59 protein-coding genes and 1 pseudogene (2 of these 60 cut by a window edge) are annotated in these 57,671 nt (G+C 34.5%); 26 read left to right on the top strand and 34 right to left on the bottom strand.

The window, feature by feature from the left end; all coding sequences use genetic code 11:
• The 3 genes from ABH966_RS04240 to ABH966_RS04250 form a co-directional block, all read left to right on the top strand.
• Nucleotides 1–102, top strand: partial view of a hypothetical protein gene (locus tag ABH966_RS04240; RefSeq protein WP_370076043.1) — the final stretch only. It extends 312 nt beyond the left edge of the window; only the last 102 of its 414 coding nucleotides appear in the window; its start codon lies off the left edge, out of view; it ends in the stop codon at nucleotides 100–102.
• 22 nt (nucleotides 103–124) lie between these two features.
• Nucleotides 125–919 (top strand): hypothetical protein, encoded by a 795-nt coding sequence (locus ABH966_RS04245; RefSeq protein WP_370076045.1) that lies wholly within the window; start codon nucleotides 125–127, stop codon nucleotides 917–919.
• Nucleotides 920–1,103: 184 nt separating this feature from the next.
• Nucleotides 1,104–1,556, top strand: a complete 453-nt coding sequence (locus ABH966_RS04250) for a DUF6097 family protein (RefSeq protein ID WP_370076047.1) — start codon at nucleotides 1,104–1,106, stop codon at nucleotides 1,554–1,556.
• A 318-nt stretch (nucleotides 1,557–1,874) separates the two neighbouring features.
• Here the strand turns inward: ABH966_RS04250 and ABH966_RS04255 are convergent.
• From ABH966_RS04255 to ABH966_RS04290, 8 genes and pseudogenes are all read right to left on the bottom strand, one after another.
• Nucleotides 1,875–2,146, bottom strand: a pseudogene (locus ABH966_RS04255) (transposase); the annotation flags it as partial.
• Between the two features lie 349 nt (nucleotides 2,147–2,495).
• Nucleotides 2,496–2,960 (bottom strand): ANTAR domain-containing response regulator, encoded by a 465-nt coding sequence (locus ABH966_RS04260; protein ID WP_370076051.1) that lies wholly within the window; start codon nucleotides 2,958–2,960, stop codon nucleotides 2,496–2,498.
• A gap of 80 nt (nucleotides 2,961–3,040) precedes the next feature.
• On the bottom strand, nucleotides 3,041–3,904 hold the full coding sequence (gene eutC, locus ABH966_RS04265; protein ID WP_370076053.1) for an ethanolamine ammonia-lyase subunit EutC: 864 nt from the start codon (nucleotides 3,902–3,904) through the stop codon (nucleotides 3,041–3,043).
• 15 nt (nucleotides 3,905–3,919) lie between these two features.
• Complete coding sequence (locus ABH966_RS04270) at nucleotides 3,920–5,281, bottom strand: ethanolamine ammonia-lyase subunit EutB (protein ID WP_370076259.1); 1,362 nt, start codon at nucleotides 5,279–5,281, stop codon at nucleotides 3,920–3,922.
• 273 nt (nucleotides 5,282–5,554) lie between these two features.
• Nucleotides 5,555–6,646, bottom strand: coding sequence for a sensor histidine kinase (locus ABH966_RS04275; protein ID WP_370076055.1), 1,092 nt, complete (start codon nucleotides 6,644–6,646; stop codon nucleotides 5,555–5,557).
• Nucleotides 6,647–6,996: 350 nt separating this feature from the next.
• Nucleotides 6,997–8,706 carry a methyl-accepting chemotaxis protein gene (locus tag ABH966_RS04280; protein ID WP_370076057.1) on the bottom strand — a complete coding sequence of 570 codons (1,710 nt, stop codon included), beginning with the start codon at nucleotides 8,704–8,706 and terminating at the stop codon, nucleotides 6,997–6,999.
• A 497-nt stretch (nucleotides 8,707–9,203) separates the two neighbouring features.
• Complete coding sequence (locus tag ABH966_RS04285; protein ID WP_370076261.1) at nucleotides 9,204–9,437, bottom strand: GNAT family N-acetyltransferase; 234 nt, start codon at nucleotides 9,435–9,437, stop codon at nucleotides 9,204–9,206.
• Nucleotides 9,438–9,644: 207 nt separating this feature from the next.
• Nucleotides 9,645–10,589: a DMT family transporter gene (locus ABH966_RS04290; protein WP_370076263.1), complete on the bottom strand. Its 945-nt coding sequence runs from the start codon at nucleotides 10,587–10,589 to the stop codon at nucleotides 9,645–9,647.
• A gap of 163 nt (nucleotides 10,590–10,752) precedes the next feature.
• On the opposite strand from ABH966_RS04290, the gene ABH966_RS04295 reads away from it, so the two are divergent.
• On the top strand, nucleotides 10,753–11,610 hold the full coding sequence (locus ABH966_RS04295) for a LysR family transcriptional regulator (RefSeq protein WP_370076059.1): 858 nt from the start codon (nucleotides 10,753–10,755) through the stop codon (nucleotides 11,608–11,610).
• 239 nt (nucleotides 11,611–11,849) lie between these two features.
• Here ABH966_RS04295 and ABH966_RS04300 read toward each other — a convergent pair whose 3' ends face one another.
• Together ABH966_RS04300 and ABH966_RS04305 are read right to left on the bottom strand one after the other, a co-directional pair.
• A complete protein-coding gene (locus ABH966_RS04300; RefSeq protein ID WP_370076061.1) occupies nucleotides 11,850–12,245 on the bottom strand; it encodes a VOC family protein in 396 nt (131 codons plus the stop codon).
• A 171-nt stretch (nucleotides 12,246–12,416) separates the two neighbouring features.
• Complete coding sequence (locus tag ABH966_RS04305; protein WP_370076063.1) at nucleotides 12,417–13,301, bottom strand: LysR family transcriptional regulator; 885 nt, start codon at nucleotides 13,299–13,301, stop codon at nucleotides 12,417–12,419.
• 104 nt (nucleotides 13,302–13,405) lie between these two features.
• Between ABH966_RS04305 and ABH966_RS04310 the strand changes: the two genes are divergently transcribed.
• Nucleotides 13,406–14,173 carry a sulfite exporter TauE/SafE family protein gene (locus ABH966_RS04310; protein ID WP_370076065.1) on the top strand — a complete coding sequence of 256 codons (768 nt, stop codon included), beginning with the start codon at nucleotides 13,406–13,408 and terminating at the stop codon, nucleotides 14,171–14,173.
• Nucleotides 14,174–14,518: 345 nt separating this feature from the next.
• Here ABH966_RS04310 and hblA read toward each other — a convergent pair whose 3' ends face one another.
• From hblA to ABH966_RS04335, 5 genes are all read right to left on the bottom strand, one after another.
• Nucleotides 14,519–15,631 carry a hemolysin BL binding component B gene (hblA, locus tag ABH966_RS04315; protein ID WP_370076067.1) on the bottom strand — a complete coding sequence of 371 codons (1,113 nt, stop codon included), beginning with the start codon at nucleotides 15,629–15,631 and terminating at the stop codon, nucleotides 14,519–14,521.
• 22 nt (nucleotides 15,632–15,653) lie between these two features.
• Nucleotides 15,654–16,886: a hemolysin BL lytic component L1 gene (gene hblD, locus ABH966_RS04320; RefSeq protein ID WP_370076069.1), complete on the bottom strand. Its 1,233-nt coding sequence runs from the start codon at nucleotides 16,884–16,886 to the stop codon at nucleotides 15,654–15,656.
• Between the two features lie 53 nt (nucleotides 16,887–16,939).
• Complete coding sequence (gene hblC, locus ABH966_RS04325; protein ID WP_370076071.1) at nucleotides 16,940–18,259, bottom strand: hemolysin BL lytic component L2; 1,320 nt, start codon at nucleotides 18,257–18,259, stop codon at nucleotides 16,940–16,942.
• A gap of 551 nt (nucleotides 18,260–18,810) precedes the next feature.
• Complete coding sequence (locus ABH966_RS04330; RefSeq protein ID WP_370076073.1) at nucleotides 18,811–19,854, bottom strand: Fic family protein; 1,044 nt, start codon at nucleotides 19,852–19,854, stop codon at nucleotides 18,811–18,813.
• A gap of 764 nt (nucleotides 19,855–20,618) precedes the next feature.
• Nucleotides 20,619–21,809 carry a serine hydrolase domain-containing protein gene (locus ABH966_RS04335; RefSeq protein WP_370076074.1) on the bottom strand — a complete coding sequence of 397 codons (1,191 nt, stop codon included), beginning with the start codon at nucleotides 21,807–21,809 and terminating at the stop codon, nucleotides 20,619–20,621.
• Nucleotides 21,810–22,224: 415 nt separating this feature from the next.
• Here ABH966_RS04335 and ABH966_RS04340 point away from each other — a divergent pair, with 415 nt between their 5' ends.
• Both ABH966_RS04340 and ABH966_RS04345 read left to right on the top strand, forming a co-directional pair.
• On the top strand, nucleotides 22,225–23,622 hold the full coding sequence (locus tag ABH966_RS04340) for a hypothetical protein (protein ID WP_370076076.1): 1,398 nt from the start codon (nucleotides 22,225–22,227) through the stop codon (nucleotides 23,620–23,622).
• A gap of 274 nt (nucleotides 23,623–23,896) precedes the next feature.
• Nucleotides 23,897–24,040, top strand: coding sequence for a hypothetical protein (locus ABH966_RS04345; RefSeq protein ID WP_370076078.1), 144 nt, complete (start codon nucleotides 23,897–23,899; stop codon nucleotides 24,038–24,040).
• A gap of 661 nt (nucleotides 24,041–24,701) precedes the next feature.
• Here the strand turns inward: ABH966_RS04345 and ABH966_RS04350 are convergent.
• From ABH966_RS04350 to ABH966_RS04395, 10 genes are all read right to left on the bottom strand, one after another.
• Nucleotides 24,702–25,658 carry an acetyl-CoA carboxylase carboxyltransferase subunit alpha gene (locus ABH966_RS04350; protein ID WP_370076079.1) on the bottom strand — a complete coding sequence of 319 codons (957 nt, stop codon included), beginning with the start codon at nucleotides 25,656–25,658 and terminating at the stop codon, nucleotides 24,702–24,704.
• The gene (gene accD, locus ABH966_RS04355; RefSeq protein ID WP_370076081.1) at nucleotides 25,651–26,499 is read right to left on the bottom strand and encodes an acetyl-CoA carboxylase, carboxyltransferase subunit beta; all 849 of its coding nucleotides are present in this window, start codon (nucleotides 26,497–26,499) and stop codon (nucleotides 25,651–25,653) included. The genes ABH966_RS04350 and accD overlap by 8 nt, the downstream gene beginning before the upstream one ends.
• A 21-nt stretch (nucleotides 26,500–26,520) precedes the next feature.
• Nucleotides 26,521–27,162 carry a FadR/GntR family transcriptional regulator gene (locus ABH966_RS04360; protein WP_370076083.1) on the bottom strand — a complete coding sequence of 214 codons (642 nt, stop codon included), beginning with the start codon at nucleotides 27,160–27,162 and terminating at the stop codon, nucleotides 26,521–26,523.
• A gap of 288 nt (nucleotides 27,163–27,450) precedes the next feature.
• The gene (locus ABH966_RS04365; protein ID WP_370076085.1) at nucleotides 27,451–27,624 is read right to left on the bottom strand and encodes a hypothetical protein; all 174 of its coding nucleotides are present in this window, start codon (nucleotides 27,622–27,624) and stop codon (nucleotides 27,451–27,453) included.
• Between the two features lie 741 nt (nucleotides 27,625–28,365).
• Nucleotides 28,366–28,746 (bottom strand): GntR family transcriptional regulator, encoded by a 381-nt coding sequence (locus ABH966_RS04370; RefSeq protein ID WP_370076087.1) that lies wholly within the window; start codon nucleotides 28,744–28,746, stop codon nucleotides 28,366–28,368.
• Nucleotides 28,743–30,335: a hypothetical protein gene (locus ABH966_RS04375; RefSeq protein ID WP_370076089.1), complete on the bottom strand. Its 1,593-nt coding sequence runs from the start codon at nucleotides 30,333–30,335 to the stop codon at nucleotides 28,743–28,745. Before ABH966_RS04375 ends, ABH966_RS04370 begins: the two co-directional genes overlap by 4 nt.
• Nucleotides 30,325–31,026, bottom strand: a complete 702-nt coding sequence (locus tag ABH966_RS04380) for an ABC transporter ATP-binding protein (protein WP_370076091.1) — start codon at nucleotides 31,024–31,026, stop codon at nucleotides 30,325–30,327. Before ABH966_RS04380 ends, ABH966_RS04375 begins: the two co-directional genes overlap by 11 nt.
• Nucleotides 31,027–31,177: 151 nt before the next feature.
• Nucleotides 31,178–31,957, bottom strand: coding sequence for an ABC transporter permease (locus ABH966_RS04385; protein WP_370076093.1), 780 nt, complete (start codon nucleotides 31,955–31,957; stop codon nucleotides 31,178–31,180).
• 4 nt (nucleotides 31,958–31,961) lie between these two features.
• Nucleotides 31,962–32,864 (bottom strand): ABC transporter ATP-binding protein, encoded by a 903-nt coding sequence (locus ABH966_RS04390; protein ID WP_370076095.1) that lies wholly within the window; start codon nucleotides 32,862–32,864, stop codon nucleotides 31,962–31,964.
• Complete coding sequence (locus ABH966_RS04395; RefSeq protein WP_370076097.1) at nucleotides 32,848–33,099, bottom strand: PLD nuclease N-terminal domain-containing protein; 252 nt, start codon at nucleotides 33,097–33,099, stop codon at nucleotides 32,848–32,850. Before ABH966_RS04395 ends, ABH966_RS04390 begins: the two co-directional genes overlap by 17 nt.
• Before the next feature lie 179 nt (nucleotides 33,100–33,278).
• Here ABH966_RS04395 and ABH966_RS04400 point away from each other — a divergent pair, with 179 nt between their 5' ends.
• Nucleotides 33,279–33,818 carry a helix-turn-helix domain-containing protein gene (locus ABH966_RS04400; RefSeq protein ID WP_370076099.1) on the top strand — a complete coding sequence of 180 codons (540 nt, stop codon included), beginning with the start codon at nucleotides 33,279–33,281 and terminating at the stop codon, nucleotides 33,816–33,818.
• A 34-nt stretch (nucleotides 33,819–33,852) separates the two neighbouring features.
• A complete protein-coding gene (locus ABH966_RS04405; RefSeq protein ID WP_370076101.1) occupies nucleotides 33,853–34,713 on the top strand; it encodes a YitT family protein in 861 nt (286 codons plus the stop codon).
• Between the two features lie 52 nt (nucleotides 34,714–34,765).
• Here ABH966_RS04405 and ABH966_RS04410 read toward each other — a convergent pair whose 3' ends face one another.
• Complete coding sequence (locus ABH966_RS04410; protein WP_370076103.1) at nucleotides 34,766–35,950, bottom strand: YbfB/YjiJ family MFS transporter; 1,185 nt, start codon at nucleotides 35,948–35,950, stop codon at nucleotides 34,766–34,768.
• Between the two features lie 103 nt (nucleotides 35,951–36,053).
• Between ABH966_RS04410 and ABH966_RS04415 the strand changes: the two genes are divergently transcribed.
• The 3 genes from ABH966_RS04415 to ABH966_RS04425 all read left to right on the top strand — a co-directional run bounded on the left by ABH966_RS04415 (nucleotide 36,054) and on the right by ABH966_RS04425 (nucleotide 37,620).
• Nucleotides 36,054–36,932, top strand: a complete 879-nt coding sequence (locus ABH966_RS04415; RefSeq protein WP_370076105.1) for a LysR family transcriptional regulator — start codon at nucleotides 36,054–36,056, stop codon at nucleotides 36,930–36,932.
• A 21-nt stretch (nucleotides 36,933–36,953) separates the two neighbouring features.
• Nucleotides 36,954–37,217 carry a hypothetical protein gene (locus ABH966_RS04420; protein WP_370076107.1) on the top strand — a complete coding sequence of 88 codons (264 nt, stop codon included), beginning with the start codon at nucleotides 36,954–36,956 and terminating at the stop codon, nucleotides 37,215–37,217.
• A 94-nt stretch (nucleotides 37,218–37,311) separates the two neighbouring features.
• A complete protein-coding gene (locus tag ABH966_RS04425) occupies nucleotides 37,312–37,620 on the top strand; it encodes a hypothetical protein (RefSeq protein WP_370076109.1) in 309 nt (102 codons plus the stop codon).
• An 86-nt stretch (nucleotides 37,621–37,706) separates the two neighbouring features.
• Here ABH966_RS04425 and ABH966_RS04430 read toward each other — a convergent pair whose 3' ends face one another.
• The 4 genes from ABH966_RS04430 to ABH966_RS04445 all read right to left on the bottom strand — a co-directional run bounded on the left by ABH966_RS04430 (nucleotide 37,707) and on the right by ABH966_RS04445 (nucleotide 41,286).
• A complete protein-coding gene (locus ABH966_RS04430; protein WP_370076111.1) occupies nucleotides 37,707–39,221 on the bottom strand; it encodes a sensor histidine kinase in 1,515 nt (504 codons plus the stop codon).
• On the bottom strand, nucleotides 39,205–39,906 hold the full coding sequence (locus ABH966_RS04435; protein ID WP_370076113.1) for a response regulator transcription factor: 702 nt from the start codon (nucleotides 39,904–39,906) through the stop codon (nucleotides 39,205–39,207). The genes ABH966_RS04430 and ABH966_RS04435 overlap by 17 nt, the downstream gene beginning before the upstream one ends.
• Nucleotides 39,907–40,120: 214 nt before the next feature.
• Nucleotides 40,121–40,714: a DedA family protein gene (locus ABH966_RS04440; protein ID WP_370076115.1), complete on the bottom strand. Its 594-nt coding sequence runs from the start codon at nucleotides 40,712–40,714 to the stop codon at nucleotides 40,121–40,123.
• Nucleotides 40,714–41,286 (bottom strand): class I SAM-dependent methyltransferase, encoded by a 573-nt coding sequence (locus ABH966_RS04445; RefSeq protein ID WP_370076117.1) that lies wholly within the window; start codon nucleotides 41,284–41,286, stop codon nucleotides 40,714–40,716. The genes ABH966_RS04440 and ABH966_RS04445 overlap by 1 nt, the downstream gene beginning before the upstream one ends.
• A 434-nt stretch (nucleotides 41,287–41,720) precedes the next feature.
• Between ABH966_RS04445 and ABH966_RS04450 the strand changes: the two genes are divergently transcribed.
• Nucleotides 41,721–42,017, top strand: a complete 297-nt coding sequence (locus ABH966_RS04450) for a hypothetical protein (RefSeq protein WP_370076119.1) — start codon at nucleotides 41,721–41,723, stop codon at nucleotides 42,015–42,017.
• A gap of 153 nt (nucleotides 42,018–42,170) precedes the next feature.
• Here ABH966_RS04450 and ABH966_RS04455 read toward each other — a convergent pair whose 3' ends face one another.
• On the bottom strand, nucleotides 42,171–42,800 hold the full coding sequence (locus tag ABH966_RS04455; RefSeq protein WP_370076121.1) for a hypothetical protein: 630 nt from the start codon (nucleotides 42,798–42,800) through the stop codon (nucleotides 42,171–42,173).
• Between the two features lie 390 nt (nucleotides 42,801–43,190).
• Here ABH966_RS04455 and ABH966_RS04460 point away from each other — a divergent pair, with 390 nt between their 5' ends.
• The 3 genes from ABH966_RS04460 to ABH966_RS04470 all read left to right on the top strand — a co-directional run bounded on the left by ABH966_RS04460 (nucleotide 43,191) and on the right by ABH966_RS04470 (nucleotide 45,937).
• Nucleotides 43,191–44,090, top strand: coding sequence for a hypothetical protein (locus tag ABH966_RS04460; RefSeq protein ID WP_370076123.1), 900 nt, complete (start codon nucleotides 43,191–43,193; stop codon nucleotides 44,088–44,090).
• 165 nt (nucleotides 44,091–44,255) lie between these two features.
• On the top strand, nucleotides 44,256–45,143 hold the full coding sequence (locus ABH966_RS04465; protein WP_370076265.1) for an ABC transporter ATP-binding protein: 888 nt from the start codon (nucleotides 44,256–44,258) through the stop codon (nucleotides 45,141–45,143).
• Nucleotides 45,140–45,937, top strand: a complete 798-nt coding sequence (locus ABH966_RS04470) for an ABC transporter permease subunit (RefSeq protein WP_370076125.1) — start codon at nucleotides 45,140–45,142, stop codon at nucleotides 45,935–45,937. Before ABH966_RS04465 ends, ABH966_RS04470 begins: the two co-directional genes overlap by 4 nt.
• Before the next feature lie 86 nt (nucleotides 45,938–46,023).
• On the opposite strand, the gene ABH966_RS04475 is transcribed toward ABH966_RS04470, so the two are convergent.
• From ABH966_RS04475 to ABH966_RS04485, 3 genes are all read right to left on the bottom strand, one after another.
• A complete protein-coding gene (locus ABH966_RS04475; protein ID WP_370076127.1) occupies nucleotides 46,024–46,668 on the bottom strand; it encodes a CPBP family intramembrane glutamic endopeptidase in 645 nt (214 codons plus the stop codon).
• 28 nt (nucleotides 46,669–46,696) lie between these two features.
• Entirely contained in the window at nucleotides 46,697–47,299 is a 603-nt protein-coding gene (locus tag ABH966_RS04480) for a TetR/AcrR family transcriptional regulator (protein WP_370076129.1), read from the bottom strand.
• A gap of 186 nt (nucleotides 47,300–47,485) precedes the next feature.
• On the bottom strand, nucleotides 47,486–48,085 hold the full coding sequence (locus ABH966_RS04485; protein ID WP_370076131.1) for a TetR/AcrR family transcriptional regulator: 600 nt from the start codon (nucleotides 48,083–48,085) through the stop codon (nucleotides 47,486–47,488).
• 427 nt (nucleotides 48,086–48,512) lie between these two features.
• Between ABH966_RS04485 and ABH966_RS04490 the strand changes: the two genes are divergently transcribed.
• From ABH966_RS04490 to ABH966_RS04535, 10 genes are all read left to right on the top strand, one after another.
• A complete protein-coding gene (locus tag ABH966_RS04490) occupies nucleotides 48,513–49,241 on the top strand; it encodes an ABC transporter ATP-binding protein (RefSeq protein ID WP_370076133.1) in 729 nt (242 codons plus the stop codon).
• The gene (locus tag ABH966_RS04495) at nucleotides 49,238–50,254 is read left to right on the top strand and encodes an ABC transporter permease (protein WP_370076135.1); all 1,017 of its coding nucleotides are present in this window, start codon (nucleotides 49,238–49,240) and stop codon (nucleotides 50,252–50,254) included. The genes ABH966_RS04490 and ABH966_RS04495 overlap by 4 nt, the downstream gene beginning before the upstream one ends.
• Nucleotides 50,255–50,454: 200 nt before the next feature.
• Complete coding sequence (locus ABH966_RS04500; RefSeq protein ID WP_483308136.1) at nucleotides 50,455–51,321, top strand: ABC transporter ATP-binding protein; 867 nt, start codon at nucleotides 50,455–50,457, stop codon at nucleotides 51,319–51,321.
• Between the two features lie 18 nt (nucleotides 51,322–51,339).
• Entirely contained in the window at nucleotides 51,340–52,047 is a 708-nt protein-coding gene (locus tag ABH966_RS04505; protein ID WP_370076139.1) for an ABC transporter permease, read from the top strand.
• A 23-nt stretch (nucleotides 52,048–52,070) separates the two neighbouring features.
• Nucleotides 52,071–52,781 (top strand): response regulator transcription factor, encoded by a 711-nt coding sequence (locus tag ABH966_RS04510; protein ID WP_370076141.1) that lies wholly within the window; start codon nucleotides 52,071–52,073, stop codon nucleotides 52,779–52,781.
• Nucleotides 52,782–52,790: 9 nt separating this feature from the next.
• Entirely contained in the window at nucleotides 52,791–54,230 is a 1,440-nt protein-coding gene (locus tag ABH966_RS04515; protein ID WP_370076143.1) for a sensor histidine kinase, read from the top strand.
• A 75-nt stretch (nucleotides 54,231–54,305) separates the two neighbouring features.
• Entirely contained in the window at nucleotides 54,306–54,464 is a 159-nt protein-coding gene (locus ABH966_RS04520; RefSeq protein ID WP_370076145.1) for a hypothetical protein, read from the top strand.
• Nucleotides 54,465–54,935: 471 nt separating this feature from the next.
• The gene (locus ABH966_RS04525) at nucleotides 54,936–55,229 is read left to right on the top strand and encodes a DinB family protein (protein WP_370076147.1); all 294 of its coding nucleotides are present in this window, start codon (nucleotides 54,936–54,938) and stop codon (nucleotides 55,227–55,229) included.
• Between the two features lie 246 nt (nucleotides 55,230–55,475).
• Complete coding sequence (locus ABH966_RS04530) at nucleotides 55,476–56,234, top strand: ABC transporter ATP-binding protein (RefSeq protein WP_370076149.1); 759 nt, start codon at nucleotides 55,476–55,478, stop codon at nucleotides 56,232–56,234.
• Nucleotides 56,235–56,237: 3 nt separating this feature from the next.
• Nucleotides 56,238–57,671 carry the 5' portion of an ABC transporter permease gene (locus ABH966_RS04535; RefSeq protein WP_370076151.1) on the top strand. The gene runs 936 nt beyond the window's last position, so the window shows 1,434 of its 2,370 coding nt (coding positions 1–1,434); it begins with the start codon at nucleotides 56,238–56,240; the stop codon falls past the right edge of the window.

Raw genomic sequence — 57,671 nt, forward strand, 5'->3', positions numbered from 1 at the left:
CTTGTATCCAAATTACAGGTGCCACGGGCCGGGGACCACATCGGACTCGGACAACATCCGGCCAATCCGGCGGAACTCATCTATGTTGGCCCCATGACTTGAATCTGACCCAGGAGGGATAATGATGCAAAAAATCTTAACATCACTTGGCATGATTACCGTACTTGGCGTTTGCTTTTCCCCGCTGCTAGCTAATTGGATATGGGACGATCCCTTTATCATTATAGGTTCTTCTTGGTTTGTACCAGCCATCTTTTCCGGTATTGCCCTGTTGATTCTTCCTCCCATATTGAGTAACGTCTTTGGTGTCGGTACCGTCAAGAAGGGGCAGTCAGCAGTGGGACTCATCACGAATATCCAGCAAACCGGAACGATGATTAACAATAAACCGGAAGTCAAGCTGGAGCTGATGGTAACAAGACAGGGCCACGACAAATACCCGGCCAAGCTGCGGATGATTGTTCCTGTCATGAATTTACCGCAATTTCAGCCTGGATTCATTATTCCCTTACTGGTCTCGGAGAAAAATCCCTACAAGATCGGTTTTGATGCCAAAGGTCATATGAATCAAAATGATCTTCAATCGCTTTTTAATGAACAGCTCGTTAAACAAGGTTTGAGTCCGGAACTAGCGGATATTGCGCAAACCGGGGATAAAGGTCTAGCTAAAGTAATGGATGTAGTACCACTGGGTATGGCCGCATCCGGAAAAGTTCAACTGCAGCTTACTCTCGCCGTTACCAAACTAAACGGGGAAACATTCAAGGTGACGGTACAAAAAGATCTGCTTGTCGAGAATCTTGCCCGGGTGCAGCAAGGTCAAATCATCAATGTCATCTATTCCCCGAAGGACCCTGCGAAGCTGACGATTGTGCTGCCGGTCACGGAGCAGGAAATCCGGCAGACGTTCGGTACATAAACATGGAAAAGCGTTAGCCTCCGGGTTGTAGCCGGACCTCTTCATTTTTAACTTTATTTATGGCTAAATGAAAAACTAATCAAAAACAATAATGATAAAATTCGGTAAAACCCAATCGACATGCAAATAGAAACAACCTTTCATTTATGGTACTATACACTAAAAATTTTTAAATGAGAAAGAAGTGAGGAAACTGAATTACGGAAAAACGATGGTTGAATTTTTTTCAAGCGTGGAAGAACTTAAACAGCTTCACAAAATAATTAATGATTACAACTTACCTATTAAAAGTGAAGATACCTTTGAAAAACAAGTGGTGGGGGTTAGTGAATATTTAAATGAACCTACTTTTATCGAAGCTCGGAATAAAAAACGATCTTTAAACATTATCTCGGGTGTTATTGCATTACCAATCGTTGTCTTTATTGTTTATATGATATTAGGAAAGTTAAAAGTAATAGATCGAGGGGATATCTTTAAAAATGTACTTGATTGGTTTTTAGCTTATCCATGGGCGTTTATTCTGTACGCTTTTGTATTTGCTTCAATTGTAATTGCACATAAATTAATAGAAAAGAAAATGTATTATAAAATATATCCTAATTTAAAGTTTAAATTATTGGACCAATTAAACTAAAATATTGAAAAGCAGTTTTTAACTAACTTTCTCTCCAAATCAATTGAAAAAATACCTTTAAGGAGATAGGAAAGGGTGAGCGCTCTTTCCTATCTCTTATAGTTCCAGTGCTTCCTTTTACAAACTCACCTTTTAGTGAAATATCTTTTAAGTCTGATTCCCACTTAAACCATTCATTTATATTTGCGTATAATGACCAAATTTTGTCTTACGTAGTATTAACTCCTAGTTCAAAAGTAAATTTTAAACTAATTCCTTCTTTCTATAATAAATATCAACAATAATTTCTAATTTCTTCACCTGAAAAACATTGTTATATAGAATCTTTGTCATCGACCAAGTAGCCCACAACTTTTCTTGAACAGCTTCTTTTACTTTTGGCGTACATACTTGGCACCACAGTTGGATTTATTTTGGTGGTAACATACTTGCGCTTCGTCAGCCGTACTACTGGCGTGGCGTTTTATTTCTCTGGAAATCGTAAAAGGTTGACGATTTAAGAGTTTCGCTATTTTACGAATCGGATAATCAAGTTCCAGGTATGTTTCTATTTTTACACGTTCTGATATGGTAAGATGGGTATAGCTCATAATGTTTCCTCCGTTTGAATGTTGGTGTGGTAACTACTTTCTACACGAGGTCGTTATGGGCTTCCTTTATATTGATTTCTGGGTGTTGCACTTAATATTACAATCCGTCATTTTAAAAAAAGTCACTCATTATATTTCAAATGAGTGACCATGCCCCTTATAATTTCGGAATTTATGGTAGAAGTGTTAAATGGCAATTTCTTTTAAGATGAGTGAAATATAACTGTCTACGGTATTTATTAAATATAAATTTCAGAATTTTCCATAAATTTAACAGATATTTTAACAAGATCAACAACTAAAATCCATTAATACTTTGGGTTAATGTAAATATCTACAGCCTAGATAATTACTTCCCATCAAGTTGCCCTTTTGCTCGCTCAATCATCTTGCGCTTTTGAATTTTTTCGTGTGTTAGTTGTAAAGATTGTTTTAGCGTCTGTGTCCTCTTAGCTTGTTGAAGTGCAATCATCACTGCTGGAATTAAGCTAGCTTCAGAAACGGGTTTAACTAGATACCCCATAATATTATCTTGCTTAGACTTTTCTACAAATTCTTTTTGACTGTATGCAGTAATCAATAACACTGGTATATCTAGCTGTCGACCAATAACCTCGCTTGCTTTTAAACCATTAATTTTTGGCATTTCAATATCCATTAACACAAGATCTGGCTTTAACTTAAAAGCGAGTTCAATCGCTCGATCCCCATCTCCTGCTTCCCCGACTACCTCATAGCCGTTAGTCCGAAGCATCATTTTTAAGTCCAGTCTAATAATTGGCTCGTCTTCAGCAATCAGAATCCGTTTTTTCATAAAACATCACAACCTTTCTGGACCCATTGAAAAGTAACTTTACGCCGCATTCATCTCACTACCTATAGTGGTGGGAGATTTCAGCTGAAAGAAGTTAAATTTCTTTGTTGAGCAAAAGTAACTCCTGAACACTTTGCATGAAGCATTTGTTCAATTAAATCAGATAGATAGGCACCAGCTTCAACTGAAGTCAATCCATCTTTATGGATATTTGAAATGACCGTCCGATCAGCTTCAACTGTTTTTTCAGTAGGCCTATAAATCATGTATGTGCTCAAGCTTTCATCTGTATTTAGACCTGGCCTTTCACCAATCAATGAAATGACAAGGTCACAATTAACAATAGCAGCTACTTCGTCTTGCACCCATACACGCCCTCGCTTAATAAAAAACGGCTTTGCGACACTTATATTTTTTAATTTTAGGCCTTGTATTAAAGCCGGCAGTAAATCAACTACATTTGCTTCTACCGCAGAGGAGCTCAATCCATCACAAACAATAATTTGAACCTCTTTGCCTTTATCGCCGTTCTTTTCAAGATACTTAATAGATTCATCCGATAACTTTCGACCGGCATCTAAATCCATTAAGTAAGTTTTCATATCACAGGCTTTTGTTTCTAGCTTGTGTAAATCCATTTGTTGAAGAAAATCATCACTTACATCTCTTAATACAGCATCCTGTGCAGCTGCATGATCAATTAAAAATTGTAAATAGCTTGTCGTCAACATACGCGTCCCAGTTCGACCAATACCAATACGCGCAGGTGTAATACTTTGCGCCCGCTCAATAGATGCAGCGTTATGCGGCTCCTCTACCCCTTCTATACGTTCTTCCGGAAAATATATAATTTCTTCTTTATTTTGATTGGTTTCAGTTTTTGGCGAATTCATGTTTTTCTTTACTTCTTCCACTACTCTTTGAACAATTTCTTGAATATCCATTTTGCTCCTCCCTTCTCAATCAAAAATTGATAAATCTCCCGCTCGTTTCGTCAACTTTCCATTTTCCATTAGGCCCATTTTCTCCAACCACTTTTCAAATTCCCGAAGTGGTCGTAAGCCCAGAATCTCACGCAAACTAGCATCATCGTGATAGCTTGTATCTTGATAATTCAGCATGACATCATCTCCACCTGGTACTCCCATGTAAAAATTAGCTCCTGCTACTGCCGTTATGATACCGGCAACTTCCTGATCATTTTGATCGGCATCCATATGATTTGTATAAGTGGGAGCAATACCCATTGGTAAACCATGTAATTTCCCCATAAATCCATCTTCAAGATCCGCTCTTATTAATTGGCGGCCATCATAAAGTGTCTCCGGTCCAATAAAACCAGAAACAGTATTCACCATGAAAGGTTTCCAGTGACGTGCAAAACCGTAGCTTCTCGATTCAAGGGTTTGCATATCTACCCCAAAATCAGCATTTAAAGATACCTCCGAACCTTGTCCTGTTTCAAAATACATAAAGTTTGGACCTGCAGATGTACCATATCGAGCCATCATTTCATAGCCCTCATCAATAATTTTTTTAGATATACCGAATGCTTCATTCCCTTTTTGTGTACCTGCTAAACTTTGAAACATAAGAGCGATAGGTGCCCCTTGCTTTAAAGCTTCCATTTGTGTTGTTATATGGGCCAAAACACAATTTTGTGTTGGAATTTGCCATTTCTCAATAAATTCATGTGAAAGTGTCAATAGTTTTTTGACGGATTCAACCGTATCCACATTCGGATTTATTCCGATTACGGCATCACCTGCTCCGTAGGACAACCCTTCCTTGATTGAATACAAAATTCCTTCTGGAACATCATTTGGATGATTGGGCTGACAACGAAATGCTAAGCGACCAGGCTCTCCAATTGTAGTATTACAATGTGCTTGATATTTCATTTTCTGTGAAGCAAGAACAAGATCAATGCTTGACATCAGCTTGGCAACAGCTGAAATCATTTCACTCGTTAGTCCCCTAGAAAGTTTCAATAATTGATCTCTACCTGTATCAGATGACAGAATATAATTTCTCAGTTCACCGACAGTCCAACTTTGAATATCCTTGTAAATCGTGTCGCTTATATCATCATAAATCAAACGTGTTACTTCATCGATCTCATACGGAATAACCGGATTCTCATAAATTTCTTTCAGCTGCATCTCACTAAGTACTACTTTAGCTGCCATGCGCTCAAGTGATGATACCGCTGCTACACGCGCCATCACATCGCCAGATTTTGCTTCACTTGCTTTTGCAAGTACCTCCCTTACCGACGAAAACGTATAATGAGTTCCTTTTACCACACAGGACAATTTCATCATTTAACACCCCTTTTTATATGCTAAAGATTGCAATCAAACGAAAAAAAAGCGCTTTCACATATCCCTGAAGAAATTTTCTTCGGGCGTGAAAGGCGCCTTTGCCTCAGTTATTATTTTAATTCATTCTACACTACTAGCAAATATTTTGTAAATAGTTCGAAAACAATAACAACATCAATTAAAAATGATATTTATTTTAAAATATACAATTCCTCAAGATTTAAAAAACTTGTAACTGTTTAACTAAAGCTTTAATTAGGAGACCTAGTGTCATTTAGTATTAACTACGGTAGATACTATCGGAAAGGTTATTGAAACTTTTGTCCCTTCCTCAGAAATAGGGAATGAAAAAACTCCTTGTAGCTTCTCTTCAACTAACATTTCTACAAGCTGTATTCCTAAAGATGATATATCACCTAAAGAAAAAGAATCACCAATTCCACATCCATCATCCGTTACTGTAATCGTAACCATTTGCTTTCGTTGCCTCAAATTTATAGCAATTTTCCCGTAATTTCGTGAAGGAAAGGCATGCTTAATGCTATTTTGAACTAACTCATTAACAATCAGTGCTACGGCTGTTGCTTGATCTGAAGGACAGCATACAGATTCCCCTTCTACAGACACAGTAATATGTTGACCTGGAATAATGGACGAGGAAATTAATAAAGTAGAAATTTGTTGTATTAAAAGTTTAATATCTGCTTCATCAATTCCACGCTGAGCCAAATAATCATGCACTAAAGCCATACTAGATATACGAGATATACTATCGTGGAATACCTCAGTTACTTCTACCGAGTGAGAACGTTGCATTTGTAACCGTAGCAAACTGGTAATTACCTGTAAATTATTTTTAACGCGATGATGAATTTCCTGAACGACAAAGGATTGAAATACACGTTGCTTGTCTTCACTATTAGCCGCTTTCATAAACTGCTCTATATTTTTTTCATTCTGCGCTACCTGTGAGATATCTCTTTCTTTAATTAATACCGCAATGGTCTCCCCATACAGGTCTTTTATAGGAACAATATCTTGTTGCATGATTCCGCGCTCTTCGGTAATGCCTCTTGATCCAAAAAGTGGTTTCCCAGTTTTTAAACTAAATAAAACACCCGGCTCCATCTCTTCATATGCAATTTGCCCTAACATACTATTTTTATACAAAGATACTATAGTAGTAGGCTTTGCCTCAGCTACAATTAAAGAGGCGTTATCTTCTTCCAAAAGACAATCTATAAAAATATCTGCTTGGGAAAGATCAGCTATTATTTGAAGGTTTTCAGCCATACCTAAAATAATTTCACACTGTTCATTTGATAAACTTGTAAACCGTTCTAAATCTAAAATTCCCATCATGATATCGCTCCCCTTTCTCCAGTTTTCCAAACACTATAGCAAAATTAAAAAGTGTGTTCAATGTGACACAACAAAGTTATCGAATTTTCAAAATAAAACATTTACTACTATGTGGCGCTTTAAGTTTCTGAAAATCCACTTTTTGTTATTGTAGTTAATAATACGAAACGGATTAAGGCAAAATTAAAAACGAGTCCGGTGCAATACCGAACTCGTTTTACCCAAGCTGCCTAATGAAATAACCGTGTCTAACTTTTAGGGGTCACTTCATCCTTAGATAACAGTTTTTTTTGAACAGCCTCTTTACCTCTGGGCTGCACTTTCACACTTAATAGGACAATTCGTCATCATTATACTTCGAACATATTCGTTTTTTCTTGTAAGTCTTCCGCCATTTTAGAAAGTGCAGAAGTAGATGCTGTAATTTCTTGCATGGAGGCTAACTGTTCTTCTGTAGCCGCTGAAATATTTTGTGTTCCTTCTGCAGAACTTTGGGCAATTCCATTGATTTGTTCCATAGATTTGGTCATTTGATTAACTCCTGTAACCATCTGTTGTACTGATGAAGACACCCCTTGAATTTGAACAGATACCTCATTGATGGCATGTTGAATTTTTTTAAAGGATTCACCTGCGATGTTTACATTGTTAATACCTGTTTCCACTTCATTCGTTGTGAATTGCATAGAATCTACCGCTCTATTCGTTTCAGTTTGAATTCCTGTAATTAACTCAGAGATTCTCTGTGCCGATACAGAAGATTCTTCGGCCAATTTTCGCACTTCTTCCGAAACGACCGCAAAGCCTTTTCCGTGTTCTCCTGCTCTTGCCGCTTCAATCGCTGCATTTAGTGCCAGTAGATTGGTTTGTGCTGCAATGCCTGTAATAACTTCAACGATTTGTCCAATCTCTGCCGAACGCTCACCTAAACCACTAATTACATTACTTAGACTACCAATAGAAGTTTGAATGGAGTTCATTTGTTGAACAGCGGTTTTAATAATATCATTTCCATCCACTGAAAGTTGTTCTGCTTGGATAGTAGCCTCTGAAACGTTAGTAGAATTTCTAGCTATTGTTTGAACATCTTGTACCATATGATTAACAACACCTGATGTTTCTATAATTGTTCTAACTTGATCGTCCGAGCCGCTTGCCACCTCTAACGTAACAGACGCGATATGCTCACTTGCCTCACTCGTTTGTTCCGCACTTGCCGAAAGCTCAACCGAAAATGCTGCCATCTGTTCGGATGATTGTTTCACCTGACCAATTAGATCTCGTAATTGAGCAATCATATGGCTAAATGAAGACGTTAAGACTCCTAGTTCATCCTTTGAATCATAGTCTACACTAAAATTTAGTTCTCCTGCTTCCGCTCGTTGAACAGCAAATTTTAATTTTTCAATTGGAGAAATTATATATTTTCGTACACCTATAAAACCGATTGCAACAAACAGAATTCCTAATACAATTGAAATGATTAGGGAGATCGTGATACCTTTACTTGCCTCAGCTTTACTTTCCATATTCAATGTACTTGCATATTTTTTATTCAATTTTGTCAGCTCCAAACCTTTTGACATAATTTCGTCAAATACAGGCTTAGCACTTGAATTAAAGAGATTTATTGCTTCCTCATTCTTATTGGCAAGACTTAGTTGAAAGACTTTCTCCATACTTTCTTTAAAGTTTGGAAATTGCTGAACCAATTCATTTATTATTTTGTCCTCATCCGATTTTAAATTGGCTTCTTTAAGTATTTGAAGATTCTTTTCATTCTCTTCAAAAGCATGCATTACTTCATTATTAATTTGTTTAATAGTTGATTCATCTGTAAAAAGGAAAGAACGATACATATTTGATATAATGACCCGATTATTAAGCCTATAATCAGTCAAAACTATACTTGGTTCTAGACGGTTTTTAAAAATATTCTCTGTATTATTCTCCAAAGATTTCATTGTGATATATCCATTCACTTGAATAATACCAACTGTTAAAATGGCTATAAACATTAATAGGACTAACTTTTTAAATATAGATAGATTGCGTAGCATGGTTAATACGCTCCTTTTTAAATTCAATTTTTAGTGCACATTTTAATGAAAGACAATGAATCGTACATTATCAAAGGTGCGAGCCTCCATGTTTATTTACAACATGGAGCTAACCTGCTTGTCTTGTTTAATCCTATGTTTTCATTATATTGACTTTTCTCTTCGTTTTTCTGATAACCTACTTAAAAATAATAATGAATTCCCCTGCTTTTAGCCCCTCCCAATAACATTAGAAAATTTATTTTTCATACTATTCACAATATATTACGACATATTTCGATATTTTTGAACAAAAAATCGACAAAAAAATACAATTGAGTAAATCAACCTAAATTACTACATTTTTTTTAATGAGTAGTTCTTCAGAAACAGTTTCTAAAATTTTTCTAAAGAAAGAGGGATGTCCCAAAAGTCATTTGCAGACTTTTAGGGCATCCCCAGCGTAGTTACATTCTTTTTATTACTCTCTTAGAAATTTTAACGAAAACTATACTTTGCTAACATTTCTCTCCAAGGAGCCATTCGGGCTTCTTCAAAACCCACACTAGTATACCTTGCTCATTGTTTGGCTGATATCCAAGCCATATGACATCAGTGCAATCATCTCTACTCTGGATGTCTTGAACAATCAACTTCATTGTTCTCTTGCCATAGCCACACCCTTGATATCGCTCATCAATTATAAACCTGTATTTCCAATAGCTTCTACCATCTGAATAAATCCTGTATATTGGCCTAGATACTAATTTTCCACACTAATGTCCTACCCCTTGTCTTGGGCATTAATTAACCTTGATGATAAATGAACAAAATAAAGAGCGTGTTTTAAATCGATAACCGATTAAAACACGCTCTTTATAAAAAAGCTTAATCTATTTTAATTACTACATGCTTAGAAGTTAATTGCGCCAGCAAAGAAAATCATAATTCTTCTAACATCAGACAGCCTGCCGTAATTCTTCTTCCTCTTGCATAACCTGCAGATTCGTGTTTTTTTCTCTGCGCTGACATATGTTATTCCAAATAAGAGCTGAAATAACAAGTAGAGTCCCTGCTATATCAAAGATTGTGATTTTATATCCTTGTACCATCATAATGACCAATGTAGTAATTGGAACGAAATTAATGAATAAAATTCCATTAATGGATGATAGGATTTTCACACCATAATTCCAAGTAAGCAATGCTACAATACCTGGCAGTGTCATCATAAACAATAAATCATATTTAATAACAAAAATCGTTTCCATACTTGGGACTGAAACATACCCTTGCATCGTGATGATCATTGTGATGATACCTGTTACAGCTGTGCCAAATACACATGTTAATGTAGAATAGCGGAGAGTTGACCAATCATTAAATGTTTGACCGCCCATTGTATAAATAACCCAACCTACAACTCCAATTAAAATGAATGCTAGCGGAACTAGATTATGTTTCAGTGTAAGAAAGAAACTCATATCGCCTTTTGTAATAACAAAAATAGCTCCAATAAAAGCAATGATCATGCTGCTAATCATATACTTCTTCGGTTTCACTTGTTTATATCCCCATAGAATAGCAATCGAAATCATCGGCATGAGTGCTTCCATAATCGATGCCACCATAACGCCAGATTTCCCCATTAACATCTGACCTAAGAAAACAAGCACGTTGTAAACAGTAAATGCCATAATCCCAAAAAAGACGAGTAGCTTACCTTTCCCCTCTAAGCGAAACGCTTTTTTTCCTTCTTTCATCCATAATAAAATGACTAATACAATCGATACTGCCCCATATCGAATAATTGAAAAATAGAATGGATTTATATATTCAAGTGCATGATCTGCAACTGGAAACATGGCTCCCCACGACATACTTGCAATTAAACATGCTAGCATGCCTATTATTATTTTACTTTTTCTCACTGTTTTTTTCCTCGTTTCTATACAACTTCTATGAAATTCACAATGAGAATTATAAAAAAGAAAATACATCACGTAAAATGATTGAAAGTGATATTAACTATCATTTATAATGATAGTTTTTAAGGGGGTATACTCAATGGAACTACGAGATTTACAGATTTTCAAAAGCGTTGCAAATTACGGGAGCGTCAGCCATGCTGCAAAAGAATTAAATTATGTACAATCCAATGTAACTGCACGTATTAAGCTATTAGAAAAAGAACTCCAAACGCCGCTTTTTTATCGCCATAAAAAAGGGATGACATTAAATCCAGAAGGGCGAAAAATGCTTGTTTACGTGAATAAAATATTGCTGGATGTCGAAGAAATGAAACAGGTCTTTTTAGATAGTGATACACCGACTGGTACTTTAAAAATCGGTACAGTCGAAACAGTGAGTATATTACCAACTATTCTAGCGTCTTACTATAAGGGCTATCCGAATGTAGACTTAACATTACAAGCTGGTTTAACTGAGGAACTTATTAAAGAAGTAGCGGATCATCAATTAGATGGGGCCTTTATAACTGGACCGATTAAACATCCAGTTTTAGAACAATATGATGTATTTACCGAAAACCTCGTTCTCCTATCACAAAACAAATTATTTCGTATCGAGGAATTTACGTCTACACCAATCCTTGTTTCTAATCAAGGTTGCGGATATCGTTCCAAGCTAGAACTCTGGCTCAAAGATGAAGGTTTACTGCCAAAAAGAATCATGGAATTTAATATATTAGAGACAATTTTGAACAGTGTTGCCATTGGTCTTGGCGTTACACTTGTACCACAATCGGCTGCAGAACATCTTTCTACAACAGGCAAGGTTTATTGTCATCCAATTCCTAAAAAATACGGTACGATTTCAACCGTCTTTATTCGACGAAAAGATGCATATATGACAAATTCGATGGAATGTTTTTTAAAAACAATTGCTGAGCATCAGCATACATAGGATTTTTTAGCCCGAAGAAAGCGCCAACTCGAAGTGACTTTGTTATTGTATCTAAAGGCTAAACGCTTGGTTTTAGTCCCAAGCGTCCTGTTTCCTATCCATCATATATTCATAAACGAATGCAGGCAAAAATTAAAAGACCTACGCTGGTACAATACCAAACTCAGGTCTTTTAATGTAGTTAAAGTCAAATCAATTGAGTGTCTTATGACTGTAAATTTTATTGATCTTAGCAAATGCTATTTTGCATTTTTGTCAGGCTGATGAATTCCGAATATATTGCCTTCAGTATCAATATAGTATCCCTGCCACGCCATTCCAGGAAGAGCATATTTCGGCATTGCCACTGTGCCACCATTCTCAAAAATTTTAGCCTCTGTTACATCGTAATTTTCCACACCCATTGTACAAGCAAATCCGTTTAAGGCCTGGTTCGGTTCCGGAGAAGGACCTTGACGTTGCATTAAAGCACCATCGATTCCATGCTCGTCTTCATTGCCAGTCACTGCTCCAAAGTAAGGCATTCCTGCATAATCACTCCAATCTTGAAATGACCATCCGAATACCTCTCCATAAAATTTCTTTGCACGTTCCATGTCACTTACATGAATTTCAAAATGAACTAATCTTCCCATGATATCCTCCTAAATACTAAAGAATTAAATTACTCACTGTGTTTGAGTACAATTACTATATATTATTATTACAAGGAATGGAAATAAAAAAGTAGAGAAATTATATGCAAAAATCGAGAATAAACATTCTAATGCTTGTTCCCGATTTTGGTTCTATTGCATTTAAGTTAGTTAATTTATAGTGTTTAAATGATCTTTTAAATACTGAATAAATGGATGCTCTTCTATATCTGATTTGCGTGTACAAATAAATAAACTTTGCTGAATATCTGCATGTTCTACATATACCCGAGCTAGTTTCCCATTTGCTATACTTTCCGTCACACTGTAGGACGGTGCTAAAGTCATACCGTACCCTGCTTCTACTACTTTAATCGATTCATGTAAGCCTTGCATTTGAAGTCCTAATTTAGGTAATGGACCGTTAAACGTGTAAAAAACCGACTCCAATAAATCAAGTGTCGAGCTTCCTCGTTCCCGATAAATAAAGTCCTCCTTCGATAATTCATAAATGGAGACAGTTTGATTTGCTAAAGAATGTGATGGGTGAACAACAAACCAAAACGGGATATCTACTATTTTTTCAAACTGTAAATCAGGATGACCAATTTTATTTTGTACGACAAAACCAAAATCTACTTCATAATTAAGAACTTGCTCTTCCACAGATTTCACATTGCCCAACGACACAAAAAATTCAATGTGAGGATTAGCAAGCTTATACGCTGCTATAATAGACGGGAGTATATAGTTTGTCGGTATATAGGACGAAGATATATGTATTTTTTCTTCTTTCGCTAAAAATTTACCGAGCTTTTCATCAATTTGTGCTTCTAAATAAAATAAACGCATTCCCTGCTCATACAAAAACTTCCCCTCAGGAGTTAATTGAATGCCACGTCCTTTCCCTTCAATCAATTTTGTTCCTATTTCGCTCTCTAATTTCCGAATTTGAATAGTGACAGCTGGTTGGCTAAGAAGCATTTTATTCGCTGCTGCGGTAATTCCTCCAAGCTTTGCTACATTCGTAAAAATCCTTAATCCATGCAAATTCATTTTATTCACTCCTCCCTATCCATAAATTAAATTTATGAATAAGCAATTTATATATATTTGTTTTATATATAGTTTAGCAGTAATTTAAGTGTAGAGGTGATTTGATGGAAATTTTACTACATGAATGGTTATCAGTAAATGGATTTATTTTATTTACAATCGGCTTACTCGCAGCAGTCATTGGTGTTCTTTTCGGCGCTGCAGGCTTTATCTTGTTGCCTGCAATGTTACTTATTGGCATTCCGATACATACAACTGTAGCAGTTAATAAATTTGCGACAGGAATTTCAGCTCTATCAAATGTCGTATCGTTTGTAATTAAAGGACATTTATCTTTAAAAAAATTCACATCTTTAATTATGATATCTAGTTTAGGAGGTGTATTGGGCGCATTTTTAGCCACTCGATTATCAGAACAAGTCATGAATGTTGTAGCTTGTGTATTCTTAATTTTCGCATTTTTCATTGTGCTTTGCAGTAATAAATTTATGGTAAAGGATATTAAAGAGGCAGAGGAACAACCAATTAATAAACTTATTCCGTTTGCGATTTCAATATATGATGGTGGTTTTGGACCAGGCTCAGCCCTAATGAATGTAACCTATCATCTTAAAAAGCAATATACCTATATAAAAGCAGTTGAGTTAACAAGAATTATTACGTTTTCAAGTTGTACAGGCGCATTTCTCTTTTACTACTTTACGGGTATTGTTAATTGGGGAATCGCTATTCCTGTTTCAATTGGCTCTATCGTTGGCTCGTTCTTAGGTTTAAAGATAATTCCTTATATCAAAACAAAATGGATTCAAATTTCATTACCCATCATTTTTTTCTTGCTAATTGTTCAGGTCGTAACGGATTTATTGATATAACACACTAATTGGCTAATATACTTTCTTTGGCTGGTACATCTGATGGTGTGTAAATTTATCTTACAAGTAAAGACACAAAGTTATTTTGGTTGTTACATCAAAAAAGGTTGGGCAGTTAGTTATGATGAAAGAAAATAACTGTCTGGCCTGAACGATTTTTACATAAAAATATTTCTGTACCACGTTGCGGGTCTATATTAGACATGTAAGTACTACACTAGTTGCTAAGAAAGTGTTCTAATTGCAAAAAAGAAGTCTAAAAAACTAAAATAAAAAAGCTGATTTGGGAAATGAAATATTCCCCAAATCTACTTTTCTATTATAGTAATATATATTGAAAACAGGCTATATTTTCAACTCTTTTATCCCTGCTTTTAATGTATCTGCATCTACTTTTAATGTTCCCCAGCTATCTTTAGCTGATTTCAAGTTAGGTAGTAAAAATTTGAATTTATTTTGTTCCGCTTTTTCAGATGCATTCTCGATGTGTCTCAGAACGCCTGAATATTGAGAGTCTAAATCATTCCATTGTGTAGACATAAAAGTAAGTGCGTTAATAGCATCATCTAGTGCATTGTACATCTCACTAATATTACTATGTGCAATTCCAACTACACGATTTAATGTTGTTTTATAATCAACTGTCTGATTTAATTGTGCTAATAACGGTTCTAATTGACCTAATTGATCTCTTGCTACCCCTAACATAATACCACCAGCAATCCACGTCGGAATAGAGGGCACAGATACTGTTATTATTCCATCAGACTCTAATTTTTTATAGTAGTTTACTGATTCTAAAACTTCTTTTAGTCGCTTTTGATCATCCTCAACTGCAACACCTTGGTTTTTTAAAATCGATTGTAAAAGATCTTTGTTACTGCCAAATGCTCTAACATCTTGTCCAATAGCGTCTCGTAATTTAGTTAATTCTACTATTAATTGTTGTGCATACTTTTGATTTTGTTGAATTTCTTCTCGTAAATCTGTAATCCCTTCTATTAACGTCTCTCCATCTCCTGTATTAATGGCCTCTACAATTATGTCATAATAATTTTCGAATTTTGTATCGTATTCAATAATACCTGTCAATGTATCTATCAGCTGTTTTTTTACTTTTGTATCCCATGTAAGGGCATGTGCTCTAGCATCCTTTTGATCCTGTACTATTTTACCAGGCAAATCTGGATAGCCATTAATCTTAATTCCTTCAAAATTGACATCTGGATTCTTAATTAACATATAAGAATAGGCATTCATAGATTTTGCAAAAAGCCCCGCCTTTTGCAAGGTTTCCTTCATCTTCACTTCGTTTGCTGAAAGAGACGTCTCACTATTGTTAGTTTGCTCAATTTTACTTGTCTCAGCAAATGTTGCTACTGGAGATACTACAGCTGTAGTTGTCAAAGTTAAAAACGTCGATACAGCGAGTACTTTGTAAAGAGATGTTTTATTCATTTTAAATTCCTCCTACTGTATTTCAGTTCTTTTCTTCTTGTTTAAAGGCAATGTCTTTTGCAATAAATTCTGCATCTTGATGAATATCATTCCAACTTTGTTTAGCAGCTTTTAAATCATCAGGTATTAAAGAGAGCTTATGTTCTTGCATTTGATCGATATTATCATATAAATCTTTATAATTTGCTCCCATTGTATTCCATTGTTGCTGAATATTCGTCAGAGACATTATTGCTTGATCCACTGTTTGATACAGATATGTCAAAGTGTCTTTAGCGTTAGTAAGAGCAATAACAGCTTGGTTAGCAAAATCAGCTTTCATCGTTAAGTCTCCGATTTTATTCGAAATTTCGTTATAGGAGTTCATATGATTAGAAGCCGTAACACCAGCTGCTGTTCCTAAACCAATACCAGCTGAACCGAGAACTGCAAGGCCGCCTACAACAGCCGGTGTCGCAGTTCCGCCAGTCACAACAATGACTACTCCTCCTGCAATAGTTCCAATAACTAAAACAGCTGCTCCCAAGCCTCCACCAATCGACCATGCTAATACATTGTCAAAATGGGCTTTCTGAGTGGAACGTAGATTCTCAATTTCAGCTTGAAGTTGTGGAATCAATGCCTGTTTTCCCGCTAATATTGCCGTTAATCCACCTTTCCCATCTGGACCGCCTATATTATTTTTAAAATCTATAGTATTTGTATACAGTTTTGTTTTGAAGGCATCTAACATTTTAATTACTTCTGTAACTTCTTTTGAATTTGTATTAATTGTACTGATTAAATCACCTATACCTTCTTTTAAGCCTTCCTTATCTTTCTTTTGTACAGTGTCTATTAATGTGTCGTAATAGTTATTAAATTGTTCATCATAATTGACAATATTACGTGCTGTCTTTTGAATTTTTGGCTTCGCCGTATCTAACCAATAATTCGCATGGATTCGAGATAGGTCCTGATTAAGGTGAATATTTTTGATTAATTCTCCCCCTTCTGAACCTAAATCAATATTGGATAGATTTACATTCGGCTGTTTAATCATTGTTTTTGCGTACAAATCCATTACAAGAATATGTGATCCTGTTTCAGCTAACGCTTTTTTCAGCCCTTCAGGTCCTAATGTATAATAATTTCCTATTTTTTGTTCCTGAGTGATTTGTTCTTGTGCAAGTGCGTGAATAGTACCACTGTTAGCTCCGGTTATAACCGCTGCCAAAGTAGCCACGGTTAACACTTTAAAAGGGAATTTCTTCATATTAATTTCCTCCCAAACTTCGATAGATTTTTATAATTTTAAATTTCAGGATATTAAAATTTATCAGCTTGTTCCTCTAGTTGACTTATTATATTTTTTAATCGTCTTAATGTATCTTTCTGAGTTGTATTGTCAGTAGTATCAGCATTAGTACTTAATTTTGTGACACTATTTTTTATTAAGTTCAAATCTTCTTTATAGCGTTTCAATAGGTCAAGTTCTACATCTACTTGGCTAGCGAATGTATGCAAATCATGTTGCATAAGAAGTAGCATTGATTTTTGTAAATCTGCTATCGTTAGTTTCGTTGTTAAATCATATAATTTTTGATTTTGTTGCTCCAAATCATCTAAATATGCTCGTTGTTCTGCCTTTAAATTATTTACTTCAGCGAAGGTACTATAAGTTTTTTTGATTTTTTCTGGGTCAATTGCTTTCATAAGGTCATACTCTTTCGCTTTTGTAGCTGCAGCTGCAGCAATTTCACCTTTTTTATTTTTCTCAATTGCTTCACGAGCTTCTTTTTTAGCAGCTTCAATCTCTAAAGCAGATTTACCCTTTTCTTTTGCTTCTTGCTCTGCTTTTTCCTCTGCTTCTAAAATAGATTTATTAATTTCTTTTCCTTTGTTATACGCCGCCGCCGCTGTTTGAGCAGCAGGGTCGATAACATCTTTTGCAAGACTATAAATCTCTTGGAATATTTTAAGTCCTTGTACATTTAAAGCTCCCGGAAGGAATGCAATTTGCTGTAAATCATTTTGAATTAATTTTTTAGTATCTAGTAATTCGTCTTTTAGCTTGTCTATCTTCCCTGTTCCCTCTAAACTTAGTACTCCCTGAGCTTTTGTCACATCCGTATCGAGATCTTTAAGTTTTTTTTCAAGCTGTAATTTAAGGTCTGTTAATTCATTAATCTGAAGTTGCACATTTTCTTGATTCGTCATAGTCATTTCTTGAAGGACTTCTAATCTATCCAAAAAACCTTCTTTATCGTCCTTATTATCTACATATCCTTTTAATGTTGGATAATAGTTATTAAATTTAGTGGCAAACCCTTTACTTTTTGAATTTATTAGCATTAATTTTGGATAATGTTCCGATGACCATTCTTTCATATCCTGTTTTATTAGAAATTGCTCTGTGTTTAAAGCTGGTATTTCCTCTAGCTGTACATTAGGGCTTAATAAAGCCTGATCTATATACATTTGAGTCAATTTAGACTGTGCACCTAATTTTCTTAAAGATGAGGAAATAGCTATGTTCTCTTCTTGAATTTCCGCTTGAGCTATAGGTGTTGTAAAAGTATGTATAGGAATAGCCCCCGTAGTAAAAATAGACGTCATCATTAATCCTGTAATAATTTTCTTTTTCATTTTGTTTACCTCCTTAGATGATATTTTTCAAAATCATTTATGTAATTACTTCTTAAGTCCCCTTAATATACTTATAGTTACAGGAAAGATTCTTGCCAAAATAATTCACAATTCCCCTGTAATGTAAATTTTAGGTATAGTCACAATTTTTAGCAAATCGCAGTAAAAATAATCTATTTTACATGTAAAATAGTTAATTTTCGCTGTAATTTTGATTTTAAAGTAGATTAATATGAACAAAATTAACTTGAAAGTGCCATAATATGGTGAAAATAAGCGGATTGAAGTTACAATATTGACATACTTTTGCCAATGAAATAGAAAATAAATCTTCTATATTTAGACATATTGGTCATGTTAGAAAGGGCGTTTTTTATTGTGAAAAAAGGCAAAACGAATACTTTCGTTGGAATATTTTATTAACGGAAAGCTTTCCATTCCTTGAAAACTAAAAAACCAATTGCCGATTAAAGATTGGCAATTGGTTCTCAGAGTAGATTTCTTGATTTGTTTAGAAAAAACTGATTAGCCCCAACTTCAAAAAGTGTAGATTAAGACTCTACTTTCATCCAGCGCGCATTTCTCCCTTTTGAAATAAGTTTGATTTCACCTAATAGTTGCAAATCAGTTAAAGCTTTACTAATAGTACTTTCAGCTATATCTGGATAAATGCTTCGAATACATTCTTTTGTAAAAGGCTGTTTTTGATTATGAATAAAATTCTGAATTCGCTCTACCTTAGTATGTTTACATATAGAATCCAGTACTCTGCTATGTAGATCTTCATAAGCTTCTAAAATAATAATTAAGAACTCTTTTAACCAGAAGCTAATATTATGCCCATTACAATACCAATTAACCGATGATTTAAATATGGCTTCATAGTATTCTGATTCTCTTTTCTTTATATATTCATCTAAACAAACATATTTTACAAATGTATGTCCGTTTTTTACTAATAGTAATTGCATTAACATAAGTGTTAATCTACCATTACCTTGACTAAAAGGAATTATGCAATAAAAATTCAATATAAAACGAGCTATCAATATAAGTGTAGGCAACTCTTTTTTACGGTTTAATAAATTGTACTGGTTACATAATTGTTCTACTGCCCATGGAATATTTTCAGGTGGAAGAGGACGATAACAAATCGTATGCATCCCTTTTTCGGGAAGTCCAGGGATAGAAAATGGCTTTTGGCGCCATTTTGCTCCATCAGAGGTATTATAATGAATTAATTGGAAATGCAATTCTTGTATAGTATCTGGACTTATAGAAAAAGCACAAGATTTTTTATGTACAAGAGTCAAAGTTTCATAATAACAAAATATCGCATCTTCCGAAATGGATTGGGGGATCATATCATCTATAATAAGTTCTTTTAATCGCTTATTTGAAACTTTTATATCCTCATAAACTGAAACATAGTTTTTTATGTATTGTAGGGGTATAGCTTTTTCAAGGCTAGTGAATATGTCAGGTCTCTGCTCTTTATAAGCGGTCAACATTCCTTTATATTCACTAATTTCACTGACCAAGTTTATTAGTTGTTGCTCACTATTTATGTACGGATTTTCGAAATAATTTCTCATTTTGTTCCTCCTGTTACTATCTCTCAATGCTCTATTACAATATTTTTTTTGTTTTTAGGAATTCCTAATGTTATTCGAATAACATCCGGTTTAATAGAGCTTTAACTTTCTAAAGAAAGAGGATTAATTTATTATTCAAATTTTTGTATAAAGGCGTTGAAATTACTTTTTATTTCAAAAAGTGGATGCATCGTAAATATAGACGTTAGACATTGGACTTATTAAATATCGGAATATTATCTTTTAAATGTACTGATTTTTATTATTTTTTGTGACATTTTTTATATATTTTTTCTTCCCGCTATATAATCATCCATTTTTAACGAAAGCGAGTTATTCCATTATGTTGAATACAAGTTAATAACACGCTTCAACTAAACCTGCTTCGTTCGTTCAATTTACTTCAACAAAAAGAGCGTTAATCCCTTGTTGGATCAACGCTTTAATTTCTAATTAAACTATACCGATTGGATCTGTTTAACCTTTTGAATTATTAGGATTTTCAAGAATAAAACTAAAGAGAACAATGTATGTACTATACTAAATATAATCAGTCCTGATGTGACATCTGGTTCTTTTTTTAAGTTGAATAACGAAGGAACTCCCACGTAAAAAGGTAGTAAAACGTAAATGTAATACATTACTCCAAAGTATAATACTAGTAAGGAAATGATCACACAAAATCTACTGAAACTTGGTTTTGCAAAAGCTACCCTATGTCTTCCTTTTGCTAAATTATAGAATGTTGATCCTAATATAAAGGTTTAAATAATACAAATGAAGATTGTGATACCAAGAATTATCTTAGCGGCAGAATTCACCTTTGGAAAATCCTTACCTAATAAAGGTTTAGGTGCTCCTCCTTCCACTATTCTAAATAAATTAAATCCAGAATGGTATGTTATATCTTGTTTCGAATTTGATAAGAGAACAAGACCAAAGGATTTATCAGAAGAAAGGACCATCGTGGAAGTGAAGCCTGGTAACCCACCCTCCATATACATATTATGAGGATATACATACCAATTGTACCCTACGCCATATCTATTAGCTTTGAATATTTCTGTAATACTATTTGAATGAATCAGATTACCCGTAGGAGTTATTCCTTCGTTGAGTAGACACATCATAAACTTTGCTAAATCTGTGGCATTTGAGGATAACCCAGCCGAACTAGATGTAGCATAGACTAGCTTTTCCTCATAAGGTTTAATTTTATCCCATTGATAGCGATGCCCCCTTGCCGTATTGGAAAGGTGATGATTATCAAATGTAAAATACCCTGTTCTGTTCATTCCAAGAGGCTTAAAAATATTTTCATCCATATATTTTGTAAAAGGGACACCTGAAACTTCCTCAATAATTATTTGCAACAAATCTGTATTCATATTGGTGTATTCAAAAGTTTCACCGGGTTTTGCAACTAACATAACATTACTTAGTTTCTCACTAATTTGATCTATAATCTTCCGGCGATCTATACTTTTAACATCATGAACATTGAGACGACTTGGCAAACCACTCGAATGATTAAGTAAATGTTTAATAGTAATTTGATTTGACATTAAAGCATCTCTTGTCTTAAACCAAGGAAGATAGTCAACAACAGGATCTTCAATACTTAAAAACCCTTTCTCCTGAAGCTGTATAATAGCTAATGTGGTAAACACTTTAGAAAGCGATCCTAAGTTAAAGTTTGTATTTTCGTCAATCTGCTGGGTAACTTCTCGTATATCTAAAATTCCAAAACCTTTAGAATAAATAATCCCATTAGAATCAACTAGCGCAAAGGCCATCCCCGGAATATCATGTGTTTTCATGTTGCTCTCAATTTCAACTTCAATCAGTTTTATTTTCTCATCCCTATCACTTATTGTTGCCGAAACTTTATCTGTAGACATTATTAGTAAAATACAGAGAATGCTATTAATTAACACTATAATCTTTTTAATCATACTTCCCCCTACTCTTTAATATCAAACCACTCTACACCTAGTAATGATTTAACTACTGTACGAAGTATCAAAAGATTTTTTTAGGAATCTTTTTCGATAAAAAAATAAACAATGCTGCGAACTTGGACTATTACTGATGTTGCAACATTGTTTTCTTATTATGAATTGTTTTTTTCGATTCCGTTTAATTTATTATGTTGTTGCTGTTGACGTTGTTGTTTAGAAAGTTCTTTTATTGAAGCAGGTAATAAATATTTATTCACCGCATCAGCAAGCTTTTCTGCTACCTCTCCTTTATTATATATTATTATTACTTTTTCAATTTTCTACTTAAGTCGAAATTTTTCAAAATCATCACCATCTTTTTTCCCCTTCATATTCTATAGAATCAGGTCGAATATTGAGGGGGAAACGCATGGGGATTGAATTGAGGGCTCTCCATTGGATTTACATTGTTTTTATTGTCCTTATCATTGGCTTTATGGTTAAACGTCGCGACACCACCCTCATTTGCGTACTAGGCATATTTATGTTAGCAATCGTTGCTACAGGCGATTTAACTTCGTCCATCAGTGGTATTTTTAACAGCTTTATTTATGCCATCACTGAGCTTTTGTCGACTATTCTCATTATTTCTATTATCGTAGCCATGAGTCGAGTGATGATGGCCTCGGGTATCAATGAAGTCATGATTGCTCCTTTTACGAAAATCATAAAAACACCCGCTTTAGCTTATTGGACGATTGGTCTATTAATGATGTGTATCTCTTGGTTTTTCTGGCCTTCGCCTGCTGTTGCACTTTTAGGGGCAGTTTTGTTACCTGTTGCTCTACGTGCGGGCTTACCAGCACTTGGTGTGGCGATGGCGATGAATTTATTTGGTCACGGAATCGCTCTATCGAGTGATTTTGTTATACAAGGAGCTCCGAAGCTAACGGCTGATGCTGCTGGTATTCCAGTTAGTGAGGTAATGACTGCTAGTATTCCCCTTGCTATTACAATGGGCGTGGTTACTACGGTAGTCGCTTATATTTTATTACGACGTGATATGAAGCGTGGATCAGCGAATTTATATGCTACAAACGACACAAATGAAGGTGTAGAACAAGTAATTACTGAAAATCTGCTAACACTCGGACAAAAACGCTTTTTCGCAGTACTCATTCCAATTGCCTTTGTACTCGATGTCATTGCCATGTCTATCTTAAAATTACAAGGCGGAGATGCAACAGCTTTAATAGGAGGGACATCTGTCTTTATCCTACTATTACTTTGCGTTGTAGCTCACAAAAAACAAGGGCTTGAAAAGACAACAAGCTATTTCATTCAAGGTTTCCAATTCGGATTTAAAGTGTTTGGACCGGTTATTCCAATCGCAGCCTTTTTCTATCTAGGAGATTCCGGATTTACACAAATTATTGGTGACTACTTACCAGCCGCTTCACATGGTATCGTCAATGATCTCGGTGTGGGTCTAGCTGCGGTAGTTCCATTAACAAAAGGAATTGCAGTCGTCACTTTAGCAGTCGTTGGCGCTATTACAGGCTTAGATGGTTCTGGCTTCTCAGGTATTTCCTTAGCAGGTTCCGTCGGTAGTTTGTTTGGCAATGCAATTGGTGGAGGTACCGCAACTTTAACAGCTTTAGGACAAATAACAGCTATTTTTGTAGGAGGCGGTACATTAATTCCCTGGGCATTAATCCCGGCTGCTGCAATATGCAATGTTAGCCCATTCGAACTTGCAAGGCGTAATTTATTGCCAGTGGCGATTGGCCTTGTGATTACAACTATTGTGGCGATGTTTTTAATATAGCATTGTAAAAGTAAGGAACTCCAAAGGATAATATATGGTAAATAGTATAATAAAATAAAACTAGACCTTATATTTAGAGGATTTGAGTTTGATTATATATAATCAAACTTTATAATCAAACTTTTATTGTGGTCTTTTAATAAGGCTGTTTTCGTAAAGATTGTTGCTCTTCAACTAAACCAGCTAATAGTTTATCAAAGTTCAATTTATAATTACATATTTAACTAAATTAGTTTATTATTGATTATATATAATAAATTAAGTAGGTGTGAAAATGGATTTACTGATAGCATTCTTAGTATTTGTGGTAGGTTTTGAGCTTTATGATGCTATAAGAAAAGTGGATAATAATATCTTAGAGCAAGCAGAAGAGATAAAAAAATTAAGCGAAGAATTAGCAAAAGGTACTAATAATTAAAACTTCCTCTTCAACTAACAGGTGCTGTAGTTAAATATTCGATTTTCGAAATATAAAACATAAAAACAGAGTTGATTCCACATATTTTGTAGATTAACTCTGTTTTTATGTTTTAATTGCAACAATCTTTTAGAAAACAGCCTTTAATAAAGATTGATAATTTTCTTATTCCACAATCGGGCCATTTAACGGAATAAGCCTTGGGGTATTCCTAGTAACAGGGGATGGACCTTGTTCCACAAATGTACGGCTTAGCTGAACAAATAGTGCAGAGTTTTCTCGTATTGTGCAATAAATATTAAGTATTCTACTTATAATTGTTTAGTTTATAATGATTTTAAGGAGCTGATTTTTATATTAAATGTTAAAAATACAAGTACATCCGTTTTTGATGTTGGTTTGGAATAAAGTTTGATTAATAGTTTGTTGCAAACGTTGATTTATAATAGAAGAAACCCACGCATTTTGAAAAAAGTTTGATCAAAATGCGTGGGTTTTATTTAAATGCGAAGTTATTTTTATCAAACTATATTATAAATGATCAATCTTTTTTACAAACTACAACTCTTTTTTCTTCCATCATTAGGATATTAATTTATTTAAGAAACAATTTTTATCTCTTTACGAACAAATTCACATGTCCAAAAACCTAAAAATGAATTTAAACTTCTGTATATTGTCCAATCTTTCTGAATTTCTCATAGCGATCTTCAATTAATTGTTCGCCATTTAGAGAATTCAATGCTTTTAGTGTGACGCTTATACATTCTTTTATATAAGATGCTTGCTTCGCAACATTGCGGTGTGCTCCACCAGTTATTTCAGGGATTATTCCATCAATAACGTCGAGCTCTTTTAAGTCAGGTGCTGTTATACGCATTGCTTCTGCAGCTTGCTTCCCTAGGCTACCATCTCGCCATAAGATCGATGCAGCCCCTTCAGGCGAGATAACCGAATACGTTGAGTTCTCTAACATAAAGACGCGATTAGCTACCCCTAATGCAATGGCACCCCCACTTCCGCCTTCCCCAATAACAATACTAATAACTGGTACTGTTAGAATCGCCATTTCAGAGAGAATTCTAGCAATGGCTTCACTTGGGCCGCGTTCCTCGGCTACCTTACCCGGATAGGCTCCTTTTGTATCAATAAAACAAATAATTGGGCGCTTAAATTTCTCAGCTTGCTTCATTAAGCGTAATGCCTTACGATATCCTTCAGGGTGTGGCATACCAAAATTTCGTCGAATATTTTCTTTAGTTGATTTTCCGCGTTGATGTCCAACAATTGTTACGGGCTGTCCTTCAAAGAGAGCAATTCCTCCAAGAATAGCTGCATCATCACCAAACGTACGATCTCCATGTAACTCAATAAAGTTTTCACACATAGCTTCTATATATTGTAAAGTTGTTGGTCGTTCTGGATGTCTAGCAACCTGTACACGATCCCATGGCTTCATATTGGCATAAATAGATTGTTCTAGCTGTGTTAGACGTGTTTCAAGCTTTTCGATTTCGCCTGTCATATCTACATCTGCCTCTGTAGCAATCGTTTTTAATTCATCAATTTTTTCTCGTAATTGTATTACTGGTTCTTCAAAAGCTAAATTTTTAGACATGTTGCACACCGCCTTTTGTATGCATTTTTACAAGCATTACTACTTGATTTCGTAAATCCTTCCGATGGAAAACTGCATCAAGCTGACCATGCTCTAGTAAAAACTCTGACTTTTGGAAATCATTTGGTAATTTTTCTCTTAATGTTTCTTCAATGACACGGCGACCAGCAAAGCCAATCAATGCTTGTGGTTCAGCAATATTAATATCTCCAACAGAGGCAAAGCTTGCTGAAACGCCACCGTATGTAGGATGCGTCATGATCGAAATAAATAATAGTCCTTCTTCACTATGACGTTTTAACGCCACACTCGTTTTTACCATTTGCATTAATGATAGAATACCTTCTTGCATGCGCGCTCCACCACTAGCAGTAAAAATAATAACCGGTACACGTAATTCAATAGCTTTTTCAACGGCACGTGTGATTTTTTCTCCTACAACGGAGCCCATTGAGCCCATACGGAAATGAGAATCCATAATGGCTACAACAATTTCTTCTCCATCAAGAGTACCTAACCCAGTCAGTACAGCTTCGCTTAATCCCGTTTGTTGTTTAGCCACTGAAATTTTTTCTACATAATCAGGGAAATTAAGTGGATTACTTGTTTGTAAATGATCATCCATTGAAACAAATGAACCTTCATCTAAGAAATATGCTACGCGCTCCTGTGCAGTCATTTTGAAATGATGGTCGCATTTTGTACACACTTTATGATTTTTTTCTAATTCCTTTGTTAACTGAATGTGACGGCATTCTGGACATTTTGTCATAAGTCCTTCTGGAAATCCCTTTTCCTGTCCGTCCTCTTTCTTTTTACTAAATAAGCTACGTATTGCCATGTTTTACTCCCCCTTTGTTGTCTAAATGCCTTGTTCAGCATTCATCCACTGTTCGTAAGCTTTTAATGCTTCTTTTTCATAGCCAAGCTGCATCGATTTCAACATAGTTTGAATGATTAATTTTTCTTCTTCTGTTGAGTTTCGATTTAAACGGTCACCGGTATAAACTGCTAACTGAAACCAGACTTTTAGTGAAAGACGATTTCCTGACGTGATGATTATTTCTCGTAAAACATCCCGACAATTAATCGTACTTTCTATCTCTAGCTTTACAAAAAAACTGCCCCACACTGGTAGTGGTCGCAGAGTCTCTGTACAACTTATAACGCGAATGGCTTCCTTTTCATGAATTTGTCGCGTTAATTCGACATCCTTTTTTGATTTTTCACCTTCTAATATAAACATCGACAATATTTCTACGAGCTGATGCTTTTGTGTAGAAGCTAGAAACATACCTTCCCCATGTCTCGTTTCGATAAGACCTAATAACTCTAAACTTCGCAATGCCTCTCTCACAGAGGATCGCCCGACACCTAGACGTTCTGAAAGGACTCGTTCGGAAGGTAACTTTTCACCAGCCTGTATTTTTTCTATTTTAATAAGTTGTCGTAATTGTTGGACAATATCTAAAAACACTTTCTTTTGTTCGGTTTTTTTATCCATACGATCAACTCCTCGGTCAATCTATTCGCCTTGGAATAATTATGCTGTCGCTTTCCTTTCGCGCAGATAAACAATGCATCCAAAGGCTTTATCTTCATTCAGTAGGTGTTTGGATACCTACTATAAAGAAACAAAATCCACCACCTTCAGATGATGGCGTCTCTTACTGAATGAATCCAAAAGTGGTCTGGCCACTTTTGAAGTTGGCTTTATCTTACAAAATAATTATTTGAAAGTAAAGAAAAAACTGCATAAAAATTTATGCAGTTTCTAAAATTCCCTTCAATTTCATATTCTTTTCGTCGTTTGTGCATGTTTTATTTTCACTTGAGGTCTACCAAAGCGCTTTTCAAGCGTTCTCTCAATGTAAAGCAATTCATCTTCTAGTAACAGCTCTTGAACAAGATGAAAAACTTGCGGGAATAAGGTTACAGATACCGTTCCAAACTCATCCTGAAGCATGTAAACGGCGACCTACAAGGAAAGCACGTACCTGGCATCGTCCGGACGTGGCCCACTGAGCCAATACCCAGGGTTATTAATCGTAACTTTTTTATAATCGTCGCGACTTTATTTTAAACATCGTATCTTTTTTATAAACATCGCAACTTTATTTCAATTCTACATTTGAAGATATTATTATTACTAATTTAACAGGTTACATCACCATCGCTGATGTAAACATGTGGTTTAATTCGTTTGAGCAAACATGCTATTCGTTTATTAAACAAGAAAAAAAGTATAAGTTGTTAGTTAACCGTAAAGGTTATACCCCAGAACATTTTTCTGTACAAAAATTATGGAAAGACAAATTTTTCTCAAATGGTATATTAGACAACACTATTGCAGTTGCTTTTTTAATAGAAGAAGGGGATATTCTAAATCACCTGGAACAGTCTAATACTAAAGATAATGTTATATTCTCTAGTAACTATGATCAATTAATTGACTGGCTTTCTAAATATTAATAAAGACTTTCTAAATATTAATAAAGAAATTCTATTTCTAAGTTACTAAAAGATAACTTTTTATATTGCACAGTTGTGTCAAAAGTACGCTTTATGAAATAAAGTGGATTATTTCAGTGACCTTGATAAATTTGGTAGTCTCTTATTTTTTATATCCCCCACATCCAAATGGATTTGACTATAAAAATTTGAAAGAGATGGCTTCTGTATATTGCAGAAGTCACCTCTTTTTCTTTTAAGGCTCAATATAATATTTTCGCAAATTCTCATGAAACATCTGCTGTAATTGATGTTCGCTAATCCCTAAAACATAAGCTTCACACATTATCTGTTCGACCATTATAGCTATTTGTTGAAGGTTAACATCCTTTGCTTCAGCAGACTTTTTAACAATTGCTTTTGAGCTAGGTTTTATATCGATTATTCCTTTCTTCTGAAGCTCCTTGTAGCTTTTATGGACGGTATGAAGATTGAGGTTTGTTTTAGCTGCTAAATCACGAATGGAGGGCAACGGGTCACCATTTTGCAAATTTCCTGTCGCTATTTCACAAAGTAGTTGCTGGGTTAACTGCTGATAAAAAGGAATTTTACTCATTGGATCTATTCTTAAAATCAATTGTTCACGTATCCTTTCATATTCTTTCCTTCAAAAAACTTTTTATAGATTACTGTAAATGTACATAGAGTTACAATTACCAAAATAATTAGGGCTGTCATCGCTGGAGAAACATTGAAAGTAAGCAAGCTGAAATGAAGAAGCGCAACAACAATCAATAATGGTAGTCCATATAGCAGGCTAATTAATACTGTAGGATTTGATTTTATTGCTTCAGATGGATTAGACCATTCAAGTAATGGATGCCTTCTATCATAAAGCGGGGACAATAAATTATACGTAATGACTAATAATAATGTAATCAATAAATGTAGTCCCGCGATAATATCGCCTCTACCAAATAGCATGTAAATGATATAGCTTATTACAGCCGATATTGTGCCGATGCATGATGAAGTCATAACTTTTGCCATGTAAATTTTTTGTGGATCAAATGGCAACGTCATGCTAGATGCATAGTATTTCCCCTCTCTTGAATAGGGAGTTCCACTAATATTGTTCATACAACTCATGAACAAAACCATATAGACAAAAAGAAAAGATTCATTGTTAATCATCCATTCAGCCTTTAAAATGTTCGTCTGTAAAGTTAGAAAAATGATTGTACAAATTGGCGTTAAAATAATCCCTAAAATAGCTTGCATTTTAAAGTATGGTTCAGACTGGATAATCCAATATTCACGTTGCAAATAATTGAGCAAACTACTTTGAATATCCCTCCCCCAAACTTTGGTCGTTTTTTCTATTCTACTTACAAGCAAGCCATGTTCATAATACTTAGACGCAATCATTTTTATAGTTGCATTAAACAATAAATAACATAGAGCGAATACTAGGATGAAATAGATCAAACTTTTTGTAGTAGTCAATGGCAAAAGCGTCTTCACCAATGAATGTTGCATTGCAAAACGATAACCTAAATCGAGAAAATCTGAAATTGAAGCACTTAAGGAAGATATTGTTGAAGTATCTAATTTCGCTAAAACATTGCTGATTGCATGATAATTTTTTATTAGAAAGTACAATATTGGGCTTATTCCAATACCAAATATAAGAGTCATCCTAACAAGCAAATACACGGATGTATTGATAAATACACTGCGATAATGATTCAAAATGGATAATAAAAATAGAAGGAACAGTACAATTAATACATTCATGATCAGTAAAAATGCAATTGATTTTACTGCGACAGCTAGCTTAAACTCTATCAGTAATATGAAAAACGTCGGTATTGATAGAATACTTACTACCATCATCGGTAAAGCTACTCCACTTATTATTTTCGACATTACAACCCGTTTCGCTGAAATGGGCAAATGAGCAAATATAGCAAAATCACTTTGACTAAACACTACCGAAATAGCAAAAAATGAAATCAATATATACGTCACACCATTTGAAAGGAGAATATTATAAAATAAATACTCCTCAGGGGTCGCTATAAAGTAAATAATTAGAGTAAGCACAAAATACTGAGTGGCTACATAAATGAATGCAATCAAAAGGAGTACTTGAATAACTGGCTGCTTTGGCTTTGCATAAAAAGATGTTAAAAAGAATTTGATTAATTGGATATTATCCTTCATTTGCTTGTTTCTCCATAAAAATAGTCTCTAAGCTACCATCGACTAGCAAATTCTCAACACGATCATGCAAGACAATCTTTCCATCTTTTAAAAACGAAATTGATTGACAAATTTTCTCGGCAACATCTAACAGATGAGTGGAAAAGAGAACGGTTCCACCCTTTTCAACGTACTCTTTCATACAATTTTTAAAAGCAACGACAGCTAGTGGATCTAGGCCATTTATCGGCTCATCCATAATAAGGATAGGCGGACTAATTGTAAAAGCAGTAATCAACGCAATCTTATGAAGCATTCCATAAGAATACGTTCCCATCGGTTTATAAATACTTTTTTCCATGCCAAAGATGTTAATGAAGTTTTGTAGTTTTTCATCATCAGTTTTTTCATATAGTTTCAAAACGAAATGTATCCAATCATATGCAGCTAAATTTGGAAATACATGAATCGTATCAGGTATATAATAAAATTGCTTTTTATATTCGAGTGACTGTGATTTCGCAACATTATTAATCATTATTTTTCCGCAATTTTGTTCTACTAATCCAGCAATACAATTTAATGTCGTTGTTTTACCTGCACCATTCCCCCCAACAAACCCCAGTATTTCTCCCTTTTCTATTTTTAACTCTACACCCTTTAAAACCTCATGTTGTCCATATGATTTCTGTAAATTTTGTATCGATAACAATTTCATCACCTCATCCCATATCATTTATATCACCTAATGTTTGAACACGTTCTGAAAAGCGGCTTAAACCCGTATTCATCACCCCATAAAGTGGCGAAAGACATCTGTAACTGTCGCTTCGCTTTCGCACAGAAAACATGGCTGAAAGAAGTTAAAATTTCTTTTTCGCAATAAAACTTTGCATCGTAATGATCATCAATAAAACTAACAGCAGTGTTACTACAATATTGATGCCATACCAAGATCCCATATCACCCGACATTAGAATATTTGTTGCATACATACTATTACTAGCAGGATTAACAACGTCCATTATTGGATGTAGCCCAGCGATAAAACGACATATTAATAAACTAACGATACTTATTAGTGCAATAAATGCAGGACTTTTAAAAAATGTACTCATCATCGCAACAAACGTAATGATGAATAACAGCCAAACACAATAAAATACTAATGCCCATAAAGCTTGTGTCATAGGAACAGTAGTAAATAAAAATGCTGAATAGCCATAGGACACTGCATAGCCAAGAGCTATACATATAACAGCCAAAATATAATGGATGATGATTTTACTATTTAAATAAGAAGATATCGATACTGGCCTTGTTAGGATAAATGCCATCATGCCATTAGCTTTCTCTCCTTGGATAATACTCATAGTGGCAACGGCCAGAATAATAATGCCCAACTGATCAAACTGTGAATTTAATGTTGAGGCAAGTACCTCCTGTCCCACAGGCTTTGCCATCGTAGGATCAATTGTTATACCTTGAACACCACCAGCTGATTGTAAAATAACCGGTAAATAATACATCATAATCGGTTGCGTTAGCCCTAGTAAAATAAATACAATAGGGAGCCACAATATTTTAAACTCCCTTGCCATTTGATGTACTTCTTTTTTGCTTAATTCGATAAAAGCATTCATTCATTTACACCACCAATTCTAAAAATATTTCTTCTAGATTGTCTTGAATACCCACTTCAAATTTAATAAACATCACTTTTGAATCCAGTCCGTGCTGTATTAATCGATTAGCATCTGTTTCCAAATTTTCAACGTGTATTTTGAAGCCATTTCCACAGCTTTCGATTTTCTGCACATAAGATAATTGTTCAAGCATTGTTAACCACTGAAAATCTACCTTACGAATCATTAAAAAGATAGCTGATTCTTGATGGCGCTCAAGTAACTCTGATTTTGTAGCATCCTCTATTTTGTGACCATTTTTAATCATCACAAAGCGCTCACAAAATTCCTCCGCATCGCTCAATATATGCGTTGATATTAAAACTGTCGTTTCTTTTTTTATCTCTTTTAATAGATTTAACACTTCTCTTCTCCCTATTGGATCTAGCGCTGATACCGGTTCATCCATAATCATTAAAGCTGGCTTATGCAACAATGCTTGTGCAATACCAAGGCGTTGCTTCATACCACCTGAAAATGTCCCGACATGTATATGTGCTTCTTTCCCTAAGCCTACCTTTTCTAAAAGTAATGAAATTTCTTTCTGCAATTCATTTTTTGATATGCCTGAAAGTGTTCCCATAAAGGACAATGTTTCAAATGCTGTCATCCATGAGAAAAAATTAGGATACTGAGGTAAGTAACCAATTTGATTTCTCATAGCTGAAATCTTTTGACCATCAAGAAGTATTTCTCCTTTGTCTGCATTCAAAATGTCGGCAATGATTTGAATTAACGTGGATTTTCCCGCTCCATTTGGTCCAATTAATCCAACACACTCATTGGAATCAATGACCATTGAAAAATCATTCACGGCTGTTTTATGTTTAAACTTTTTCGTAATATTTTTAATCTCTAAGCGCACGTTTATTTACATCCTTTCTACCAATAATGAAGTATAGAACAGAACCAATTGAGTTACAGAACAAAATAATAATTGTCCACATCAGTATGTTTTCCCGCGTATGTCGGTGCCTATATAAATCGAATAATGCAACAATGATTAGAACAAATCCTACGAATATCAATGGCAAAATGATTGGAAGTATGCTTGCCCAATCCAGTTGGCTTAACTCATCAAAACCATAGTGTAATTCCATTCCTAAAACCTCCATTCATTATCATTATCGATAATGATAACATAAGGTGTAAAAAATTTCATTACCTTTCTACTGTACATCTGTAAAAAAAATATATAGTATATTTATTGATAATGTTCTCATATTGATAACATTTGATTGTGCTTCCCTTGATTCCATCTGATAGGAGGATCGTTTTTATGCGGAATAAAGCAGAGGTTTTAATGCACCCTGTGAGAATGAAAATTTTACAAGCTCTAATGCACGATAAAGAAGAAGGCTTAAGCACTTTGGAGATGATTTCTATCATAAAGGATGTACCTCAAGCTACTTTGTATCGTCACATCCAAATCTTAATGGATGAAAACATCATAAAAATTGTGAAAGAGCGAAAAGTACGTTCTGTTACAGAAAAATTTTATGCATTAAATGAAGGAGCAGAAAAACTTAGTCAGGAGGATTGGACACAACTAACGATCAAACAAAAATTAAATTATGTTTCCAACTATCAATTAGCTTTACTATCTCAATATCAAAATTATTTAAATTCACTTGATGAAGAAGAAAGACTTGCAGATTTAGCAACTTTTTCATTTATCGATTTGACATTAACGACTAATCAATTTATGAGTTTTGAAAATGAATTAAACGATTTAATTCTTAAATACTATAATATGGCCGACTCAAGCAAAGAGACTGAGACAAAAACAATTGCTATAAATATTATTCCAAAACCTTAAGTAATATTTTTACGTAAAGAAATGGAGAAGATTTATGAAAAGAAGAAAGACAGTAGAAAACACACGAAAATTTATCATGATTATAATTGGCGCCATCATCGCAGCATATGGACTAGAAGCGGTATTAATTCCGAACGATGTCATTGATGGTGGCGTGACAGGTATTAGTATTATGGGCGCACACCTCTTTGGTATTCCATTAGGCGTACTGCTCTTTGTATTAAACATTCCGTTTATTTGGATTGGCTACAAACAAGTAGGTAAAACTTTTGCATTGATGAGTAGTGCTGGGATAGCAGCTCTCTCTATTTCCACAGTTCTTATGCACGATGTTAAAACAATTTTAGGTCCAAATGATCCGTTATTAATTGTTTTATCTGGTGGTATGTTACTTGGTGTTGGGATTGGGATTGTCTTACGTAACGGTGGCGCTTTAGATGGCTCTGAGGTTTTAGCCGTGTTGCTATCACGTAAAATTCCGTTTTCAGTCGGGGATATTATATTATTTATTAATGCCTTTATTTTCTTAGGGGCAAGCTTTATTTTTGGCTTAGAAAGCGCATTATACTCAGCTTTAACGTACTATATTGCGAAAAACGTTATCGATATTATTCAAGTAGGTTTAGAAAAATCAAAAGATGTTCGTGTTGTCAGTGCAAAATCAGAGGAAATTGGTGATGCGATTCAAGCTCGTTTAGGACGTGGTGTTACATATACTAAAGGGCGTGGCGGTTTCTCCAATGAACCAACTGATATATTAAACTGTGTCATTAACCGTATGGAAGAAAATAAACTTGTATCGATTATTAAAGATATTGATGAAGGTGCCTTCGTAGTTATTTCTGATGTTTCAGAGGTACGTGGTGGGAACTTCAAAAAACGTGATATCCACTAACACAAAAGTAAGTAAGTCGCTCGTTGACTTACTTACTTTTGTGTTTATTTACTTACGTCGCGAGCTCTCCGACTTTCTCTTTTTCATATTTTAATCCACTAATTAGACATAAAGCTCCAACTACTACAACAGCTGTTGCGCCAAACAATGCATACTGATAACTGTTTGTATAATTGGCTAATGTTCCTGCAAGGGAAGGACCTAACATCTGTCCCAAAGCATAACCAGCTGTTAGATAACCTAATATTTGATGACTGTTCACTGGCACTATTCGTCTTGCTAATGTTGTGGCCACAGTTGTAATTCCCATAAAGGTTGCTCCAAAAATAAAAGCACTAGTGTATAGTGTCATCGTATTTGTCGCAAATGCTGGTAAAACAATGCCTAGCCCTTGAAACAGCATAGAAATCAATAATGTTCTCACATAGCCGTGTCGCTGTGCAAGTTTAGACCAAACAATGCAAGATGGGATTGCAGCAATCCCAACAACAAACCATACAAAAGCTGCATCACCATGAAAGCCTGTTGACTCTTCTGCTATTGATACGATAAATGTCCCCGTGACAATATAGCCAAGACCTTCTAAGCTATAAGCCAAAATTAGCCACTTCATCCATGTCGTAGGCGGGAATTTTCGCATTGCTACTGTCTTACTTGATTTCTGTTGTGTATGTTGAGTAACTGGCTTAATGAAAAATACAACGAATACAAGTAATATGACACTAAATAACGCCAAAGCAATCCATGTTCCATCCCAATCAAACATTGCATGAATGGGCGATACAATAATCGCACTTAGAGCAATCCCTGTACCTACCCCACTATAAAAAAGCCCTGATAAATGTGATTTACCATTCCCAGCTAACTGATCGAGTACAAGGCTTGCAGCTACTACAAAAACAAATGCACTCATAACCCCTGAAATAAAACGAAATACATACCATGCGATAATAGCATCTGTAAAGCCCATCATAGCCGTTGTCAAAATGCTAATAATGAGCGATATTTGTAAAAAGGGAATACGCTTATCCCCGATTTCTAAGCGACCAGCCACCAATGCCCCTACTAAGTAGCCTAAATAATTACTCGTTGCTAGAAAACCTGCTGTGGCACGACTAAAGGCAAAAGTATCTTGCATATACGGCAGGATCACCGTATAGGAAAAACGACCAATGGCCATGGCAATGACTAATGCAAAAATGCCTCCTACTAAATATTGAACTGTGTGCTTGTGCATATTTTCCCTCCCCTCCCTCTCACTATAACGAAAATTCAGATATCACAAATAGCCCGAATTCGTTATAATAGATATCAAATAAATTGATGGCTGGAGGGAATATATGAATATTAATGATCTTTTAATTTTTCGGACAGTCGTACAATCAGGTAGCTTCTCCAAGGCTGCTGCAGAACTTAATTACACCCAATCCAACATCTCTATGAAAATACAAAATCTTGAGGCCATGTATCAAACAACCTTTTTTTATCGAGGACATCGAGGTATCCGATTGACACCAAAGGGAGAACAATTTTATGAAATGGTATTAAAAATGCTACATCTCTATGAAAAATCCTTTGAAATACTTCAAGATACCGAGGAAAATAGAGGGCATTTACGTATCGGTTCAATGGAAACGACTGCGGCACTACACTTACCAATTCTGTTAACAACCTTTCATAAAGCCCATGAACAGGTGGACATCACGATATTGACAAGTCCATCTCAAAAAAATATCGAACGATTAGAAAACTACGAATTAGATGGTGCGTTTGTAGCCGGACCCGTTTATAAAGAAAATATCCTTGCAAAGGAATTTGTTTGTGAGGAGCTTGTAGTCATCACATCTAACAAGCATAAACAAATCAATAGCCTACGAGAATTAGAGGACAGCACGTTTATTACTTTTCCTCATGGCTGCTCATATAGAGCTATTTGGGAGCATTGGTTACGTGAGGACGGAGTACAACCACAAAAGCGTATGGAATTTGGCACCCTCGACGGAATCATTGGCTGCGTTGCTGCTGGGCTAGGTGTAACATTACTGCCACGTGCAATCGCTCAAAAATATATGGATACTCAATCACTGTCGCTGCACATACTAGCAACAAAGCAGGCTCAAATCCCGACCTGGTTTATTTATCGCAATGACGAAGTACAATCACCTGCACTAAAATATTTTTTAGAGACGATTGATGCATACAAATATCCTTCGGTTTGAAGGGTGGGGGCTATCCACGCTTTGAGGCGGGCTATCCATCACTTTGAAGCAGCTATCCATCTTTTTGATAGTTCTATCCACGCTTTGAGGCGGGCTATCCATCTTTTTGACCGTTCTATCCGTCACTTTGAGGCCGGGGCTATCCATCTTTTCGATGGCTCTATCCACACTTCGAGGAGGGCTATCCATCTTTTTGATAGTTCTATCCACGCTTTGAGGCGGGTTATCCATCTTTTTGACCGTTCTATCCATACTTTGAGGGGGCAGGGCTATCCAGCTTTTTGATAGTTCTATCCGTCACTTTGAGGCGGGGCTATCCATCATTTTAACGATTCTATCCATCACGTTTTAACATCAAGATATAAAAAAGGAGAAATAAATGGATTTATTTATCGCAAGTAATCGCCAGTTACCTATCCGTTATTACGTCAATGAAGCGATTTGGATTCGTCGCGGTTGCTTAAGTTTACATCAATTAACACTACCCTTTTTTGTAGAAGTAGAAATGAAAAACCCACTTCATTTATTGAAAATTACAGAATATGTTCAAGAAGTTCAAAAACAATATAGCTATACAGAAATTCAAATTATTATTAAGGACAAGAATATTTTAATGCACTTACAAAAGAGCCTCCCTCACTCTAATGCCAATCATATTCTCACTATTGAGCAACTCATTCGCCCTTGAAAAAAGGTAGCATTGCTCTAATGCTACCTTACTAATTTTATAAATTATGCCTTGGCATAATTGCGTCCGGAATCCGCTGAAAGAAGTTAAACTGTAACTGGCAGTTCGATGATAAACTGCACCATACCTTCCCTATACTTCGCGTCAATTTTGCCACCATGTAATTCTACTATGCTTTTAGCAATAGCAAGTCCAAGTCCTGAACCTTCCGCTACACTTGTTCTAGATTGATCTTTTTTATAAAAACGATCAAATAAGCTCATTAGCTCTTCAGAAGTAAATTCATCACTTTCATTTGCGACACAGATTTGAACATTACTTTCTTTTCTTTCAAGAGAAACAAAAATCTCGCCATCACCGGTACTATATTTAATTGCATTCATTAATAAATTATCAAAAACCCTGACAATTTTTTCAGAATCTACTGTAACAAAGACTCGCTCGTCCGAGAAATCTTTATTGAATGAACGATGGTTTTCCTCAGCTTGCGGAATCAACTCCTCAATTAGCTGATCAAGAAGTTCATTGATACATACCTCTTGTTGTCCAAGGATAATGCTTTCATTCGTAAGCTTCGTATATTCAAATAGATCATCAATTAAGTTTTTTAACTGTTCGGATTTGGAGAAAGCAATCTTTAGATACTCATCAGATTGCTCTTTCGTGTCGTATCTCTCATCTCTTAACAACCGTAAATAGCCCATAATTGAGGTAAGAGGAGTCCGTAAGTCGTGTGATACATTGGTGATTAATTCATTTTTTTGTTTTTCAATTTTTCGTTCCATTTCAATACTTGTCATAATTGCTTCAGCCATATGATTTACATTGTCTGTTAATACAGCAATCTCATCCTGGCCTTTTTTCTTAATGCGATAGGCTAAATTTCCTTTAGCGATTTCCATGACTCCCTCCGCCAACACCTCAATTTGATTCATTTTTCGTTTCGTTATATAGAAGAATGAAAAGGTAAATACAATAATTGCACTAAACAATGGGATAAGACCCTCATTCGAACTCGCGATAACCATCCCCTCAGGAATACCACTTACAAAGAAATATAAGTTTTTTTCTTCTAAAGTTAATGGATAAAAGGCAATAAATTCTTCCCGCGATTGCTTGATTGTCGGTATCTCATAATTATAGAGTGGATGGTTTACCGCAAAATCCATTACATTCCTAATCTTATTATGCAAATTGATTTGTTCCTCTTCCACTTGCTTTGTTTTGTATAAAACCTTTCCGTTCTCATCGGTAACGATTACTTTTAATGCACTTTGTTTCATTTCAAGTTTTAAATTTTCTGATTCAATCATTTGCTGTATTGCTTCTAAACTATTATCATTGCTGGCTAGATCTGCGGCTCTCTTCGCTTGATCATTTATTTCCTGCATCCCTTGACTATAATCAATCTTAGCTGTTTGGTTGATGTTCAAAGCAAATGAAAGAGCGGCTTTTGCTCCAAGTAAACCTAAAAATGTACAAAGAATAAAAGTTGTCAAAAGTTGTATTCTGATACTTTTCCGTACTTTTGTAATGGTATTTATAATGAGCAATTTAAGCTTGTTTAGTATGTATTTAAATGGCTTAATGATCTTTCTCAATTTTATAACCTACTCCCCATACTGTTTTAATATATTGAGGATTTCTAGGATTTGTCTCAATTCTTTCTCGAATTTTTCGTATATGTACCATTACCGTATTTTCAGACTGTAGAGCCTCTTCCTTCCAAACCTTTTCATAAATTTGCTCAGCACTCATCACAATGCCTTGATTTCTTGCAAGCAACTCAAGAATTGAAAACTCCCTTGGCGTAAGCTTTACCTTTTCATTGTTGACGATTACTTCATGTGTGTCGGTACTGATTCGCATATCACCAATCTCTATCTCATTCTCGTCCATCATATCTGAACGATTCATTTTGATATATCTACGAAGCTGAGATTTTATGCGCGCAATTAGCTCTAATGGATTAAATGGCTTTGTTACATAATCATCTGCCCCTAATGTTAATCCAACGATTTTATCCATATCCTGAGACTTTGCTGACAGCATAATAATTGGCATCTCAGCTATTTCCCTTACCTTCATACACATTTCAATGCCATCCACGTTCGGCATCATAATATCTAGAACAATTAAATGTACTTTATGCTTTTTTAAAAGACTCAAACCCTCTTCTCCATCACTTGCTTCTAGAACTTCATAGCCTTCATTTTTTAAATAAATGGCAATAAGATTTCTAATCTCTTTTTCATCATCAACTATTAGTATTGTTTCTTTACTCATCTAATCCCACCAATTTCAAAGTATATTCAATTATTTTATTCAGAACCATTATCTTAGCGTGCGGTTGATTAACGTTCCGACTGAGCGCTTTCCAGTGGATATCCAGTCTTCACTCTAATCAACCTATTGCATGCAATATATTTCCTATTAATATTTACAGTTCCTAATTTTAACTATTTTTTTATTTTTCGTATATAAAAATAATAAAAACATCCTACAATACCGTCTTTAATTTTCGTCTATAAAAATAATAAAAACACCCTACAATACCGACGAAAACACCAAAATATATACCGTATTTTGTTGCTAATATTGAAATGGTTTCAATGTGTTTTCCAAAGAACAAACCAAGTGTAAAGTAAATCGATGTCCAAACAAAACCTGCTGTGTAGTAATACAAAGCGTATTTTTTAAACGACATGTTGTTCATACCTACTAAGTATGGAAGTATATGTCTCACGATTGGTATGAAGTAGCTTATAACTAAAGCAAAATGACCATATCTATCTATTAATTCTTTTGACTTTAATAAATATTTAGCCTTGTTCTTTTTCACCAATTTATCAAGTATTTTATGGCCAAACACTTTACCAAGGATAAATCCTAAGGAAAGTCCTGAAACTGCACCAAGATAAGTTATTATAAAAGCTTTTAACACACTCATTTTATCTAATGAAGACATAAAGCCGCCGCTCATAACGATCATTTCATCAGGAAGGGGCATACCCACGATTCCTAACCATAAGCTAAAAAATAAAGCAAAATAACCATATTGCTCGATATATGATACAAGATCCTGTAATCCCATTAAATAGCCCTCACATTTCCAAGTTTACAGCTCAGCACATAGGCAGGTGGAAGGTTAATCCATACTTTTTCATGTGTAATATCCTCAAAATAGTTTTGGATAAAGGATTTCCTAACAAGTGAATATTGGAATGTAATAAATTTTCCGTCTTCTAAGCATTCCTTTACATTTCGTAAAATACGTGAGGAAACGACAGAATCCAAAGACGTAAAAGGTAATCCAGATACGACATAATCAATTTTTTCGATTTTTAATGCTGACATATATTTGCATAAATCCTCAGCTGATCCATATATTACGATTATACTCGGCTCATGTGCAAATTGTTCACGTAGCTTTTCATAAAAAATCTCATTATTTTCAATAAGAATTAACTTTGTTGACTGCTCTTTTCTTTTTATTAATTCTTTCGTAAACGAACCTGTACCCGGACCTAGTTCAACAATACATTGGGCATTTTCAAAACAAATTGTTTCGACCATTTTTTTGGCTAGTTTTTTTGAACTAGGTGAAATCGCACCTATAGTTTTTGGATGTTTTATAAATTCAGTAAGGAACGTGATAAATTGCATAAATTTTCTCCCCGATCATTAGTAATTATTAGATGCTTTTACTATAAAGTGCATTTCTTAAAGAATTGCGGGGAGATTTCTTAAATTTTTCTTAAGAGTTTACATTATTTAGCTGTATTTATAATCGGATAACTATGATTAAGACTTTGTTTCCTTGTCCTCTTTATTTTCAGAGACTACAGGATTAATAAATGAAGCACCAATGATACTAATGCTTTCCTGGGGGCATCCGATGAGCCGCTTCGCAGCAGTGTCTCAACTTTGACGCTAATCCTAAAGGAGTCGCCTAGTCTACACTTCAAATAGAATACGTTTTAACAAATGTCATTCACAACTTCTAGTGATAATCTACACAAAAACAAATATGGTAAACAAATTAAAATGAGGTATATTATTCTATTTTTATAGTAAAATTTAATTTGGAGGTGATAAATATGCAATATGTCACAATTGAAATAATTGATACTATAGGATTGAATCAAAGAGAAAAGAGAATGTTACAAAATACTGTTTTAAATTTTGCAGCTATGAGTAATGCTATAATTTTTAAAGAAGATTTAGTAATTAATCCCTTGGGTGATGGAAACAAAAATATTGGCGTGGTTATGGTTTATGCTAAACCATTGGACGAGGATCGTGGTGAAGAGTTAAAAAAATCTTTATCAAATAGGTTCTCTGTATATTTTAAAATGAGTGATCTGGATTTGAAAGCTCAAATTAAAATGCATTGATGTATTGGGTGATTTTTTTAAAAAACTATCTTTTTAGATAGTTTTTTTTCAGCATAATCTATTAATTTCTCTACAAAGTGTTATATACCTGTCTATTTGGGAAATGCTCAAAAATACAATAAAAAAGAACACCCAAATTAGGTGTTCTCCAACTTATTTACTATCATTCAAATCATCTGGATAAACAACTTTGTTAATTACCTCTCCATTTGATTCATCTTTAAAAATTACTGTAACTTTAAACTTCTCAGGATCCGTTCCGCCAAAAAGTTGATAATACATACCCACTATAGCAAGTCCCATTGATGACATAGCATCAAAACTGCTTTCAAACTCTTCTTTATTTACAGTAAGCGTAAACTCCGTAAAAGACTTGTTATAAGTTACGTCTTTAATAGAAGGAAAATCATCACTAGTTTTAATCTCGTCTACTGTTTCTAAAACACTTTTTTCTAGCTCTTCCATCATTTTTTTATGAACTGATTTAGACATTTTGTATGTCACAGAGCCGTCGTCGTTTTTGATGGCTTCCTTAATTCCTTCTTTTTTTGCTTCAGTAATCGCTTGATCAATGTCCTGACCTTCATAAAAAGAAGCTGGTATAGTAACCTCAACATTTAAAAGTCCTTTATCAACTTTTAACGACTCGTCTTTAGATGTTTCTTCTGTTGTTTTATCAACATTATCGGTTTTCTTACCACTATCACTTTCTTTATCTTGGCTACACGCTACTAACAAAAAACCTAGTAGCAATGTCAGTGGTAATATAAGTAATTTTTTCATTGTTTAAATCCCTCCTTCATAACTATACATAAGTGAATGTAGATTTACTATACCTAATATAAATCACTTTCTCTTTCAGGTAGTCATCGAATTTATTAGAAAAATATGAAATTTGGTCAACAAAACCTATTAAGCCTATTTGCAAATAATTTCCTAATTGCATTTTAGAACGTTCTTTTGAAGCAGGATTGGGGTACAAATTGGGGTACACGTTAAATGAGTACCCCCTCTCCCACTTTATACGACTTAAATTCCCCTTAAAATTCAGAGAAGGTGTTCAGGTCATTAGTTCTAATGATTATTTCCTACACAAAATAGTCATACAATTGCTTCCAGTTGAATAGAAACCTATATAGAGTTATACGGAAAAATAAAGTGGGGTGTAAAAGGATGCTTAAACTAAATGATGCAAAAGAAACGGTACTCGGAATTGTGCAACATGACCCATTGTTTGTCGTAATACAAAATACACCTTTAGAAGAAATACTTTATAACGACGACTATTTAGCGCATATTGAAGAAACAAATTATTATTCTACATCAGAAGTCGCAGGTTGGTTTGAAATTACGGATGCGATGCTTCGCTATTACATTAAACCATTTGAACAGTATATTTTTGATAATGCTTCGAATAGCCCAAACACCAATATTCGTTTGAACCTTCCTGCCATCTTAAGACTTCGTATGATTTTACTGCTAAAAGATGAACACCGCGTCAGAGGCTTAAAACATCTACTAGGAATTGATGACAACGGTCAACTCTTCAAACATCAAATAACTGCGACAACTATGGGCACTGATGATTTAGCGAATAAAGTTGATATTCTTGGAAATGTTCTGCAGCAAATGATACAAACAGGACTTTTTAATATTCTTCCAAACGAAGAACATGGATCCATACAAGTAACGATCAATCAAGACTTTCTCGCACAAAACATTCAATTAGTATCCTCGGAATCAGAGCTTCAAGTAGAAGAGATTCAGAAAGACACAGCTGAACTTAAACAAGAAAATGAAAATCTACAAAAACAAATTTCAGAACTGCAAGAGCGTAGCGTAAAGGATATTGTTCAAAAAATTCGTGAGCGTCATATTGAAAATGAAATTGTGTCGACATTACGGACAGAAGCATTACAGCAATTTTCAGCGAAAAATAAGGCAGGCTTTTTCAGAAAAACTTTTCGTTCCTCTCAAATTGAGATGGAAAAGGAGCAATTTGTGTTGAGTTATATTTCGGAGCACTTAGAAGAACGTTTAGAAGTAGCACTGAATAATTATTATGGAGAATAAATATCTTCAAATTGATATTACATGTGAAATTGTAATCACTAAGCGGAGAACATGAAGGTGTCTTTTAAAAAAAGCCATTCATGTTCTTTTTTATAGTCATTTATTTTTTGAAAAATAGTCTTATAATCATTATAAAGAACAGTCCAAGAGGTGAATTGTATGGCAATGATCGAGGTCAATAATTTAACTAAAAAGTTTGGCGATTTTTATAGTGTACAGAATGTGGACTTACAGATTGAAGAAGGTGAAGTGTTCGGATTTTTAGGTCCAAATGGTGCCGGTAAATCTACTACAATACGGCATTTAATGGGCTTCTTACAACCCACGGGAGGACAGTGTTTCATAAAAGGATTGGATTGTCGACAATCTTCGGCTGAAATTCAAAAGTTTGTAGGCTATTTACCTGGTGAAATTGCGTTTATCGATAAAATGACTGGACAACAATTTATCAAATTTATTGCCCAAATGCGAGGATTACATGATTTAACAAGAGCTAATGAACTCATGCAATATTTTGAATTAAATGCCACTGGGCTTATTAAGAAAATGTCAAAAGGTATGAAGCAAAAACTTGGCCTCATTTGCACATTTATGCATAACCCTGAGATAGTCATTCTAGATGAACCGACAAGTGGATTAGATCCTCTTATACAAACAAAGTTTATCGATTTTATTTTAGCTGAAAAAGAAAAAGGAACAACAATATTCATGTCCTCTCATATGATTGAAGAAATTGAAAAAACTTGTGACCGTGTAGCGATCCTTAATGCTGGGAAAATTGTTGCAACTGAAACAATTGCTGACTTAAAAAAACAAAAATCTAAAAAGTTTTTAATTGAATTTCAGAACGAGCAAGAGCTCTCTCGTTTCTTAGGAGAGCAACTTAAAATTGAACAAATCGGGCCAACACAAGCTATTATAAAAGTTCAAGGTAATGTCCAAACATTACTTCATACATTAGCAGACTATAAAATTAATGACCTCGATATCATTTCACAATCACTTGAAGATATATTCATGCATTACTACGAAAGTGGAGGTAAAGAATTATGAACTTTACTTTGCTAAAACATGAGATGCTAGCTACTATTAAACTTTTTAGTATTATTCTCGCTGTATTAATGCTCTATATCATTAGTATCGTCTATATGTATAACCCTGAGATGAGCAATACTCTTAATAAGCTTACCGAAACAATGCCTGAATTAATGTCGGCATTTGGTATGAGTAACATAGGTAATACGTTAATTGAGTTTCTATCAACCTATTTGTATGGATTTTTATTGCTTATTCTACCGTTAGTTTTCATCATTATGTCGGCAAATAAACTAATTATGGGCTATATCGATAATGGTTCAATGGCATACTTAATCGCGACACCGAATACACGTTTTAAAATTGTTTTCACTCAAGCATTTTTTTTAGTTGCTAGCATCTTTATATTGCTCTCCATAACAACTTTGGCAGCAGTTATATTTTCAGAGATTCTATTTCCAAATGAATTGGATATAAGTGCTTTTTTGACATTAAATATCGGTCTTTTTTTCTTACACTTTGCCATTAGTGGCTACTGCTTTTTTGTATCCTGTAGTAGCAAGGATTTAAGAACCTCTTATGCATATAGTACAGGAATTCCTATTCTTTTTTATTTAATTCAAGCGCTTAGTAATATGGGTGGTTCTTTAGAAAAGCTTAAGTACTTCACGATTTACTCATTGTTTACACCTAAAAAATTAATGACTCAAGATAGTTCGTCTATTTGGATGCTAGGGGCATTATTTTTAATTGGGATGCTATGCTATATGCTCGCTATTCGTGTTTTTGTTAAACGTGATTTGTACTTGTAAAATGTAGAACGTAGAATTGGCTTGACTTGTTTTTTTTCTAAGCCAAGCCAAATTATTTATAGGCTGAAGTTAAATAAATATAATTTCTACATTGTAGGTGGTAAATAAATATTTAAAAAGGTTAAAACAGTTAAGTTACCGATATCTACAATAAAATGTGAAAATATTACCCATCTCAAGCTCTTTGTTTTAAAATATGTAATTGCCCAAACAACACCGGCTAAACTTAAATAAATATATAAATGATAGGATTTACTAGCAATAGAAAATACTCCCCACATTAATGGATGACTAAGTACAAAAAATAAAGTTGTATACAATATACTTAACCATTTAGGAAACCAGTTTGCCAGACCATCCAGTAATATCCCACGCCAGTACAGCTCTTCAAACCAAGGATTTATAACAGCAAATAATAACCATAGCACAATAAGAAAAGTAGAATTAAATAACTTATAGTTCATGAAAAATATAGTTAACGGAAACATTCCTAATAGTAAAGATATCGTAATCCAAATTTTAGAAACTTCAGATTTTCCTAGCCAATTTTTAATCGGCTTATCTCCTTTAAAATAAAAAATACAGATTCCAATTGTACTCCAGTAAACTATCGCCAAAGGAATCCAAGCCCACCCTTGTATGTACTGACTAAAGATTGATGCAGTTATAAAGCCTAATCCAATGATCACAAATGGTGATAGTAGAAGATATATACTTTTTTTACTACTCATATTATTTGAAGCCAACCCTTCTTTGGTTTTATTCTTTTGTAAAAATTTTCATAAGCATATTTGCATCAGGTATCGGGCATTCTGGCCATTGAATTTTGTTAATTGCTAAACCTTGTATAAAAGCAAAATAAGTAACAGCTAAAGTTACAGGATTTGCTGAAATGATTTCCCCCTCTTCCTGACCTGCTACAATCATAGGCAATATAGCCTCAACAGGTGATAGTGCATTATCCCTTGTAAGAAACTCTTTTACTTCATTTGGGATAGCGTCAGAAGTACTTGCCTGTATCATAATCAAAAATAAAAAAGTATGTTCTGTATCTATTAAGTTATTTAATATTTGCTCTGTCATCCACTTTAATTTCTCAAGCGGTGTACCCATTTGCTCAATTGCTTTCTGAATAGTTTCAATAGAACTATTAGCAGCTTTTTTTACAAGCATCGAAAAAATTTCATCTTTTGAATCAAAATAATGGTAGACAAGTCCATGGCTTAAACCAGCTTCTTTAGCAATATCACTGATTTTTGTTGCCACCATTCCTCTTCTGGCAAAGACTATTAATGCAGCTTGTAATATTTGTTCTTTCCGTGCATCTCTAAGCTCCTGGTTTTGTTCTTCGTTTCTTGGCATTAATACCGCTCCTTTTTTGATTGGTTAGTCAGTCAATATAAAGCCATTTTATTGTTAAATACAATATTTGTCAATAATTTAACAGATTTTGAGAGAATTTTCTCAAATAAAATGAATAAAATTTCTTTCTAATTAAAAGATACTTTTTAGTAAGGAGATATTGAGAGCATCTCCTTACTAAAACTTTCATTGCTGCAAAGTGGCCAAATCGCCAAGGAATCGCAATAAACGAAAATGAATCATCGCTAACTCCTCCACGTTTAAATCTTCATTTCCACTGTCTAACCACTCTTGAATAACACCTAAAATCGCGGAAGTTAAAAAAGCTTCAAAATATCGTTGGAATTCTGGATCAAGCCCTTCTTCCCGCATAACAGAAATTCTGTCCAATATATGATTACTAAAAACTTTCTTCATCCTCTTACTAAAAGCAGGGCTCCCCTGCTCCCCTAAAATTAATCGAAAGGCTGTTGCATGCTCTTTAATATATTTAAACACTGCTATAAATGGCTGATAAAGTTGACCTAATTTTATCGTATGAAAGGCATCTAGTGGTTGAACGGTTTTTACATAGCTCTCTAGTTCATTTAATAATTCCTGCTGCAAATCCTCCATCACTTCATATTTATCCTTATAGTGTAAATAAAAAGTTCCTCGATTAATGTTTGCGGTAATAGCAAGGTTTTTTACTGTTACTCGTTCAAAACCTACTTCCCCTATTTGTATAAGTAATGCATTTTTTATAGCCCGTTTCGTTTCAAAATTCATAAAATCGTGAATAGACATTTAGATCCCCCATTGTATTATCACTTTATTCCGATCAGCCCTTAGCGATGTTGTTATATGATCACAACAAGGTCAAATATTTGTAATTACAGTATTACCTTATTTATCGGCATTCTTCTTTATTTATTTCCATTAATCTCATTTAGTAAAATTGTTATTTAAAAATATTTTTAAAAATGTCTAGAGTAGTACCGTAGCATTAAGAATATATATCTTAAATGATTATAAAATCGGAAAATTCTCCATTGAATAAGATGATTAATGGCTACTATTTTCAACGACTAAAGCAGTCTGATTTCATCTAGCCCGAAAATGTTAAAATCCAAAATCACTTAACACTTTTTAGTTATCTGTTTATTGTAATTTCCAATACACTGCCTTAAAATTTCAGTATCAACACTGTGTTCAGTAAAGGAGAGATGGATATATGGGAAACAATGCAATTTCATTAAACTCCATTGAAAAAAAATTTCAACAAAAACAAGTAATTGCCCCGCTTTCCTTAGAAATTCCTAAGGGTCAGCTTATTGGCTTACTTGGTCCTTCAGGCTGTGGGAAAACGACGTTAATTAAAATGATTATGGGAATGATTAAGCCCGATAATGGCAATATTCAAGTGTTAAATCATACAGTTCCTCACAAGCAATTACTGACGGATATCGGCTATATGGCACAATCTGATGCACTATATTTGGATTTAACCGGTGAAGAGAACCTTCATTTTTTTGCAAAGCTTTATCGTTTATCAAAAAAAGAACGTGTGGAGCGTGTCAATTATGCTGCCAACCTTGTTCATTTAACGGAAGATTTAAATAGTAAGGTGTTAAATTATTCTGGCGGAATGAAACGAAGATTATCCCTTGCAATTGCCCTTATCCAAAATCCAAAGTTGTTGATTTTAGATGAGCCAACGGTTGGTATTGATCCCGTATTGAAAAAAGAAATTTGGCAGGAGTTAATTCGTTTAAAAAACGATGAGCATAAAACAATTTTAGTAACAACACATGCAATGGATGAAGCAGAGCGCTGTGACCAGTTAGCAATGCTACGTAATGGTCATATTATCGCGCATGGAACACCACATGATTTGAAAGCTCATTATCAGGCAAAGGACTTTGATGAAGTGTTTTTAAAGGCTGGAGGTGAAGCACTATGAGAATCGGCGCAATTGTTACAAGAATTATGCAGCAAATGATCCGCGATAAACGTACACTCGCCTTATTATTTTTTGCACCTCTTCTTGTGCTTTCGTTAATGTATTTTGTTTTTAATAGTAACGAACCTGAAATGACACTAGTCGTATCGAATGGTCCAGCATCAATCATTGAAAAGCTTGAAGAAGCAAATTTTCATGTTATCGAAAAAAATGATTTTTCTATTACCAGTTTAAAAGATGAAAAATATGATGGCTGGTTAGCTTTTCATCAATCGCAATTGAAGCTCACATTATTAAATGATGATCCGTCTACAGCTAAGGCTTTAAAGATGAAGCTATCTCAAGTTTTGCAACCAGAACAATCTGCAATGATGAAGTTGACGAGTGAGTATGTATATGGCGATGAAAATACCGCTACTTTTGATATTTTTAGCCCAATGCTTACAGGCTTCTTTGTTTTCTTCTTTGTCTTTTTAATTACAGGTATAGCGTTATTAAAAGAACGAACTTCAGGGACATTGGAACGCTTACTAGCGACACCGATTAAACGTTCTGAAATTGTTGCTGGCTATATAATTGGTTATGGATTGTTTGCATTTATTCAAACGACTATTATTGTTCTATTCGGGATTTATGTCCCTGATATCGTACACGTTGGCTCCATCTGGCTTGTGCTACTAATCAATATTGTCGTTGCACTTGTTTCATTATCATTAGGAGCTCTGTTATCAAGTTTTGCTGCATCAGAGTTTCAAATGATGCAATTTATTCCGCTAGTCATTGTACCGCAAATTTTCTTTTCAGGTATTTTCCCACTTGATAATATGGCGGAGTGGCTGCAAAATATTGGGCGTATTATGCCACTATACTATGCCGCAGACGCGTTAAACGGGGTTATGTATAAGGGCTATTCCTTTAGCGAAATTCTAGCCGACTTAGCGGTTCTTGCTTGCTTCGCTCTTGTATTTATTACATTAAATATTATAAGTCTAAAAAAATATCGATCATTATAATCAAAAGGGTTCTGCTCAAAAACTGGGCAGAACTTTTTCAATTAGAAAATCACACCAATTTTCTATTAGCAAAGGAACTAGTATTCATCTATACTAAATTTACAGTTAATAGTTAAATGATTTGCAGCGTAATTTATAGAAACTTAAATGACTTACAATAAAAAGCCTAAAAATAAAGGTGTGTAAAGATGAATACGATTATGGAAATACAGAACATTTCTAAACAGTATAGAGGTAAGAGAATTATAGAGAATGCTACATTTTCTATTTGTGCCAATCAAATTATAGCCCTAGTAGGAAAGAATGGGTCTGGTAAGAGTACCCTTCTAAAAATTATTGCGGAATTAGTCGATGCTGACAGCGGTTCTATCGTGAAACATCGACAATCTTTAAAAATTGGCTATGTGCCAGAAGTGACCCCTTCACATATTTTGTTTACGCCTGAAGAATATCTTTATTATATGGGCAGTATTCAAGGCATGGCCAAAAAGCAACTACAGCAAAAAATAAATGAGTTACTTGAATTATTTCATTTACAGGAAGCTCGGAACATTCGGATTGTTAATTTTTCTAAGGGTATGAAGCAAAAGGTTATGATTATGCAGGCAATGCTTGAAGACACAGATCTACTTATCTTAGATGAACCGCTATCAGGACTCGATCCTAAGGCCCAAAGTGACTTAGAAGAAACTCTCTCCATTTTAAAGGACAAAGGATTAAGTATCGTTTTAACATGTCACGAAACAAAATTACTGCAACATCTTGTTGATACAGTTCTTGTTATTCAAAATAATAAGGTCATTCAAGCTGATTCATTCAATAAAAATGATATAAAGAAAAACAAATTAACTTTTGAAATATCAAATGATAAATTATTGGACGACCTATTTCCTTTTCTTGAAATTCAACATCGAAGTCTATTAAATAATGGCTGTCATGAGGTCATTACCGTTATTAAAACAGAAGATACTGATCAAGTATTACTTGATCTCCTACAGAAAAAAGCCTGTATTAAACAATTAATCCCAATTAATCAGAAGGAGGAACAATTTTACACCCATTTTTAAGGAGGAAAAGATGCTAACATGACTAGTTTATTGCGCTATCATTTTATTAATTATTTGAGGACCTATAAATATGTCCCACCCTTTTCAATTTTCATTTTATGTCTTGTTGTCAACTATACCTTTATCCCAAATCCTATATTAAATAGCTATTCGTTTACAGCTATTATTCTCTTTTTTCTAATGGGATGGTTTACAGTGACACTATTTCACGCAGAAGACGAAGGACAAAAAGTAATAACAACACTTCATGCCAAAAGTCGCACGCGATATAATTTAGGAATTTTTATAATTTGTATACTCATTGGTTTATTCTTAAGCTGTGTATCCGTGATCTACCCTACTCTAATTGGCGCCTTTGGAGAAAAACCAAGATTTATACATCAATTACTAGGATTTCTCTCTCATTTTAGTTTAGCTGTACTAGCTATTGCACTTTCAGCTATTTTCACGAGAGAACTCGTTAAAAACAAGCAAAATACTTGGTGGGGTGTACTTGCCATTTTAATTGTATCTGTCGTTATCGCTACTTTAAAAGAGACAATTTTGCAGATCAAGGGACTAATTTGGCTGCTTCCACCTGTCCGTTTTTCACTGGAAATAATGAGTTCAGAAGATTCTATAAAGTCAATACCGAACAGTTTTTATTGGCAATTTGCCTGGATATTCATCTATGCAAGCTTCGTCATCTTGTTGTTCTTCCTCCTATCAAATCGAAAAAGGAAGTAAATTTCTAACGAAGGAGAATTCTTATGGTTAAAAAAGCCAAGGTGCTAATTATAGAAGATGAAAGTGCTATTGCAACTATTATGAAGGACTACTTAAGCGTCAACCATTTCGATCCTCATATCGTTAATACTGGTCATGAGGCAATCCAATTTATGAAGGTAACCTATCCTGACTTCATTATTCTTGACCTTTCTCTCCCGGATTGCGATGGTATCGAATTATGTCGCCAAATTCGTGAAAATAGTAATGTTGCTATACTAATTTTAAGTGCTCGTAACAGTGACACCGATAAAGTTCTTGGCTTGGGATTCGGTGCAGATGATTATATGACAAAGCCATTTTCTTTAAGTGAGCTTGTGGCAAGAATAAATGCCCATTTACGAAAACAGGATAGATGGCTGCAGGACAATGCAAGCCAGGTAGATATGATTCAAATCGATCATATGGAAATCAATAAAAATGAATATACTTTTTTACGTCATAAAAAGCACGTTCCCCTATCAGCTAAAGAATTTGATTTACTATTTTTTCTAATGAAAAATCGTAATCAGGTTTTCTCTAAAAATCAGTTACTCGATGCTATTTGGGGCTATGAGACATATGGCGATGAAAATACGATAACCGTTTACATCAGACGTCTACGCGAAAAAGTTGAAATCGATCCATCTTGTCCTATTTATATTCAAACCGTTTGGGGCGTTGGCTATAAATTTAGTACTCAAAACCATTTGTAGGAGAGCATGATGTACATAAAAAATTGGATGGAGAAATGGTTATGGTCGACACTAATCTGTGTTTTACTGTTGTTTATTTGTATCTTCACATTATTTTTCACAAATTTTAATCGCAGTGACGAACCACAAGATGAATATGTGATCAATCAAATTCGTTTAAAAGTAAATGAACAATTATTGTACATAGAAGATCATTTTACAAGTCTCGAACAGAATTTAAATTTACGCAATTCCCTCCAAGAAATGAGCAATAGCGAAGGAATAGATATTACAGTTGTTCAATTAGATGGAAAAATTTTATTTAATTCAATCGAAGGCGATATTTCACAGTTTATTAACTTAGAAGAAGATTTACATTATGATTTATTTACGTCTCAACAACAACCTGGGATCATAAAAATTGCCTTCCCTATAATTAGTGAGACGCATGAACAACTAGGGAACGCTATTTTTACTATTGATAGAGATATACTCTTCCCCATAGAACAGCCTAGTCCTAGCAATTTTATACTTTTATTCATATGTGGTTTATTATGTTTTTGCATTATAGGACTGACCTTGTACTTTGTACGGAAGTCTAACAATGAGATCTTGCTTCCTTTAAATCATTTGAAAAACAATACCAAGGAAATTATTAAAGGTAATTATGAACAAAAAACAGTATATTCGCGGGCAGATGAAATCGGTGAATTGTATGCAGTGTTTGATCAAATGCGCCTGGAAATAAAAAACCTTACTATTCAACGAGATGAACAAGAACAAAACCAAAAAAAGCTTATATCTAGTATTTCTCATGAAGTAAGAACACCTCTAACAACATTAAAAGCTTATTTAGACGCTATTTCTGAAGGAATTTGTCCTGATATGGATTCGCTTATGTCGTATATTCAAACTATGCAGACAAATACTGAAAAAATGTCCAGGTTAATTGATGATTTATTTATTCACACTTTGAAAGAACTTGGGCATATCCCGGTTAACTTAACAGAGCAATACAGCAAAGATATCTTTACGAATATTTTGCATCCAATTCGTCATTACGTCCAAACAACCGGCATTCATTTTATCGAGCCAGAGTCTATCCCTAATGTACTTATTCAAGTAGATAAGCATCGACTAGAGCAGGTACTTTCAAACCTTATTACGAATGCACTAAAGCATACTACTAAAGGCGATTCCATAACCGTTTCTATCAATATTGAAAATCAATTACTATACATTAATGTAATAGATAATGGTAATGGGATATTGCCTCAAGATATGCCTTTTATTTTTGAACGCTATTTCAGAGGTATTCAAGCTACAGGTGAGACTGCTGTGAAAAATGAAGGAGCCGGACTCGGATTATCTATATGCAAGCATATTATGGAAGCTCACAATGGTTCCATTTCATTTAAAAGTAAGCAAAATGAAGGAACAACATTTACATTAACACTTCCTATTATTTAAATTTTTTAAGAGGGTAATTTCGAAAAATTAAGAATATAAGTAATGAAAGTCAGAAAAAAATGGGAGAGTGAAGACATGATTCATGACATAGGGGAATATGTAAAATATTTAGATGGTGTTCATAAACGAACGATGCAATATATGAAGGCAATACCTGACGAACTTTTAGATTGGAAGCCCTCAGAAGATAAATTTTCTATAGGTGATTTATTCATATTGCATCATCTCGTTTGATGTTCCTCGGAATATTTGAACATGGCTCGTGGACGTACGCAGGACATGATACTATTGAGACTCCCACCCCTAAAGGGACAAGCTGACTAATGTCAGTGGGATTCCTGAGTAACTATGCGTTCGCAGTCCATTTCTGTTTTGAACAGTTCTCAAGATTGGGGTATCCCATTAACCCTCCCTATCCAGTGCATATAGCAGATAGGGCTACACTACTGTTACCATAGCGTATAGTTGGTTTCGTCCGATATGTTTTAGCGTCTTTTTCGTGACGACACATATTGTTTTACCGATAGCATGAATTAGGCTATCGAACCTTATACAATATCCAATTTTCAATGGACGAGCGTGTTTTATAGACTTTTACTAGTCTATAGATGAAGTATAACACCCTTTCAGACAATTAAGGTAGCAATAGTTACCTCTTGTCTGACCTCACTTTCATCCCATGTCTGAAGACGGGCTACACCCTGCATGGGCTTTCTCGTTCGGAAAATCTGTAAGGGGGCTACTCTTGAGGATATTTCAAATTATTTAGAATCATGTCAAACTAAATTAACAGAGGGGCTATTGAAAATTGGTAACGGTTTGGTGTCAAAAAAGGTTTTAACCCTTCATGGTCATGAAGTAAGTGCTTGGAGAATACTTATGTCGATTCCCGAGCATGAAATCCATCATCGCGGACAAATCTCTACATATTTACAAATGAACAAGATTGAACCGCCTCAAATTTTCGGATTAAAAATTGAGCAGGTAAAAACAAAATAATTTATGAAAGAGCTTTGGACATCATCTTATATCCAAAGCTTATTTTTGTCTTTATATAAAATTTCGCTATGTTATACCCACTGTTTATAAGATCTCCACCAATCTGCTTTTACGGGCTGTTAATTCAGGATAAAATATGATTTTCAAATCTACATATATGTTGTAAGAATTTATTAATAATTTAATAAGGACCTTATAATAATTCACCCTTACACTAAAAGAAATACATTTGAAGGAGGTATTCTCGTGGATAAAGAGGTACTTATTCGAGCTCAAAATCTATGTAAGACATATTCCACAGGAAGTGAGCAATTTCATGCAATAAAAAATATTAATATTGAAATATATAAAGGAGATTTTACAGTCATTATGGGAAACTCCGGTTCAGGTAAATCGACACTGCTTTATCTTTTAAGTGGTCTTGATTCCATTACGACTGGTGAAGTTTATTTTCATGGGGAAAGGCTAGATACATTTACCGAACAGCAGTTAGCTACATTTCGCTCTAAAAAAATTGGATATGTCTATCAAAGTAGTAATCTCGTCCCGGATATGACATTGCTAGAAAACATCACCCTCCCAGGATATATTGCAAAATATCCTAAAAAAGATGTGATCAAAAAAGCGGAGATGCTATTAAATAAAATGGGACTTGAAGAACAACGAAATCGTTTACCTTCGCAAACCTCTGGTGGACAGCAACAAAGAGCTGCTATTGCTAGAGCATTAGTCAATGACCCAGAGATACTGTTTGCAGATGAACCAACGGGTAGTTTAAATTACGATCAAGGTGTAGCTGTCTTAGATATTTTAACGACTTTAAACAAAAAGGGTCAGTCTGTAGTAATGATTACACATGATATAAAAGCTGCCTGTCGTGCTAATCGGCTTATTTTCATTCAGGATGGAAAAATTGGAGGTATTTTAAACTTCGATCAATACGATGATGCTAGCATACAAGAGCGTGAACATATTATCTTTTCTTATGTCGCAGGAAAGGAGTAAAAAATGCACGCAATTATTACTCTTTGTTTTGCACATATCAAAAAAAGAAAAATCCAAAATGTACTATTAGCAATCCTAATTATGCTATCCACCCTTTTATTAGCTACCTCTGTAACAATTATTATGAATACAAACAATATTTTTGAAAAAATACATCATGATTCAAATGGGGCTCATCAAATTTTAACTATGGGTAAGGATATTCATAATCCAATCACTGTCAACATTTGGTGGCAAGAGCAACAAGGAGTTACTGCCTCTAATCCCATTCCTTATAGAAATTTATCTGGCTTCACAGCGAATGGTGTAGAAACGCAAAATCTCTTATTCATGATGAATACACCAAAAATGCCCTTCGCTATTGATCGATTACTATTTTCAGAGGGTGAAAATCAGGACTATCCTACTGAGGGAACGATTTGGATTCCCACATCGATGGCTTCTACTTCGAATATTTCACTTGGAGATGCTATTGAATTTAACACCGGCGAAAAAGCTTTTTCATTAAGCGTTTCTGGTATAGTTGTAGATTTGCCATATGGTGGACTCTTTTCAAATAATGCTCGTATTTGGATGAACGACTCTGACTATCATAAACAATTTGATACGATGATAGGATCTGAACAATATATGATGGCTCTTCGCTTTGATGATTATCAGCAAAGTACAAACTATTGGATAGAATTCGAAAAATTTTTAAACGGCCCCTACCTTGAATCAAAAATGGAATACGTGGATCTCTATTCGTTTAATTTAATTATTAATAAAATTATCGGATTTATCATGATTGCTTTTGGTGTAGCAATGTTATTCATTTCATTGTTTATTATTGGTTTTAGTATTTCAGATGCCATTTTAACGAACTATAAAACGATTGGTGTCATTAAATCTCTCGGACTTACTTCTCGAAAAATTAGTGCGACCTATGTTTTACAATTTGCTTTATTATCCGTGGTCTCGATTATTCCTGGCCTTATTGCCAGTACAATCCTTTCCAGAGTGATTATAGAAAGCTCTTTATCTTATTTAAAGTCCGGAAAACATTTAACGATTATTCAAGATTTTAGAATCACCATGCTACTTGCTGTCATAATCCTTGTCATTGTTATCCTTACTGCGTTCATTTACTCAAACAAAACACGCCACGTTGAACCAGTACAGGCAATTAAATACGGTATGTCAGAATTTGCAAACAGTAAATTGAATCGTCGTTTAAATAACTCTAATCGCCTTTCTAATTTTGTTAATTTGCAAATTGGCATTAAAAACATCACCAAAAATATGAAAAGTTCCATTCTTATTATTGTTCTTACAGCCATTACTTCTGCTATTTTAGTGTTTAGTGCAGTCATGCTTAATAGCTTTATTTCCATCAAGCAAAACACACCAGCATTTGGCTACGATTCATCACATGTTGTAGTAACGGTTTCTAATGAA

Source organism: Lysinibacillus sp. RC46 (assembly GCF_041262385.1).
In the GTDB taxonomy this organism is placed as follows: Bacteria; Bacillota; Bacilli; order Bacillales_A; family Planococcaceae; genus Lysinibacillus.

Excerpts from the sequence above, each read along its gene's own strand:
- ABH966_RS04415 (WP_370076105.1), top strand. The coding sequence starts at position 36,054 with ATGAATATTAATGATCTTTTAATTTTTCGGACAGTCGTACAATCAGGT.
- hblD (WP_370076069.1), bottom strand. The coding sequence starts at position 16,886 with ATGAAGAAATTCCCTTTTAAAGTGTTAACCGTGGCTACTTTGGCAGCG.
- ABH966_RS04300 (WP_370076061.1), bottom strand. The coding sequence starts at position 12,245 with ATGGGAAGATTAGTTCATTTTGAAATTCATGTAAGTGACATGGAACGT.
- accD (WP_370076081.1), bottom strand. The coding sequence starts at position 26,499 with ATGGCAATACGTAGCTTATTTAGTAAAAAGAAAGAGGACGGACAGGAA.
- ABH966_RS04495 (WP_370076135.1), top strand. The coding sequence starts at position 49,238 with ATGAGAATCGGCGCAATTGTTACAAGAATTATGCAGCAAATGATCCGC.
- ABH966_RS04445 (WP_370076117.1), bottom strand. The coding sequence starts at position 41,286 with ATGCAATTTATCACGTTCCTTACTGAATTTATAAAACATCCAAAAACT.
- ABH966_RS04400 (WP_370076099.1), top strand. The coding sequence starts at position 33,279 with ATGCGGAATAAAGCAGAGGTTTTAATGCACCCTGTGAGAATGAAAATT.
- ABH966_RS04340 (WP_370076076.1), top strand. The coding sequence starts at position 22,225 with ATGGGGATTGAATTGAGGGCTCTCCATTGGATTTACATTGTTTTTATT.
- ABH966_RS04510 (WP_370076141.1), top strand. The coding sequence starts at position 52,071 with ATGGTTAAAAAAGCCAAGGTGCTAATTATAGAAGATGAAAGTGCTATT.
- ABH966_RS04525 (WP_370076147.1), top strand. The coding sequence starts at position 54,936 with ATGGGCTTTCTCGTTCGGAAAATCTGTAAGGGGGCTACTCTTGAGGAT.
- ABH966_RS04350 (WP_370076079.1), bottom strand. The coding sequence starts at position 25,658 with ATGTCTAAAAATTTAGCTTTTGAAGAACCAGTAATACAATTACGAGAA.
- ABH966_RS04270 (WP_370076259.1), bottom strand. The coding sequence starts at position 5,281 with ATGAAATTGTCCTGTGTGGTAAAAGGAACTCATTATACGTTTTCGTCG.
- ABH966_RS04410 (WP_370076103.1), bottom strand. The coding sequence starts at position 35,950 with ATGCACAAGCACACAGTTCAATATTTAGTAGGAGGCATTTTTGCATTA.
- ABH966_RS04335 (WP_370076074.1), bottom strand. The coding sequence starts at position 21,809 with ATGATTAAAAAGATTATAGTGTTAATTAATAGCATTCTCTGTATTTTA.
- ABH966_RS04280 (WP_370076057.1), bottom strand. The coding sequence starts at position 8,706 with ATGCTACGCAATCTATCTATATTTAAAAAGTTAGTCCTATTAATGTTT.
- ABH966_RS04515 (WP_370076143.1), top strand. The coding sequence starts at position 52,791 with ATGTACATAAAAAATTGGATGGAGAAATGGTTATGGTCGACACTAATC.
- ABH966_RS04310 (WP_370076065.1), top strand. The coding sequence starts at position 13,406 with ATGGAAATTTTACTACATGAATGGTTATCAGTAAATGGATTTATTTTA.
- ABH966_RS04475 (WP_370076127.1), bottom strand. The coding sequence starts at position 46,668 with ATGAGTAGTAAAAAAAGTATATATCTTCTACTATCACCATTTGTGATC.
- ABH966_RS04405 (WP_370076101.1), top strand. The coding sequence starts at position 33,853 with ATGAAAAGAAGAAAGACAGTAGAAAACACACGAAAATTTATCATGATT.
- ABH966_RS04455 (WP_370076121.1), bottom strand. The coding sequence starts at position 42,800 with ATGAAAAAATTACTTATATTACCACTGACATTGCTACTAGGTTTTTTG.
- ABH966_RS04520 (WP_370076145.1), top strand. The coding sequence starts at position 54,306 with ATGATTCATGACATAGGGGAATATGTAAAATATTTAGATGGTGTTCAT.
- ABH966_RS04460 (WP_370076123.1), top strand. The coding sequence starts at position 43,191 with ATGCTTAAACTAAATGATGCAAAAGAAACGGTACTCGGAATTGTGCAA.
- ABH966_RS04290 (WP_370076263.1), bottom strand. The coding sequence starts at position 10,589 with ATGCTAGCATGTTTAATTGCAAGTATGTCGTGGGGAGCCATGTTTCCA.
- ABH966_RS04465 (WP_370076265.1), top strand. The coding sequence starts at position 44,256 with ATGATCGAGGTCAATAATTTAACTAAAAAGTTTGGCGATTTTTATAGT.
- ABH966_RS04260 (WP_370076051.1), bottom strand. The coding sequence starts at position 2,960 with ATGAAAAAACGGATTCTGATTGCTGAAGACGAGCCAATTATTAGACTG.
- ABH966_RS04485 (WP_370076131.1), bottom strand. The coding sequence starts at position 48,085 with ATGTCTATTCACGATTTTATGAATTTTGAAACGAAACGGGCTATAAAA.
- ABH966_RS04490 (WP_370076133.1), top strand. The coding sequence starts at position 48,513 with ATGGGAAACAATGCAATTTCATTAAACTCCATTGAAAAAAAATTTCAA.
- ABH966_RS04345 (WP_370076078.1), top strand. The coding sequence starts at position 23,897 with ATGGATTTACTGATAGCATTCTTAGTATTTGTGGTAGGTTTTGAGCTT.
- hblA (WP_370076067.1), bottom strand. The coding sequence starts at position 15,631 with ATGAATAAAACATCTCTTTACAAAGTACTCGCTGTATCGACGTTTTTA.
- ABH966_RS04275 (WP_370076055.1), bottom strand. The coding sequence starts at position 6,646 with ATGATGGGAATTTTAGATTTAGAACGGTTTACAAGTTTATCAAATGAA.
- eutC (WP_370076053.1), bottom strand. The coding sequence starts at position 3,904 with ATGGATATTCAAGAAATTGTTCAAAGAGTAGTGGAAGAAGTAAAGAAA.
- ABH966_RS04480 (WP_370076129.1), bottom strand. The coding sequence starts at position 47,299 with ATGCCAAGAAACGAAGAACAAAACCAGGAGCTTAGAGATGCACGGAAA.
- ABH966_RS04470 (WP_370076125.1), top strand. The coding sequence starts at position 45,140 with ATGAACTTTACTTTGCTAAAACATGAGATGCTAGCTACTATTAAACTT.
- ABH966_RS04385 (WP_370076093.1), bottom strand. The coding sequence starts at position 31,957 with ATGAATGCTTTTATCGAATTAAGCAAAAAAGAAGTACATCAAATGGCA.
- ABH966_RS04505 (WP_370076139.1), top strand. The coding sequence starts at position 51,340 with ATGACTAGTTTATTGCGCTATCATTTTATTAATTATTTGAGGACCTAT.
- hblC (WP_370076071.1), bottom strand. The coding sequence starts at position 18,259 with ATGAAAAAGAAAATTATTACAGGATTAATGATGACGTCTATTTTTACT.
- ABH966_RS04245 (WP_370076045.1), top strand. The coding sequence starts at position 125 with ATGCAAAAAATCTTAACATCACTTGGCATGATTACCGTACTTGGCGTT.
- ABH966_RS04425 (WP_370076109.1), top strand. The coding sequence starts at position 37,312 with ATGGATTTATTTATCGCAAGTAATCGCCAGTTACCTATCCGTTATTAC.
- ABH966_RS04435 (WP_370076113.1), bottom strand. The coding sequence starts at position 39,906 with ATGAGTAAAGAAACAATACTAATAGTTGATGATGAAAAAGAGATTAGA.
- ABH966_RS04375 (WP_370076089.1), bottom strand. The coding sequence starts at position 30,335 with ATGAAGGATAATATCCAATTAATCAAATTCTTTTTAACATCTTTTTAT.
- ABH966_RS04365 (WP_370076085.1), bottom strand. The coding sequence starts at position 27,624 with ATGCTTCAGGATGAGTTTGGAACGGTATCTGTAACCTTATTCCCGCAA.
- ABH966_RS04440 (WP_370076115.1), bottom strand. The coding sequence starts at position 40,714 with ATGGGATTACAGGATCTTGTATCATATATCGAGCAATATGGTTATTTT.
- ABH966_RS04305 (WP_370076063.1), bottom strand. The coding sequence starts at position 13,301 with ATGAATTTGCATGGATTAAGGATTTTTACGAATGTAGCAAAGCTTGGA.
- ABH966_RS04330 (WP_370076073.1), bottom strand. The coding sequence starts at position 19,854 with ATGAGAAATTATTTCGAAAATCCGTACATAAATAGTGAGCAACAACTA.
- ABH966_RS04395 (WP_370076097.1), bottom strand. The coding sequence starts at position 33,099 with ATGGAATTACACTATGGTTTTGATGAGTTAAGCCAACTGGATTGGGCA.
- ABH966_RS04450 (WP_370076119.1), top strand. The coding sequence starts at position 41,721 with ATGCAATATGTCACAATTGAAATAATTGATACTATAGGATTGAATCAA.
- ABH966_RS04360 (WP_370076083.1), bottom strand. The coding sequence starts at position 27,162 with ATGGATAAAAAAACCGAACAAAAGAAAGTGTTTTTAGATATTGTCCAA.
- ABH966_RS04295 (WP_370076059.1), top strand. The coding sequence starts at position 10,753 with ATGGAACTACGAGATTTACAGATTTTCAAAAGCGTTGCAAATTACGGG.
- ABH966_RS04500 (WP_483308136.1), top strand. The coding sequence starts at position 50,455 with ATGGAAATACAGAACATTTCTAAACAGTATAGAGGTAAGAGAATTATA.